The organism is Enterobacter cloacae complex sp. I2 (genome assembly GCF_014896205.1).
GTDB classification, from domain to species: domain Bacteria; phylum Pseudomonadota; class Gammaproteobacteria; order Enterobacterales; family Enterobacteriaceae; genus Enterobacter; species Enterobacter quasihormaechei.
In genome coordinates this window covers 340,784-397,859 of sequence record NZ_JADBRA010000001.1, presented here as the reverse complement: position 1 = coordinate 397,859, position 57,076 = coordinate 340,784, and the positions used below count along the sequence as shown (strand labels likewise).

The window sequence follows — 57,076 nt, the reverse complement described above, 5'->3', positions numbered from 1 at the left end:
CGCCAGATTTTCCACAACGACGGCATTCTGGCCTTCCTGCCGCTTGCCGATCCGCATCTGTGCTCCATCGTCTGGTCCTTAGAGCCGGAGAAAGCGCAGCAGATGCAGGAGGCGACGCCGGACGCCTTCAGTCAGGCACTGTGCGTGGCGTTTGATAACCGTCTGGGCCTGTGCGCGCTTGAAAGCGAGCGCCGGGCGTTTCCGTTAACGGGCCGCTACGCGCGGCAGTTCGCGGCGCACCGTCTGGCGCTGGTGGGGGATGCGGCGCATACCATTCATCCGCTGGCCGGGCAGGGGGTTAACCTCGGCTTTATGGACGCGGCTGAGCTGGTTGAAGAGCTGCGTCGTCTGCATCGTGAAGGCAAAGACATTGGTCAGCATCTGTATCTGCGTCGCTACGAGCGCAGCCGCAAACACAGCGCGGCGATGATGCTGGCGGGCATGCAGGGCTTCCGCGAGCTGTTTGCCGGGGCGAACCCGGCGAAAAAACTGCTGCGCGATATCGGTCTGAAGCTTGCCGATACCCTTCCCGGCGTGAAGCCTAAGCTTCTCCGTCAGGCAATGGGCCTCAACGATCTACCCGACTGGTTACGTTAATCTCGATCCCCGTCACACTTTATTTTCCCGGCCTCTGCGCCGGGGAAAATTCCTCGTTTGAAATAATCTAATTTCACGCCATTTTTCGCATTAGAAAATCTAATCTTACAATTTTTATGTTACGGAAATTCGGCCCGTTTTTCCGCATGAAATATCATCATCCGCTAAATCCTGTTAGAGCATTGTTAATATTATGCTGGTTTAATCGCATTTTCCCAGTCAAATACTCTGTACGCTTTCCTGCGTTTTTTAGCCATAAGCTAATGTGATGACCCGCTTTACCTTATGGTTAACCGCCGGTTTCGGTGGTAAGTTCAGGTAAAAGAGAACGTTTGCGTCGGCTACCGATTGCGAGGCCGACACCGGGTTTCACGGTGAATTTTTCAACGAGGAAAAGATGGCTCAACAGACTCCTTTGTACGAACAGCACGTGTTATGCGGCGCCCGCATGGTGGACTTCCACGGCTGGATGATGCCGCTGCACTACGGCTCGCAAATTGATGAGCACCACGCGGTGCGCACCGATGCCGGTATGTTCGACGTGTCACACATGACGATTGTCGACCTGCGCGGAAGCCGCACCCGGGAGTTTTTGCGTTATCTGCTGGCAAACGACGTCGCCAAACTGAAGACGCCGGGCAAAGCGCTTTATACCGGCATGCTCAATGCCTCGGGCGGCGTGATTGACGACCTCATCGTCTACTACTTCACCGAAGATTTCTTCCGCCTCGTTGTAAACTCCGCCACCCGCGAAAAAGACCTCTCCTGGATTTCCCAACACGCTGAACCTTACGCCATCGATATCACCGTTCGTGACGATCTGTCGCTGATTGCCGTGCAGGGACCCAATGCCCAGGCGAAAGCCGCGTCTCTGTTCAGCGACGAGCAGCGCAACGCCACCGAAGGGATGAAGCCGTTCTTCGGCGTGCAGGTGGGGGATCTGTTTATCGCCACCACCGGCTACACCGGTGAAGCGGGCTATGAAATTGCCATGCCGAACGAGAAAGCCGCCGATTTCTGGCGTGCCCTGGTTGAGGCGGGCGTGAAGCCTGCGGGTCTGGGCGCGCGCGATACGCTGCGTCTGGAAGCGGGCATGAACCTCTACGGCCAGGAGATGGACGAAGGCGTCTCTCCGCTGGCGGCCAACATGGGCTGGACCATCGCGTGGGAACCGGCTGAACGTGAATTTATTGGTCGTGAAGCGCTGGAGATGCAGCGCGAGAAGGGCACCGAACAGCTGGTTGGCCTGGTGATGAAGGAAAAAGGCGTGCTGCGTGGCGAGCTGCCGGTGCGCTTCACCGATGCTGACGGCAATCATCGTGAAGGCGTGATCACCAGCGGAACCTTCTCCCCGACGCTCGGCTATAGTATTGCCCTGGCGCGCGTGCCGGCGGGCATTGGCGAAACGGCGGTGGTGCAGATCCGCAACCGCGAAATGCCGGTCAACGTGACCAAACCGATTTTTGTTCGCGCCGGTAAGCCGGTCGCCTAATTATTTTTATCAGGAGAACTTCAATGAGCAATGTGCCAGCAGAACTGAAATACAGCAAAGAACACGAGTGGCTGCGCAAAGAGGCGGACGGCACTTACACCGTTGGGATCACCGAGCACGCGCAGGAGCTGCTGGGCGACATGGTGTTTGTTGACCTGCCGGAAGTGGGCGCAACCGTGAGCGCAGGCGACGACTGTGCGGTGGCGGAATCCGTCAAAGCGGCTTCCGACATCTACGCGCCTGTGAGCGGTGAAATTGTTGCCGTGAACGACGCGCTGAGCGACTCCCCGGAGCTGGTCAACAGCGAGCCGTATGAAGGCGGCTGGATCTTCAAGATCAAAGCCAGCGACGAAGCGCAGGTTGCCGCGCTGCTGGATGCGACCGCGTACGAAGCATTACTGGAAGACGAATAACGTTGTGCCGGATGGCGCTGCGCATCCGGCCTACCGATCTGCGTAGGCCCGGTAAGCGTTAGCGCCACCGGGCAACAGCGTTACAGATAACTACGATTCACTGCACGTTTCAGGAACCATCGCTCATGACACAGACTTTAAGCCAGCTTGAAAACCGTGGCGCCTTCATTGAACGTCACATTGGGCCGGATGCTCAGCAACAGCAGGAGATGCTGAAGACAGTTGGCGCGGATTCATTAAACGCACTGATCGGCCAGATCGTGCCAAAAGACATCCAGCTTGCCACGCCGCCGCAGGTTGGCGAGTCCACAACGGAGTTCGCCGCGCTGGCGGAGCTGAAGGCTATCGCCGGCCTCAACAAGCGCTATAAGTCTTACATCGGCATGGGCTACACCAACGTGCAGTTACCGCCGGTTATCCTGCGCAACATGCTGGAAAACCCGGGCTGGTACACCGCTTATACCCCCTATCAGCCAGAAGTCTCCCAGGGCCGTCTGGAAGCGCTGCTGAACTTCCAGCAGGTGACCCTAGATCTGACCGGCATGGATATCGCTTCCGCCTCTCTGCTGGATGAAGCCACCGCCGCCGCCGAAGCGATGGCGATGGCGAAGCGCGTGAGCAAGCTGAAAAACGCCAACCGCTTCTTCGTAGCGGCAGACGTGCATCCCCAGACGCTGGACGTGGTGCGCACCCGTGCGGAAACCTTCGGCTTTGAGGTGATTGTCGACGACGCTGACAAAGTGCTGGATCACCAGGACGTCTTCGGCGTGCTGTTACAGCAGGTGGGCACTACCGGGGAAGTGCATGATTACAGCGCGCTGATCGCTGAGCTCAAATCCCGTAAGGTGATTGTGAGCGTCGCCGCTGATTTTATGGCGCTGGTGCTGCTGACCGCACCGGGCAAACAGGGCGCGGACATTGTCTTTGGCTCAGCGCAACGCTTCGGCGTGCCGATGGGCTACGGCGGCCCGCACGCTGCATTCTTTGGCGCAAAAGATGAATTTAAACGCTCCATGCCGGGCCGTATTATCGGCGTATCGAAAGATGCCGCCGGTAACACCGCGCTGCGCATGGCGATGCAGACCCGCGAGCAGCATATCCGCCGCGAGAAAGCGAACTCCAACATCTGTACCTCGCAGGTGCTGCTGGCAAACATTGCCAGCCTGTACGCGGTGTTCCACGGTCCGGCTGGGCTGAAACGTATTGCCAGCCGCATCCACCGTCTGGCCGACATTCTGGCCTGCGGCCTGCAACAGAAAGGCCTCAGGCTGCGTCATGAGCACTATTTCGACACCCTGTGCGTCGACGTGGCAGACAAGGCCGCCGTGCTGGCGCGCGCCGAGGCCGCGCAAATCAACCTGCGCAGCGACATTCATCACGCGGTAGGGATCACCCTTGATGAATCGACGACGCGTGACGATATCGCAACGCTGTTTGACGTGCTGCTGGGCGACGCACACGGTCTTGACGTTGATACGCTCGATAAAGAGGTCGCGCTCGACAGCCGCTCCATTCAGGAAAGCATGCTGCGCGACGACGCGATCCTGGCTCACCCGGTGTTCAACCGCTACCACAGCGAAACCGAGATGATGCGCTACATGCACTCTCTGGAGCGCAAGGATCTGGCGCTGAACCAGGCGATGATCCCGCTGGGCTCCTGCACCATGAAGCTGAACGCTGCGGCAGAGATGATCCCGATTACCTGGCCTGAGTTCTCCGAGCTGCACCCGTTCTGCCCGGCCGAGCAGGCGGAAGGTTATCACATGATGATCAACCAGCTTTCCGACTGGCTGGTGAAGCTGACCGGGTACGACGCGCTCTGCATGCAGCCGAACTCTGGCGCGCAGGGTGAATACGCCGGTCTGCTGGCGATCCGTCACTATCACGAAAGCCGCAATGAAGGCCACCGTGATATCTGCCTGATCCCAAGCTCCGCCCACGGCACCAACCCGGCCTCAGCACAGATGGCGGGCATGGAAGTGGTGGTCGTGGCGTGTGACAAAAACGGCAACATCGATTTGGCCGACCTGCGCGCGAAAGCCGGGCAGGCGGGCGACAAACTTTCGTGCATCATGGTGACCTACCCGTCTACCCACGGCGTGTACGAAGAGACTATCCGTGAAGTGTGTGAAGTGGTGCATCAGTTCGGCGGTCAGGTTTACCTCGACGGCGCGAACATGAACGCCCAGGTGGGCATCACCTCTCCGGGCTTCATTGGCGCGGACGTGTCGCACCTGAACCTGCACAAAACGTTCTGCATTCCACACGGCGGCGGTGGCCCAGGCATGGGGCCAATTGGCGTCAAAGCGCACCTGGCGCCGTTTGTGCCGGGGCACAGCGTGGTGCAGATTGAAGGTATGCTGACCCGTCAGGGCGCGGTCTCTGCGGCCCCGTTCGGTAGCGCCTCTATCCTGCCTATCAGCTGGATGTACATCCGCATGATGGGCGCGGAAGGCCTGAAGCAGGCCAGCCAGGTGGCGATCCTGAACGCCAACTATATCGCAACGCGCCTGAAGGATGCCTATCCGGTGCTCTACACCGGCCGCGACGGTCGCGTGGCGCATGAGTGCATCCTCGATATTCGTCCTCTGAAGGACGAGACGGGCATCAGCGAGCTGGATATTGCCAAACGCCTGATCGACTACGGTTTCCACGCGCCAACCATGTCCTTCCCGGTGGCGGGTACGCTGATGGTTGAGCCGACCGAGTCTGAAAGCAAGGTGGAGCTGGACCGCTTTATCGACGCGATGCTGGCCATTCGTAGCGAAATCGACCGCGTGAAGGGCGGTGAGTGGACGCTGGAAGATAACCCGCTGGTTAACGCGCCGCATACCCAGAACGAACTGGTGGCAGAGTGGAATCACGGTTACACCCGCGAGTTGGCCGTCTTCCCGGCGGGCGTGGCAAACAAATACTGGCCGACCGTGAAGCGTCTTGATGACGTCTACGGCGACCGTAACCTGTTCTGCTCCTGCGTACCGATGAGCGAATACCAGTAATTATTTGCCATACTGTAGGCCGGGTAAGCGTAAGCGCCACCCGGCTTTTTTTTATCTGGAGGTTGTGAATGGCAATTGCACTGGTCACCGGCGCCAGCCGCGGCATTGGTAAAGCCACCGCGCTACAGCTGGCAAGCGAAGGCTACACCGTAGCGGTGAATTTTCATCACAACATTACCGCTGCGACGGACGTTATCAATCAGATCGTGGACGCGGGCGGTCAGGCCTTTGCCGTGCGTGCGGATATCAGCGATGAAGCGCAGGTGATGGCAATGTTCGACAGCATCGATCGCGAAGGTGAGCCGCTCGCCGCGCTGGTGAACAACGCCGGAATTCTGTTTGAACAATCCACCCTCGAAAACCTCTCCGCTGAGCGTATTAACCGCGTGCTGGCCACCAACGTCACCGGCTATTTTCTCTGCTGCCGTGAGGCGGTAAAGCGCATGTCGCATAAACACGGCGGCAAGGGCGGCGCGATTGTGAACGTCTCTTCGGCGGCGTCACGCCTGGGCGCGCCCGGGGAATATGTGGATTATGCCGCCTCTAAAGGGGCGGTGGATTCCCTGACGACCGGCCTCGCGCTGGAGGTCGCGGCGCAGGGCATTCGCGTGAACTGCGTGCGGCCTGGCCTGATTTATACCGATATTCACGCCTCCGGCGGCGAGCCGGGGCGTGTGGATCGGGTGAAGTCTCTGTTACCCATGCAGCGTGGCGGACAGCCGGAGGAGGTCGCCCAGGCCATTGCCTGGCTGCTGAGCGACAAGGCCTCCTATGTCACCGGCAGCTTCCTGGAGCTGGCCGGCGGGAAGTAACGTTACGACGCCAGCCACAGCCGCAGGCGCATCCCCCAGCTGCTGTTCCAGCCGGTGGTGATCGACGTCACTTCACCGTGAGAGATCACCACCAGCGTGGGCGTCACCTGAACGTCCCACTGACGCGCCAGCTCTCCGCTGGCGTCGTTGACCGTGGGCATCGCAGCCTTCTTCTTCCTCATCCATGTTTCGAGCGTCGCGTTATCGCCTGAGCGCAGCGCAACCGACATCACGTTACCCCCGTCCGCGGCCAGCGCCGCTACCGACGGCGTGGTGTAGCGGCAGACGCCGCACCACGTCGCCCAGACGTAGACCAGCAGCGGACGCTCCTCACTCATGGCGATAAGATCGACGGTCTCGCCGTCGAGGGTTTGCAGCGTGGTGGATACGAAGTTCTGCGGCAGCGCGGGCTGGCGGAAATAGTCCACCGCCAGGCTCACGGCTACGCCAATCAGCAGCCACACGGCCAGCTCGCGCAGCAGGCGCGGAAGCTTACCTGCCACGGGCGTTTGCCAGCTGTTCTTTGACCAGCCCCTCCAGATCGTCATAAGGAATGGCGCCCGCCACCATCTGGTCACCGATGATGGTTGCCGGCGTACCCTGAATATTCAGTACCTGCGCCAGGATCAGGTTCATCTTTAGGCTGTCCATGGTTTTATCATCCGTTTTAATGCCGTCCGTTCCGGTTTTGGCCCGCGCGGCGGCGATGCTGGCGTCATCGTGATAGCCTTTTTTCATCATCAGCCGCTGGTGGAGCGCCCAGAATTTGTCCGGCGCCTGCTGCCATGTCGAGAGCGCCGCCTTAGCGGCATTCACCGAGCTTTGCCCCTTAAACGGCAGCAGTTTAACGATGAGCTGCACGTCGGGATTATCACGTACGATTTTCTCCAGCATCGGGTCGAACTGCTTGCAGTAAGGGCAGTTGTAGTCCGTGAAGGAGACGATGGTGAGCTTCGGCGACGTCGCGCCGGTGCGCGGGCTGGCCGGATCGTTGAACAGCAGCGCCGCCAGCTGGTCATCGGAAGCGTCCTCTGTCGGCGCGGCAAAACTGAACGCCGATAAAGAGAGCAACAGTAAGGCGATAAACGAGCGCATATTATTTTCCTTTCGCATCGGACAGGGTGCTCAGCACCGCTTCACGGCTTAACAGCGGGGGCAGCACGTGGCCCTGCGGTAACCCTGGTCCGTAAATCTGGTTAAACGGTACGGCGGCGCTGCCGCGCGTGGTTAAGAACTGGCTGATGGTATCGGAGGGGCGGCTCCAGTCACCGCGCAGGGCAACAACGTCCGGGGCGGAGAGCGCATCCTGCACGTCGTCGCGCAGCAGCACGTTGTATTTATTGGCTTTACAGGTCACGCACCAGTCGGCGGTCACGTCGACGAACACCCGTTTGTTCTCTGCCAGCGCCTGGGTGATGGCCTGCTCGCTGAGCGGCTGCCAGTGAATGCGATCGCGTCGGGCCCCCTCGCTGCCGGAGCCGGAAACAAACGCAACCGCCCCGGCCACGACGATGGCAAACGCTCCGGCGCGCAGGGCCGTTTGCCAGCGGTAGCGCCAGGCGGTGACCAGCAGCAGCGCAAGGATGAGGAGCACGCCCAGCGTGATAACGGGCAGGGTGCCGATATGCACCGTCAGTAAGCTCAGCAGCCACAGCGATGAGCCAAGCATCATTATCCCCAGCACGACGCGCACGACGTTCATCCAGCGTCCCGGGCGCGGCAACCGCTGTGCCAGCCCCGGCCAGGCCGCCACCAGCAGCCACGGCAGGCTCATGCCGATGCCCATTGCCAGGAAGATCCCCCACAGCAGAGGAAGCGGCGACGCCAGCGCGACCGATACCGCAGTGCCCAGGAACGGCGCGGTGCAGGGCGTTGCCAGCAGCGTCGCAAACGCGCCCTGCCAGAAATGGCCTGCCAGGCCGTTTCCTCCGCGCGTGGCGAGGAACGTGCTGGCCCCGGAAGGGAGACGGATTTCAAACAGCCCCAGCAGGCTGGCGCTGAAAAGCACCATGACCAGCGCCATCGCGCCAATAAACCACGGATTCTGGAACTGGATCCCCCAGCCAAGCGCCTGATTGCCTAAGCGTAAAACCGTCATCATCAGCGCCAGCGCGAGGAACGACATCACGATCCCGGACACCGAAGCAAGAAACTGCCTGCGCACCTGACCGCGCGCCTGCCGTTCGGTTTGCATCAGCGTGCCCAGCTTCATGGCCAGCACCGGCAGCACGCAGGGCATAACGTTGAGGATCAGACCACCAGCCAGCGCCATCAGCAGCACCCAGCCTAACGAGAACGCGGGGGCGGCCCTGCCCGGCTGGATCTCCACGCGGGACTCCTGCGCCTGGCCGCTGTCGGCGAGCACCAGCGACAGCGTTTTCCCGCTGAGGCTCGGCGCGGCCTCGCCCCAGCTGTCCGTCACGGGCACGGTGGCCACCAGCGAATCACCGCGCACGGCGAGGGTCGGCTTGCCGAAATCCACGTCGTCCATGCCGTCGATAAACAGCGACGGCGCCTGCCAGCCAGCCTCACGCTGCGCCGTTACGGTCAGCTTGCCGGGGGCGTAGGTGGCGTTAAGCGTTGAGGTCAACCCGCCGCTGAGCGGAAGGGTGCCCATGGCCCGACTGAAATCATAATCAAAACCGGCGTCTGCGGATGCGGTCATGTTCAGCGAGAACGGGTAGTCGGTAAGAATACAGACGTTGCTACAGGTGGAGAGCGTCAGCACGCCGCTCAGGATCTTCGGGACGTCGCCCCGCAGGGTGATGGGAAAGCTCACATCGCCGTGATAGCCCTGCGTGGTGATGCCCGCGACGTCGAAACGCTGCGGCGTAGGCCAGCGCCAGATCGCCTCAACGGGTTGATGCCAGATAATGGCGGGTGCGACGCCGCCTTCGCCCGGCGAGCGCCAGTAGGTTTTCCACCCTTTTTGCAGGGCGACGTCCAGCAGCAGGCGGGTTTCGCCAGTGCTTTCGGGTTGCGCACGCAGCCTGACGCTGGCGTGCTGATTATCGGCGGCGCGCAGCCAGCCGCTGTCGGCAGCCTGGCTGAGGGGCAGCCATAGCCAAAGCAGGCAGACCAGCAGTCGCCTGAATACAGTAAACATAAATTTTCTCCGTAAATGATAAATTAACCTGAAGTGACAGGCGAAGACTCATTCACGGAAGACGCATAATCGCAGATGCACCCGTAACCGGGGCGGGGAGATAACGCGGGGAGGCCACTGCCGCTCGCGGCGCGGCGGAATGGCTGCCAGCAACGCCAGCAGCAGGGTAACGGCAAACAGGGCGCCTTCAAACAACACCGGCGGGACCGACATCAGCGATTTGGCGCTAAGCTCACATGGGGTGACCGGTGCGTCGGAACTCTCCTGCCCCTGCTGGACAGACTGGCTTACGGCGGTGACGTTCATGACAAGCGCGTGCATCCCGGCCATCCGCTGGGCGGTGCATATCAGCACCACCAGGCAGGCCAGGGCTACAAGCAGGATAGCGTTGCGTTGTCGCTTAATCATGTTCGCCTCTAATATTCAGGACGCCTATATTATCGGGCGAACATCTTTTGGCAACGCAAATGCTGTAAAGAAGTGTCTGGAAGATAAGCGGTTTGCCCTCTCCGGTTGCAGAGAGGGCGAGCGATTACAGCGTTTCGCCGTTGCTGGCAATGACGGTTTTATACCACTCGAAGCTCTTTTTGCGGGAGCGGGACATGTCGCCTGTGCCATCGTCATGCTTGTTAACGTAGATAAAGCCGTAGCGCTTGCTGTACTGGCCGGTGGTGAAGGAGACGCAGTCGATGCAGCCCCACGGGGTGTAGCCCATCAGATCCACGCCGTCCCAGGTCACGGCCTTCATCATCTCTTCCACATGGGCGCGCAGGTAGTCGATGCGGTAGTCATCGTTGATGCTGCCGTCTGCTTCCACTTTGTCGTAGGCACCGAAACCATTTTCTACGATAAACAGCGGCTTCTGGTAGCGCTCGTACAGCTCGCACAGCGAATAGCGCAGGCCCACAGGATCAATCTGCCAGCCCCAGTCGGACGCCTTCACGTGCGGGTTCGGCACGCTGCCCTCGAAGCCGGAAATGGCGTCGCCGGTGCCGCCTTCCGCTTTGACCGCGTTGGTCATGTAGTAGCTGAAACCTAAGTAGTCGCAGGTGCCTTCACGCAGGATTTGCTCGTCGCCCGCTTCCATTTTGATGGAGAAGCCACGGCGCTCCCACTCGTTCAGCACGTAAGACGGGTAGTAGCCGCGCAGCTGAACGTCGGTAAAGACGTAGCGCTCGCGCATGGATTCCTGGGCGAACATCACATCTTCTGGCTTGCAGGAGTAAGGATAGAGCGCCACCATCGCCAGCATGCAGCCGACCTTCATCTCCGGGTTGATGCGGCGTGCGGCCTTCACCGCCAGGGCGCTGGCCACGAACTGGTGGTGCAGCACCTGGTACATGGTCTCTTCGGGGTTATCGTGCTCGGTATACACCACGCCGGAGCAGCAGTAGCCGAACAGCGGCGCGCGCCAGTTGCGCTGGTTGTTGATTTCGTTGAAGGTCATCCAGTATTTGACCTTATTTTTGTAGCGCTCAAACACCACTTCCGAGAAGCGCACGAAGAAATCCACCACTTTACGGTTGGTCCAGCCGCCGTATTCCTGAACGAGGTGCAGCGGCATTTCAAAGTGGGAGAGGGTGATCACCGGCTCGATGTTGTACTTCAGCAGCTCGTCGAACATGTCGTCGTAGAACTTCAGCCCCTCTTCGTTTGGCTGAGCTTCATCCCCTTTCGGGAAGATGCGTGTCCAGGCGATGGAGGTACGGAAGCATTTGAAGCCCATCTCGGCAAACAGCTTGATGTCTTCTTTGTAATGGCCGTAGAAGTCGACGGCCTCGTGGTTCGGGTAATATTTGCCTTCAATCACTTCCTGAGTGATTTCACGCGGAACGCCGTGGGCGCCGCCGGTGAGGACGTCGCAGATGCTGGGGCCTTTGCCGCCTTTGTTCCAGCCGCCCTCAACCTGGTGCGCCGCCACCGCGCCGCCCCATAAAAAATCTTTCGGTAAGGTGAGTTTTTTCATCTTTGCTATTCTCAATTCAGGACTTAATGATTTCGAGTCTAGCAAAGCGGAATTAAATGTCACGATATAACAATTTGCGGAAATTGTAATTTGTCACATCAAAAAAACAGGGTGTTTTATTCTGTTAATTTCTTCGCCAGCTTCCGGCCTAATGATTCCAGAATATAGATCACAGGAATTTGGGTGGTGATATCGTAAACGCCGCCGATTCGCGTTTGCGGAACGTGCCAGGAGAGGTTGAAGTCTGCCAGCTTCGCGAGACGAGAGTGTTCATGGCTGGTAATGGAGAGTACCTTGCAGCGGTGCAGGCTGAACTGGCTGGCAAAGCGTAAGATCTCTTCGGTTTCGCCGGAGACGGAGAGCACAATAGCCAGCGCATTTTTAGCCATATCGTTCGTGACCGGGAAATAGGGATCGTCAATATGGTTGCTGAATTTGCCGATATTTGAAAAGAAACGTGCGCCATATTTTGCCAGCGATCCGGACGTGCCTGCGCCGACGAAAATAATGCGTTCGGAGGATAAAATAATATCGACGGCCTCATTTAATAACGTATCGAACTCTTCGTTATTTACGCTTTTAAAGAAGCTGATAATTTCGCTGGCGCCAAAATTTGCCTGCTGCGGCTCGTTCTGCTCCAGGTAGAGCTTAAAGCGCACGCGGAACTCAGAGTAGCCATCGCAGTTGAGCTTGCGGCAAAAGCGCAGGATGGTGGTAGTGGAAACGCCCGCCGCATCCGCCAGCTCGCGGATGGTCATGTACATCACTTTGTCACGGTTCTTAATGACATAGTTGTAGACCATCATTTCCAGATTGTTGAGGCTGGCAATGGCGGAATGGGTGAACATACTCACAATGGCTAAACTCGCTGTCGGACACTATCCCTGAATCATACCATGCCGCCCGGCGCCGGGAGACGGTTTTATCTCATTGATTACTCAGGTGTTAATGAAATCATTTACATCTGTACGGTGGATTGTTTTTTCATTGCATTGAATTATAAGGATAAATCTTTATTGTGGATTTATTTTAGCTAACAGGTGTTCACTGGAATCATTCTCAGTTAGCATAGACTGGCGATGAATAATCATCTTTTGTTTTCCCGGAGTTAAGTATGGTGAGCAGACCATTAATCGCACAGGGATATTCGCTGGCTGAGGAAGTAGCCAACAGTATAAGCCATGGCATTGGCCTGGTGTTTGGGATTGTCGGTTTAGTATTGCTGCTGGTGCAGGCGGTGGATTCCAACGCCAGCGCGATGGCCATCACCAGCTACAGCCTGTATGGCGGGAGTATGATCCTGCTATTTCTGGCCTCAACGCTGTATCACGCTATTCCGCACCAGCGGGCGAAGATATGGCTCAAGAAATTTGACCACTGCGCTATCTATCTTCTTATTGCAGGCACCTACACGCCGTTTTTGCTGGTGGGGCTCAACTCACCGCTGTCGCGTGGCCTGATGATTGTAATCTGGAGCCTGGCGCTGCTGGGGATCCTGTTTAAGCTGACCATCGCGCACCGGTTCAAAGTGCTGTCGCTGGTCACCTATCTGACAATGGGCTGGCTCTCGCTGATTGTGGTGTATCAGTTAGCCATTAAGCTTGCGGTCGGGGGCGTGACGCTGCTGGCGGTGGGCGGGGTGGTTTACTCGCTGGGCGTGATTTTCTACGTCTGTAAGCGCATCCCGTACAACCATGCGATCTGGCACGGCTTTGTGCTGGGCGGCAGCGTGTGCCACTTCCTGGCGATTTATTTGTATGTGGGGCAGGTGTAGTTTGTTGTCGGGTGGCGGCTTCGCCTTACCCGACCTACGGGAACTGTAGGCCTGGTAAGCGCAGCGCCACCGGGCGATACAGCATCAATCTTCCAGTGAATACGGCAGCGGCTCAATGCTGAGCGTGTTCGCATCATCCCGCACGCGGAATACGCTGTCGGGCTCCATATCATTATTCATGACAACCTGCACCAGCAGGCGGCCATCATCGAGCTGTACGGCGGCTAACACGGTGCCGGTACGACGCCAGTTTTCACCCATCTTCATCTCGAGATCTTCACCCGCTTCCGGCACGCGGCTGGCGTGGCCCGCCAGCGTCCACAGGGCACGTTTGTTCGCGCCGCGGAATTTCGCCCGCGCCACCATCTCCTGACCGGTGTAGCAGCCTTTCTTAAAGCTGATACCGCCCAGCGCCTGAATGTTGGTCGCCTGCGGGATAAACTGCGCGCTGTTTGCCGCGTCAATCACCGGCAGGCCCGCTTCGATGTTCAGCGCCAGCCACTGCTGGCTGTTGTTGAGCTGTGCTTCACCGCGAAGGGCCTCGGTGACGCGTTCCGCCGTTGCCACGTCTGTTACCAGCAGGAAGCGCTCCGCCGGGTGCTCGAACCACAGAATGGAGGTCGCTCCCTCACTGACCAGCTGTTTTTCGGCATCCGGTAGCTCGGCAAACAGGTTTTTCAGCGCTGCACGCGCCTGGAAACCCGCAACCCCCAGCAGGACGTGTTCATCGTCCGGGGCGATAGTGACTTTAGAAAAGACTGCATATTTTTTCAGCTCTTTAAGCTGGGCGTCACGCAGGCTGCGGCGCTCAATGAAGGCGAACCCGTCCTGACGGCGGAACAGACGCAGGTTGCTCCACATTTTGCCTTTTGGATCGCAATGGGCGACCAGCAGATGCTGGTGTTCAGTCAACTGCGCTACGTCCGCTGTGACCTGGCCTTGCAGGTATTTTTCGCTGTCCGCACCGGTCAGTGTCGCCAGTGCCCAGTCATCAAGAGTAATCAGCGTCAGCGGCAGACGCGCAGAGGCGGCGGGCTGGCGAGGAGAAAATGGTGTAAATGCCATAGTGATGTCCTGAATTGCTTAACGCTTTGATAATACCTAATGGTAAAAGAGACTGTATTCATTGCAAGCGCTTTCAGCAGGCCATTCGTGCCATTACCTGGTTATGCGTAGCGCTATGCAAAATAGTGTAATCCACTGTCTTAATAGGGATTATTCTGGAAGCCTGCTCGTAGTTCGCAATATTCCAGTAAAGAAACGGTCAAAAACACGTTACACTACCAGGTGTCCCGGAAAGCAATAATGAATACCGAACGGGATACCGACTGTGCCAAACGTAATGCAGGAAACAGAACATGGATATTAACAACAAGGCCCGTATTCACTGGGCGTGCCGTCGCGGCATGCGTGAACTTGATATCTCCATCATGCCTTTCTTTGAGTATGAGTACGACAGCTTAAGCGATGACGATAAGCGTCTGTTTGTCCGCCTGCTTGAGTCTGACGATCCGGATTTATTCAACTGGCTGATGAATCACGGCAAGCCCGCCGACACCGAGTTGCAACGGATGGTGCAATTAATTCAAACACGGAATCAGGAACGTGGTCCTGTGGCAATCTGATCTTCGCGTCTCGTGGCGCTCACAGTGGATGTCGTTACTGCTCCACGGACTGGTCGCGGCATTGGTGTTATTGGTGCCGTGGCCGCTTAGCTACACCCCTCTGTGGTTGCTTTTGCTGTCGTTTGTGGTGTTTGACAGCGTGCGAAGCCAGCGTCGCATCAACGCCCGTCAGGGTGAAATCAAGCTGCTGATGGATTCTCGCCTGCGCTGGCAGGGAAAAGAGTGGGAGATGATAGGGACGCCGTGGATGCTCAACACCGGGATGATGCTACGGCTGCGTCGGGTTGAGGACAATCGACGCCAGCACCTGTGGCTGGCAGCAGACAGTATGGATGCCGCGGAGTGGCGGGATCTGCGCCGGCTCATCGTGCAACAGCCGACGCAGGAGTAAATCAGCTAAACTGCTCGGCCATCTCACCCAGAATTTGCTCGCACCAGGTCTGGAGGCGCTCGTCGCTGAGATCGTACTGGTTGGTTTCATCCAGCGCGAGCCCGACAAACAGCTGGCCGTCGGCAATGACGGGTTTTGGGCTGGTGAACTCATAGCCTTCCGTAGGCCAGTAGCCGATAAACGTCGCGCCCTTTGGCGCCAGTTTGTCATGCAGCATGCCGAGCGCGTCGAGGAACCACTCCCCGTAGCCCAGCTGGTCGCCCATGCCGTACATCGCAATGATTTTGCCCTCGAAATTGACCGTATCGAGCCGATCCCAGATGGCTTCCCAGTCTTCCTGAATCTCACCAAAATCCCAGGTTGGGATGCCCAGGATCAGCACATCGTACTGCTCCATCAAGGCGACCGAGTCATCTTTCAGGTTATGCAACGTCACCAGTTCCGGGCCAATGATGTCGCGAATTTTCTCCGCCGCCATTTCGGTGTAGCAGGTGCTGGAACCATAGAACAGACCAATATTCATCGCGTAACAATCTCAATTCTTGCTATGACTTTGCGCGTAGTGTACCAGAAACCGATGGCAATCAGGCATAATGGCCAGATTGCAGAACCAAAGGGGCTGATGTGGAAAAGGATCTCGCACTCATCGAACAGTTTCTCGACGCGCTGTGGCTGGAAAAAAACCTCGCTGAAAATACGCTCAGCGCCTACCGCCGGGATCTTACCCTGCTGGTGGAGTGGCTGGCGCACCGGGGGCTGACGCTTGAAAGCGCGCAAAGCGATGACCTGCAAGGGTTACTGGCCGAGCGGATGGAAGGGGGATACAAAGCCACCAGCTCCGCGCGTCTGCTGAGCGCCATGCGCCGCCTGTTCCAGCACCTTTACCGCGAGAAGATCCGCGCGGACGATCCCAGCGCACTGCTGGCATCGCCTAAACTGCCTCAGCGGCTGCCAAAAGATCTCAGCGAAGCACAAGTTGAGAGATTATTACAGTCGCCCGCAGTTGACCTTCCGCTGGAGTTACGCGATAAAGCCATGCTTGAACTATTGTATGCCACGGGCCTGCGCGTTTCCGAACTGGTTGGCCTGACGATGAGCGATGTCAGCCTGCGTCAGGGCGTGGTGCGCGTCATCGGTAAAGGGAACAAAGAACGGCTGGTGCCGCTGGGTGAAGAGGCGGTCTACTGGCTGGAGACGTATCTGGAACACGGACGTCCGTGGCTGCTGAACGGCGTTTCCATTGATGTATTATTCCCGAGCCAGCGCGCGCAGCAGATGACGCGACAAACGTTCTGGCATCGCATTAAACATTACGCCACACTGGCGGGTATTGACAGTGAAAAGCTGTCGCCGCACGTTTTGCGTCACGCCTTCGCGACGCATCTGTTAAACCACGGCGCTGATTTACGCGTGGTGCAGATGTTGCTTGGACACAGCGATCTTTCAACGACGCAGATTTACACCCATGTCGCGACGGAACGCCTGCGGCAGCTACACCAACAGCACCACCCTCGCGCGTGAGTGCCGACGAATTGTTACAGGATCATATATGAAAAAGTCTTTAGCGCTGTTCACCCTGCTGGCAGCTTCAGTTTCCGGATTTGCCCATGCGGACGATGCCGCCATTAAACAGTCTCTGACGAAACTCGGCGTCGCCAGCAGCGAGATCCAGCCATCGCCGGTGGCTGGCATGAAAACGGTGCTGACCAACAGCGGCGTGCTGTACGTGACCGAAGACGGTAAGCACATCATTCAGGGGCCAATGTACGACGTGAGTGGCGCACAGCCGGTGAACGTCACTAACCAGCTGCTGATGAAAAACCTGAACGCGCTCGAAAAAGAGATGATCGTCTACAAAGCGGCGCAGGAAAAACACGTCATTACCGTCTTCACTGACATCACCTGCGGCTACTGCCACAAGCTGCATGAAGAGATGAAAGACTACAACGCGCTGGGCATTACCGTGCGTTACCTGGCCTTCCCACGTGCCGGCGTGCAGAGCCAGCCCGAGCAGGATATGAAGGCGATCTGGTGTGCGAAAGACCGCAATAAGGCCTTTGATGACGCGATGAACGGCAAAGGCGTGAAGCCTGCGTCCTGCGATATCGACATCGCTAACCACTACGCGCTGGGCGTCCAGTTTGGCGTGAGCGGGACGCCAGCTATTGTCCTGAGCAACGGTTACGTGGTGCCGGGCTATCAGGGTCCAAAAGAGATGAAAGCGTTCCTCGACGCGCATCAGAAACAGACGGGCGGTAAGTAATTCGCGTGAAAGCCCCGATAAAACTGCGCCGCCGTGAAGCGGTTGATACGGCCGATTTACCCGCCGACCTTCCTCCGCTGCTAAAGCGGCTGTATGCCAGCCGCGGCGTGCGAACGGCAAGCGATCTTGAGCGCAGCGTCAAAGGCATGCTGTCCTGGCAGGCGCTGAGCGGCATCGAAAAAGCGACCGACATGCTCTACGACGCGTTCCGTGAAGGGACGCGGATTGTCGTGGTGGGCGATTTCGATGCCGACGGCGCAACCAGCACCGCGCTGAGCGTGCTCAGCCTGCGTGCCCTGGGCTGCGATAACGTGACTTATCTGGTGCCGAACCGGTTTGAGGATGGCTACGGCCTCAGCCCGGAAGTGGTCGATCAGGCCCACGCCCGTGGCGCACAGATGATCATGACCGTGGATAACGGGATCTCCTCTCATGCGGGGGTCGATCATGCCCATGCGCTGGGGATCCCGGTTCTGGTCACCGATCACCACCTGCCAGGAGAAACCCTGCCGGCCGCCGAAGCCATCATTAACCCCAACCTGCGCGACTGTGATTTCCCGTCGAAATCGCTGGCCGGGGTAGGGGTGGCGTTTTATCTGATGCTGGCGCTGCGCACGTTGCTGCGCGATAAGGGCTGGTTTGAGTCGCGCGGGATAGCCGTGCCGAACCTGGCGGAATATCTCGATCTGGTGGCGCTGGGAACCGTAGCGGACGTGGTGCCGCTCGATACCAATAACCGGATTCTCACCTGGCAGGGCTTAAGCCGTATTCGCGCAGGTAAATGCCGTCCGGGGATCAAGGCGCTGCTGGAAATTGCCAACCGCGATCCGCTTAAGCTCGCGGCCAGCGATTTGGGCTTTGCCCTCGGCCCGCGCCTGAACGCGGCGGGGCGGCTGGACGATATGTCCGTTGGCGTCGCGCTGCTGCTGTGCGACAACATCGGCGAAGCGCGCGTGCTGGCCAACGAGCTGGACGCGCTCAACCAGACCCGTAAAGAGATTGAGCAGGGGATGCAGGCCGAAGCGCTGACCCTGTGCGAAAAGCTGGAGCGCAGCGGCGATACCCTGCCGGGCGGGCTGGCGATGTACCACCCTGAATGGCACCAGGGCGTGGTGGGCATTCTGGCCTCTCGCATCAAGGAGCGCTTCCACCGTCCGGTGATCGCGTTTGCGCCTGCCGGGGACGGCACGCTGAAAGGCTCCGGACGCTCGATTCCGGGGCTGCACATGCGCGACGCGCTGGAGCGTCTCGACACGCTTCATCCGAACCTGATGATTAAGTTCGGCGGCCACGCGATGGCCGCGGGCCTGTCGCTCGAAGAGGCGAAGTTCGAGGAATTCCAGCGCCTGTTTGGCGAACTGGTCACCGACTGGATCGATCCGTCGCTGTTGCAGGGGGAAGTGGTTTCTGACGGTGAGCTTTCCCCGGCTGAAATGACCATGGACGTGGCGCAGATGCTGCGCGATGCGGGCCCGTGGGGGCAGATGTTCCCGGAGCCGCTTTTCGACGGGCGTTTTCGTTTGCTGCAACAGCGTATTGTCGGCGAACGCCACCTCAAAGTGATGGTGGAACCGGTCGGCGGCGGGCCGCTGCTGGACGGCATTGCGTTTAACGTTGATACCTCCATCTGGCCGGACAACGGCGTGCGCGAGGTTGAGCTGGCCTATAAGCTGGATATTAACGAGTTTCGCGGTAACCGCTCCCTTCAGATCATCATCGACAATATCTGGCCAATTTAGCGTCAGTAATCTCTATAAAAAAGGGCGTGGATTCGGTACAATCCCGCTCTTATCACCGCATTTTGACAAGCTCATAAAAGAAAACAGACCATGTTTGAAATTAATCCGGTAAAAAACCGCATTCAGGACCTCACGGAGCGCTCTGACGTTCTTAGGGGGTATCTTTGACTACGATGCCAAGAAAGAGCGTCTCGAAGAAGTAAACGCCGAGCTGGAACAGCCGGACGTCTGGAACGAACCTGAACGCGCTCAGGCGCTGGGTAAAGAGCGTTCCTCCCTCGAAGCTATCGTAGATACGCTGGATCAGATGTCGCAGGGTCTGGAAGATGTTTCTGGGCTGCTGGAGCTGGCCGTCGAAGCCGACGACGAAGAAACCTTTAACGAAGCCGTGGCAGAACTCGACGTGCTGGAAGAGAAGCTGGCGCAGCTGGAATTCCGTCGTATGTTCTCCGGCGAATACGACAGCGCGGACTGCTATCTCGATATTCAGGCAGGTTCTGGCGGTACCGAAGCGCAGGACTGGGCCAGCATGCTGATGCGTATGTATCTGCGCTGGGCGGAAGCGCGCGGTTTCAAAACCGAGATTATCGAAGAGTCTGAAGGTGAAGTTGCCGGCATTAAGTCCGTCACCATCAAGATCATCGGTGACTACGCCTACGGCTGGCTGCGTACTGAAACCGGCGTGCACCGCCTGGTGCGTAAGAGTCCGTTTGACTCCGGTGGCCGTCGCCACACCTCCTTCAGCTCCGCGTTTGTCTATCCGGAAGTGGATGAAGATATCGATATCGACATCAACCCGGCGGACCTGCGTATTGACGTGTACCGCGCATCCGGCGCGGGTGGTCAGCACGTTAACCGTACGGAATCGGCGGTGCGTATTACCCACATTCCAACCGGGCTGGTCACACAGTGCCAGAACGACCGTTCCCAGCATAAGAACAAAGACCAGGCCATGAAGCAGATGAAAGCGAAGCTTTATGAGCTGGAGATGCAGAAGAAAAATGCTGAGAAGCAGGCGATGGAAGACAACAAGTCCGACATCGGCTGGGGCAGCCAGATCCGTTCTTACGTCCTTGATGACTCCCGCATCAAAGACCTGCGTACCGGGGTTGAAACCCGTAACACGCAGGCGGTGCTGGACGGCAGCCTGGACCAATTTATCGAAGCAAGTTTGAAAGCAGGGTTATGAGGAACCAACATGTCTGAACAACAAGCACAGGGCGCTGACGCGGTAGTCGATCTTAACAACGAACTGAAAACCCGCCGCGAGAAGCTGGCAGCGCTGCGCGAGCAGGGCGTGCCGTTCCCGAACGATTTTCGTCGTGACCACACCTCAGACCAACTGCACGCTGACTTCGACGGTAAAGAGAACGAAGAGCTTGAAGCGCTGAACGTTGAAGTGTCCGTGGCTGGCCGTATGATGACCCGTCGTATCATGGGTAAGGCGTCCTTCGTGACCTTACAGGACGTTGGCGGCCGCATTCAGCTGTACGTCTCCCGTGACGACCTGCCGGAAGGCATCTACAACGAGCAGTTCAAGAAGTGGGACCTGGGCGATATCCTGGGCGCAAAAGGTAAACTGTTCAAAACCAAGACCGGTGAACTGTCTATCCACTGCACCGAGCTACGTCTGCTGACCAAAGCCCTGCGCCCGCTGCCGGACAAGTTCCACGGTTTGCAGGATCAGGAAGCGCGCTATCGTCAGCGCTACCTGGACCTCATCTCTAACGATGAATCCCGTAAGACCTTCAAAATTCGCTCCCAGATCATGGCCGGTATTCGCCAGTTCATGGTTAACCGCGACTTTATGGAAGTGGAAACCCCGATGATGCAGGTGATCCCTGGCGGCGCATCTGCCCGTCCGTTCATCACCCATCACAACGCCCTGGATCTCGACATGTACCTGCGTATCGCGCCGGAACTGTACCTGAAGCGTCTGGTGGTAGGTGGTTTCGACCGCGTGTTTGAGATCAACCGTAACTTCCGTAACGAAGGCATCTCTGTGCGCCATAACCCAGAGTTCACCATGATGGAACTCTACATGGCGTATGCGGATTACAAAGATCTGATCGAGCTGACCGAATCCCTGTTCCGCACCCTGGCGCAGGATATTCTGGGCACCACCGAAGTGCCTTACGGTGAAGAAGTGTTCGACTTCGGCAAGCCATTCGAAAAACTGACCATGCGCGAAGCGATCAAGAAATACCGTCCGGAAACCGAGATGGCGGATCTGGATAACTTTGACTCTGCGAAAGCGATCGCCGAAAGCATCGGTATCAAGGTGGAGAAGAGCTGGGGTCTGGGCCGTATCGTGACCGAGATCTTCGAAGAAGTGGCAGAAGCGCACCTGATTCAGCCGACCTTCATCACCGAATACCCGGCGGAAGTGTCTCCGCTGGCGCGTCGTAATGACGAGAACCCGGAAATTACTGACCGCTTCGAATTCTTCATCGGTGGCCGCGAAATCGGCAACGGTTTCAGCGAGCTGAACGATGCAGAAGATCAGGCGCAGCGCTTCCAGGATCAGGTTAATGCGAAAGCGGCAGGCGACGACGAAGCGATGTTCTTCGACGAAGACTACGTAACCGCGCTGGAACACGGCCTGCCGCCGACGGCTGGCCTGGGTATTGGTATCGACCGTATGGTTATGCTGTTCACCAACAGCCACACCATCCGCGACGTGATCCTGTTCCCGGCGATGCGTCCGGTGAAATAAGCCGTTAAGATGTAAAAAAAGCCCCGCGCGTATTTCGCCGGGGCTTTTTTATTGCGCGGCGAAGGCGCTGAGTTCTTCGCGCGCGGCCGTCGCTTCCAGCACCATCCACGGACTGAACGCCCACGGCGTGGCGTCCAGCGCGCGAAATAGCGCGTCCAGCTCCACCCACCGGTACTCCATCACTTCGTCGCTATTGATTGCGAGGGTATTCGTGACGCGGGCCGCGTAGACCGGGCAAATCTCATTTTCAACGATCCCGGACGGGTCGGCTTCGCGATAGCGGAACGCCGGGGCAACGGGAGTGATGTCGGTGATTTCGGCGCCGATTTCAAAGCGGCAGCGGCGGATAATCGCCTGCTCCGTCGCTTCATCGGTCTGTGGATGACCGCAAACGGAGTTCGTCCACACGCCAGGCCAGGCTTTTTTACTTAAGGCGCGCCGGGTAATCAGACATTCTCCGTTAGCGTTAAACAGCCACGAAGAGAAAGCCAGGTGTAGCGGGGTGTGTGTCGTGTGCGCGGCGTACTTCTCCTGAGTGCCAATCACCTTTCCCTGGTCATTTACCAAAATAACGTGTTCTTGAATACTCATTGATGCTCCAGTGCCAAAATGCCAAATGGTTCAGCACCATCAGCAGAATTATTATACTGCATTCTTATGCGAACGGTTTGGCCCACAGAGCGGAAAAGGGCATGACCGGCATCAGTTTGGGCTGCTATCATAGTGCGCCATTCACGCTGACCGAGGAGCTGTTTTGTTTGCAGGAAGCCTGACGAGAAACCCGATCATTGCCGTTTTCTTCCTGACGCTGACGCTACTTGTAGCGGGATGCTCGGGGAGTAAATCGTCGGATATGGGCAGTTATTCCGGTGCCGTCTATACCGTTAAGCGCGGAGACACGCTCTACCGCATCTCACGTGCCACGGGGACCAGCGTGAAGGAGCTGGCGCGCCTGAATAACATCTCTCCACCGTATACCATTGAGATAGGGCAGAAGCTCAAGGTTAACGGCGGTTCCTCCTCAGGGAAAAAATCCTCAACGCGCAAAACGGCCAAAGTCACACCATCCTACCAGGTACCAAAATCCTCCTGGCCGCCGGTCGGTCAGCGTTGCTGGATCTGGCCTGCCAGCGGAAAAGTGGTGGCGCCGTACTCGCTCTCGGAAGGGGGCAACAAAGGCATTGATATCGCAGCCGCGCGCGGCACGCCGGTTTACGCGTCGGGAGCCGGGAAGGTGGTGTATGTCGGTAATCAGCTGCGCGGTTATGGCAACCTGATCATGATTAAGCATGGTGAGGACTACATTACGGCCTATGCGCATAACGACACGATGCTGGTCAACAACGGTCAGAACGTAAAGGCGGGGCAGAAGATTGCGACCATGGGCAGTACCGGGACGGATACGGTGAAGCTGCACTTCCAGATCCGCTATAAGGCCACGGCCATCGATCCGCAGCGTTATCTTCCGGCGCAGGGTAGCAAACCGAAGTGCTAAGTGATTAGATTATCGCCAGTTAGCTGTGAAGAGGCTTGTATGCAGAAGCGTAAGGTCTATAATGCCTTACGCACCTCAAAGCGGGCGTAGTTCAATGGTAGAACGAGAGCTTCCCAAGCTCTATACGAGGGTTCGATTCCCTTCGCCCGCTCCATGACCATTCTTAAAGTTCAATAAATTACTGAATCCTAAGGGATATGGCTTAACGCCTTCCGATAGTTTTACTCACTGTAACCAACACTGTGACTAACTTTGTTGAAGTAGTGAGCAGACCTAAGGTCTCAGTACATGCTCAACTCAAGAACCTACCTTTATCAGCGTAACGGTGTCTTTTACATCCGTCTTAGGATGAAGACCACTGGTCGCCTGACCGCTTCGCTTCCTTCTCACAACCGTTATAAACTAGCGTCAGTATCACTACGGACCAAGGATCGACGTACCGCTATGGCTCACTCACGGCACATCAAGTCAGCACTTAAAGCAATCCATGCAGACAACCCTAACGCCTCTTATGAGGAGCTAAGGGAGCACCTGAAGACCATTGTCGAGTGGGAACTTAGTGTCAGCCGTGATGACCTGAACGACCCGGAGTCCTACCAGCTTTATGTTGACAAGTACGATGACATTAAGTCCAACCTTCGGGAAGCTGTAGCGACTGAGCGTCTGACTGTAGACCAACATCGCTATATCAATGACGTTATCGGTGTGCTTAAGGCCTGTCAGGATAGACTCAAGGGTGATAGCTCTGGCCTGTTGTCTTACCTTGAGCCTGAGACTGGCAGTCCTAGACCGTCCGTCTCCCTATCTGTATTGGCAGAACCTGAAGTCCCTGAACCTAAAGCTCTGACCCTCGCGTCTCTCATTGAGCAGTACGAGCAGGAGAACGCCCAGAACTGGAAGCCCGCGACCCTAAGCGAGAACCGAGCGTCTCACTCTACGTTAATCGAGATATTCGACTATCTGGATATTCAGGATGTCGGCAAGGCGACCCGTTCAGATATGCTTAGGGTCCGTGAAGTCCTCCAACTGTTACCGAAGAACCGCAAGCAACGCTTTAAGTCTATGCCGCTGTCTGACCTGCTGAACCGGGAGTCTAAGACTGACTGTCTGGATGTCGTTACCATCAACAATAAATATCTTATCAAGATGGCTGCTGTGTTTAAGTGGGCGGTACGCAACGACCTGATAGCTAAGAACCTTACAGAAGGTCTTGAACTGAAGGTCCCGCAGCGTAAAGCCTCAGACGCTCGTGATGCGTTCAGTCCTGAGCAGGTAGGGCAACTATTGGTCGCCGCTAAAGCGTACTCTCAGAAGACCGCAGGTAAGCCATACCATTATTACGTCACCGCTCTGGCTGCGATTACAGGTGCCAGACTTAACGAGGTTGCCCAGCTTCAGGTCAAAGACGTCAGGGCTACTGAGGTCGGGACCGTATATATCCATATCAATGAAGACGATAGCAGCCTACCGGGTAAGAGCATCAAGAACGCCCATAGTGACCGCTGTGTCCCGCTGGTCGATGGCGCTTATGGTTTTGTATTGGCTGACTTTATGTCACTCGTAGAAGACCGTAGAAAGACTGAGGGTGATAATGCTATGGTATTCGATGGCCTCAAGCTGATGAAGAACGGCTACGGTGAGCAGGTGAGCAAATGGTTTAACCGAACGTTGCTACCTAAAGTCCTCGCTGACCGTAGCGGCTTAGCGTTTCATTCGTTTAGACATACTGTTGCGACCCAGTTAAAACAACATGGGGTCGAGTTAGCGTATGCTCAGGCGATTATGGGCCATAGCTCAGGGTCTATAACTTACGACCGTTACGCGAAAGAGGTCGAGGTAGATAGATTGGTTAATGTGATGGCTGGTGTTTATAAGGAGACTGGAGTAAATGGCTGAGTATTATCCGGCTCAATATGGTAAAGACAATTTTAACTGTCCATTGTGTGGTGTTTATTCGCATCAAGAATGGAGAGAATTAAAGTATCGACTTTATGCTTACTCCAGTGATTGGGGCGACACTGTATTGTCCGTCTCAATTTGCCAGCACTGTAAAAGTAACGCTTATTGGCACAATGAAAATCTAATTATTCCTTCTACTGGCAATGTAGAACCGCCTAATCCTGACATGCCAGAAGACTGCAAGTCCGACTACATGGAAGCCAGAAGCATCATTAATCTGTCACCTAAAGGCGCTGCCGCACTCCTGCGTTTGAGCCTTCAAAAGCTGATGGTCCACCTCGGAGAGCCGGGGAAGCATATCGACACGGACATTAAGTCGCTTGTAGCCAAAGGATTGTCTCCATTGGTCCAGCGAGCTGCTGATATTTGTCGTATCGTTGGCAATCAGGCGGTCCATCCGGGTGAAATTAATATTGATGACGACCCTCAGTTAGCGCATGGTCTTTTTAAGCTGCTGAACATTATTGTCACTGAGCAGATTACCAGACCGAAAGAAGTCGAAGCCATGTTTAACAGTATGCCGGAAAGGGCGCTCAAGGGCATTGAGGACCGGGACAGGAAGGCGAGGGAACAGCAGCAGGCAGCTAACGAGTAAAGCTGTAGGTCAGATTGAATATACCCTCACTATAGGGAGAGACCCTAAGTCCCCACCTTAATAGCAGTCACGACCCATACACGCATTCATTTAGTCTCAGGCTTCCGGTAGCGGACCGATTGGAAACCATCCGCAGACGCCTGGTGTTAAATCACCTTGGCCTGAGACCATTCTTTTTTTAACGTAGCAATCTCTCTCCTTTGACAGGCGGAGAACATCAGACCTCAGCGGAGCTTCCGTCTATGAGACCATCGGTGTACGAGATTGTGAAGAACCAAGACATCATTGCTGAGGTCTGCCATCCATTTGTGGACAGGCGGAAACTCAAAGAGGTTAGACCAGTAGTGGTGTCTGAGGTTGGACTTTGAGTCCTGACCAGCAGGCTGGAGGAGACCATGAGTTTATCTTGTTATGGATTGTGTTATCACAATTCCAATAAGAAGAACTTCAAGTCCAGCCTCCAGTCCTGTCAGCCCGAAGTAAACTATGGTCGCTATGATGTGGTCTCCATGCTTCGGGTCTAACTGGAGGTCAGATTATGGCCTTATCAGGTAGCAAATCTTATACCCTCACTATAGGGAATGGACCCTTAGCTATCACTATAGGGACCAACATTCCGCCTCTGGTCTTGATGCGTCAAGTTATGCGGAAGCTCCCCCGGCATTAAGTCTTTCTCCATACCAAGGCTAGCAAGACAGCCTCTGTCAGACCTCCAGCTCGTTAGCGTTCTCGTGTCTTCAGTTAGTAGCTCGTCTACTCACTACTTTTGACTTGGGTCTATCACCGCTCACCATCTGGACGTCGGACATGCTGTCTTGCACCTTTATCACTATTGGTCATCGCAGACCATATCACAATTACCTCAAGTCATTCTGTTTGCGTCCTGTTGCCTGCTGGTCTCCCTTTACGTGGGGGCTTGAGTAGGTCAGTGGGGTGCGACTTCAGGGTGCAAACAAAAGGAGTACACGTAAATGTCTCAACAAGAAATCAGCATCATTAACCTCGACCAGCTTGTGTCCATGACCTCAGTTGAAATTGCTGAGCTGACAGGCAAGGAGCACCGAAATGTCCTGCGTGATATTCGCAATATGGCTGAGGAGCTTAACGCGCTCAAAACTGAGCAGTGCTCAAAACTGAGCAGTCATATCGGGGTGACTGAAGATGTCTATCTAAACGCGCAGGGGAAACAGCAGCCGTTGTATCGTCTCGACCGTAAGCATACTTTTATTCTGGTCGCTGGCTATTCCGTTCACCTCCGCGCCAAGTGTTACGACCATATTCAGACGTTAGAGCGTCGAGTCCTTCAACTGGAAGACCAGAAGAAGCGAGCAGCCATTCAGTCCGCTAACCGTCGAGGCGTGACTTGGGGCGACTACTGCAAAACCTATGGTCTACCCGCTCAGAAGCTAATGTCCGCACTTCTTCAGCATCGTGGCCTCTTTCGTAAGAACCCTATCAGTAACGAGTGGTCTGTAAATCCGAAGTATTCCGACTGCTTTCGTATCATTAAGCCGTCAGACCAGAAGTTCTCAGCGGGTGGTTATAACTTTCGCTTCAACGCTAAGGGATTGGAGGTCTTCGGTAAGCCTGCGATAGTCGATAAACTGCGAGGCATCCTTATTGCCTTCACTGGCACCGACCAGCAGAAGCAAGAGCACCTCCTGAAGCAGGCCCAATCCGGCAAGCTGGAGGGACTCTAAGATGATTGACCCGCGCACACCTGAGGGTCGCATGACTCTCCGTTACCGTGGTTATCGGACTGAAGTCATCCTGAAGGAGCTTGGTCTAGACCCGGAAGATGAGACCCGCCAGCACCAATCACGAGACGAGCTAATAGCCCAACTGGTCGCTATGAAACTGTCGTCAGCTAGCAAGATAGCGCCAGCACACCGTTAGTAGCTCACCTACTCAATACCTAATTTAAACCTTTTGAGATGACCGATGCGGGGAGACGCCGCAGGACCAAACACGCCTGTGATCGACCGATAGTCTCAACTCTCAAGAGGAGTAATTACTATGTTATTCAATAACCAAGACTGGAAATTGTCAGTCACCGACATCAATCTCTACGGGAATACTGTGAGTCTGGACGGTCAGTCCTATCCGCTGTCCCTCGCTATCAAGACCCTCATTCCGGGCTACCTGTCAGGCCTGCCGTCTACCAGCCGCGAGGCAATGGAGTTACTGGAAGCTCTGGCTGAAGCTGGCGTGACCATTGGTAACTTCTTCAGTAATGACCTGATGACCGCCTACCAACGCCGCCAGATGAATAAACGTGTCGAGGCTGAGCGTATCGCTAAAGAGCTGGCGTCTCAAAAAGAGCGAACCCGCGAAATGTTCATGACCGAAGACGAATGGCAGAAAGAGTTACAGCGCCGCGAACAGGTCAAAGCTGAACGCCGGACCTATGGTGAGAACCTCCGCAGTGCTACCCATTCCGCTGGTCGCTCCCATGCCGCTATTGTCGCTGACCTTGAGTCAGGCGGTAACTGGATGGACAGCCTGTAAAACACACAGTCCCTGACCCGATGTTAGGGACTCCTCAGTTTTGAGGACTCACAGTATTTAAACTAATTTAGGAGATTGATTATTATGACGATTAAAGACGCTTTCCAGTTCGGCATTGAGCCAGTACGCATCACCGACACCGACAACATTCAGGTCAATGAAGGTCTGCCGACTAACGCCGACCCGCAGGTCTATGCCCTCCAGTTAGCTAAGACGGTTAAGGCTATGCTGAACGGTGTACTTAAAGACGCTCAGGAAAACATTCCGTTCCCTGTAGAAGTCCTGCCGACCCGTAACAGCTTACCGACGCCAATCATTGCTCACACTCTGGCTGACCGCTCTGTGGTCGTTCCTGTCCGTGGTGGTAAGCGACCTGAAGTCGTTACCGTTCCGTCCGGTCAGGAGATTGTGGTCGAACCGATTGCACAGGCTATCCTCGTGTCCCACCAGACCAAGCTATGGGACACTAAGTCTTCCACTGGTTTCACTCAGGGGACGCTACAGCAGGATGCTCTGAACATCTGCGATAATGTGGTCCGTACCGTTAACTCTAAGATGGTCGACGTTCTGGAGTCATCCAAGCTGCTGAAGACCGTAGAGCTTCCGGTCCTGACTGGTAGCCTGACCGCTAAGGCAGACACTATCATGGACGCTCTGTACGAGAACACCGAGTCTTCCTTCGGTTCTGAGGTTACTGATTACGGTATCATCGCCCATGAGTCACACCTCAAGGCTCTCTCCCGTCTGGCTGCTAAGCAGGGCTTCGGCGGTGAAGACGCTATTGTCGATATGCTGGGGACAGACATCGCCTATTACAACGGTGAGGACCGAGGCGTCTTCATGATGGCTAAGCGCTTCACGGCTCTGAGCTTCGGTTGCTTCCGTCACGATGGCGAGAACATTACTGTGGTCTTGTCCCGTGATGGCGACTCTCAGTCCCATGACCTTGAGATTCTCGGTAAGGTATTCGTGGTCGCTGAGGCTGCTACGACCATCAAGATGGGGACTGGCTCGGCTACTGCCGTCCTGCCTGTAGTCAAACGCCTGAGCTTCACTAAAGAAGCCAACTAACAGTAACGACTATTGGTCAGACTTCCCCTAACTAGGTGTCTGGCCTTTATTTGGTGTTATGTTATTACATTTCAATTATTAGGAGGAGGACCAAATGGACCTACACAAAGTCTATCTCGTGGTCTTCCTGCTGAAGCTGGCTCTGGTAGTCGTGCTGATGGTCTGGCCTAAAGTCTGATACTGATGAGTTTTGACTGAAAAATGTGAGACCCTATCTAATACAATAAGCCTGACGATTTACCCCGTAGCCCGACCCTCAGTCTGACCAAAGGGCGCGGGTAGTCAGTGACTGTGTTCTATTCCTTTTGTGGGAACATTACCTCCTTCAAGTCTTGACCTTCAGCCTCTCCATGTGTAACCATCACTGTAACCACTGGATTCATCAGTCTTTAAGAAACAAGAAGTTAGCTAGTTGTCCTCGGCTCCCTTCGCCCGCTCCAAACAAACCTTTTTCAAGTTCTCTTAACCCCTACAAAACCCACTAATCATAAGCATCTCAAGCTGATTCAATGTTTTAAAATTATACATCGCTTTATATATACCGTATATTGTATATGGCAATGTATATAGCTGGTTCACCATTCTTTGATACTTTACACCCTGTCAATCCCTGACCTTGAAATCAGGCACGCTACGCCGCGCGAGAATCCATATATGCTTAGCGATGGTAACAGACTATCAGCGACCGGACATTCAGAAATGCTTTAATTTAAGTTAGTCCCTTTTTATCAGGGGCGTTTTTTGTGGCGTGGTAATAACGATATAAATTATGGAGTTTTCTGAGGTAAATACTTAAAATTCATGTTAATTATTATTCCCTGTTTTATATTTTTATATTGAATATGAACCAAAAGTGCTGAATAAAAATAGTTAATTCGAATTCGTAGTAAAATTATTTTTTTAAATGGACTGAGAATAAAGGGAATTTATATGGATCAGCAATGTAACAGTGAATTAACGCCAGAAATAAAAAATCAGCTGGAAGCATCGCCATTTGCAGCGAAAGACATTGCCGCAATGGAAGATGAGGCACTTACGATAATCGCGAAGGGCAGGGAACCGGAAGGCTGGCACCCGGTGAATGCCATCTGGCGCATAGCCACAGAAGGAAGCATGACCCGGCTCGGGGGAAACGTTGCCCCGGTTGAGCTTGAATCAAAGCTACGATTGGATAATGGCCGCTGCGCCAGCATTGACCCTGACGGAGATAGTTTTACCTACCCTGACGGCAGCACAGCCACCAGTGAAGGAAAGGCCAGCATGTATAAGGGGGCTGGCGTTGTACTGGTAGGTAGCATATTCGATAACGGTGACGAAATTATCAGCACGCCGCAAGGCCACATTTATCTGGCCGCGCGTGAAGGGATTGTGCGAGGGGCGGATTTGCTGACAGTCACCGGAGCGTAACGTATGGGATACCGTACCGATAACTTTGGCCGGGGACAGGCGCTTGAGAATGACAGGACCACCACCGGCGCCAGGTGTATAGCCTCCATCACGGACAGCACTGAATTTGGGCGCAGGATACTCAGGGTAGGTGATAAAACCACGCCCTGTCCCAGATGCGGGAAACAGGGCGTCATTGTATCAGGTGAAGAACGCGTGACATTTCACGGAGTACCCGCCGCCGTTCACGGTTCAAAAGTACATTGTGATTGCCCACCGGGTTCGAACCGGGTGATTGCACCTGCGGGCCAGTGGCTGGGCCGTGGTCGGGACCCGGTTGAGGTTGCCAGGGAAAAGCACACTGCAAAGCTGGCAGCAGAAAAGGAAGCCGAAGAAAAACGCAGGGAGGAGGAAAGGGAGCGCAACCGGGTATTTGCAAAATCCTGCCTGCGCGGTGAGGGTTGTAATAATGCCGGTGACCAGCGCGAGCCCCACACCAATTTTGCTGATATGGCTTTTTTTCAGGCCATGCCCGCCAGCGACCCGGCAACCGATTCAGACACCCCGCAGCACGCCCAGACCGCAAAAAAGAAAAAGCCAGACGATATCCCCAGACCGAAAAAGCGCAGCGCCCTTTATCGCTGGTGGAACGGCAACCATGAGGAAATGGATTATCAGGCCGCCGTTGCTGCCGCAGCTGCGGCTACACGCGCGCAGACGGCTACGGCAGGCGCAAGCCTGCTGGAGCTGATAAGCGGCAGGGCGCTGACCTACGGCACCTGGGCGGTGCGGGGTACTGTTGCCGGACCCGGTGCACCCGTGGCCGGGCTGCTGGTGGGGATGATGCCCGGCAGGCTGAATGACGGCGAACAGGATTTTATTGACCGTATGCGCCTGGAGCAGATGAACGAAGCCCCGAGCCGTGTTCGCTATACGTGGGAGAACGACAGCGGGGGGAACCCGGTGCCGCATGGCTGGCATACACCGCCTGGCCGGGACAGTGTGCGCGTCAGAAAAATGGAGTATGACAGCAGACAGCAGGCTTACACCTTCACCACCGAGGAAGAACCACGCATCACCATCGTGTGGACGCCTGACAGAACGGGTGAGGAAAAACCGTGGAATACCGGCAACCAGGCGCGGCCGGTGCTGCCGAACCCGGTTGTTGTTGACCCGCTGCCGGATAACACCGGCATAACGGCGACCACCGGCCCGGCACCGGAGGAAAAGAGTTTCGCGGATTACATTCTGGTCCTGCCGTTCCCTGACCTGCCGCCAATTTATATCTACCTGAGCAAACCGCCGGTGGAGTTTCTGGAGGTCGAGTTGTACAGTGACTTTAAACGCCGTTCGCGGCAGGGAATGTATGAGGCTGACCATATGCCATCGGCTGCGGCTGCTCGCGCCTACTTGAGGCAAAAATATCCGAAGCTCGACACTAAACAGTTAGATCTAATGGCAGAAGATGTCGCTGCGATTGTTGTTCCCAAAGAAGTGCATCAACAATTAAGTGAGACATACGGTGGACGTAATAAACCAGCACAAATTGAGCAGGATTCTCAGAATCTGCGTGCAGCTGCGGATCGCAATCTGGATGCCGTTAAACCAGCATTAAAAGAACATGGGGCAACCGAATCTCAGATAGAAGCGGCAAGGGTGAAAATGCATAGGCTGAACAATGAAATAGGGCTATATAAATGACGGTGAACGTTAACGCTTTAATTGACGCAATAGGAAAGAGCTATCAAGAATTGTTTGATGAAGGGTTAATACCTTATAAAACGAAACCAACGGGTTATCCTGGAGATCCTGATTTAACACTGGATATGGCAAGAGAGGGTGTTCACCTCACGTTCAAAAGAGAGGGGCGTCTGTTATGGTCGATTATCCTCAGTATTCAACATGATAATATTAAGGGATGGATCTTTCCTAATGAATTACCTTCTCCCCTTGAAATTACTATGTCGCGGAGCTGGACACATGAAACTCTGGGGAAGCCGGAGCGAAGTTCTCCCCCTGAGGTCATCATGAAAAGAGCTTTTGGCTGGACAGATATTTTCACAGTTAGTGGACGATCTGTTCCGATGAGTATGCAGGTTAACTATGATACGGCAGATATGGTTTCTTCTGTTGTGTTTCTTCCTACCTCAGAACTGCGCTGGTAAGCCACTTAGTATTAAAACAACACACCACCAACCTAAAAATTTCGTTTGGGTTGGTGTTGTTTTCTGCAAGTTTCCTTAACCTCCGTGTTTACTTGCTTTCGGTGGCTTTGTATTGCTCGCTTGTAGTACCCATGGCGTAACGCGCTGAGTTGCACATTTCCTGTACCCTGGATACCCTGAGATTAATCCTAATAACTCAAGGGTGAGTATGGCTAGCGGGAAGAGAAAGAATCAAAAGGAATCGCCTGAAGAAGAGTTAGATCGCCTGCTGGATGAGCTTGAACTCACACCGGAGCAACGGGAGTTTATCGAATCCATGCGAGAGGATAAGAGCGATCCCAGTAGTGAGTAACGCTTGTCTTAAGCCGAACGAGTACAAACGGCATGGTAAGACATTCTTCTCCAGGTGCAGGCAAAATAGCGGTGCCTTTGTTCCGGCTGTCGCTGGAGTGTCATAAATATAAATACGCACGCGCATAATTTAAAATTAAACCCTCTTCCTTTTTACGTCATCAGGCGCCCCTGTTATATCTGTCGGCAAATTTTTTATTTCCCGGATCGCAGATGAATACACGACTCCTCCTGTGCGCTGGCGTATTAGCCGCCTCCAGTGCCCATGCCAGCGCCCTCTATTTTTATGAAGCAGGCACCGAAGATACCGCGCTTGCCGGCGCAGGGCAGGCCGCTCGTGCGCAGGATGCCTCGACAATTATGACCAACCCTGCCGGCATGGCGCGGTTACCGGATCATATGGTCACCGGTGGGTTACAGGTGATGGACGGCTCCATCGATAACCAGCTGGATAACGATAACGATCAAAGCCCCGGCGACGTGATGAAAACCATCCCAAATGCCAGCGCCTTTTATAGCCAGAAGGTGACCGATAATCTCTATGCCGGGGTCGGGCTTTACGGTAATTACGGCCTGGGGATCGATTACGGCAGCTGGTCGGGCGACAGGCTCATCAAAAAGAGCACCATGGTGGCCATGACGCTCAGCCCCTCGCTGGCCTATAAGCTTAACGACCGTCTCACGATTGGTGCGTCTGCCAACGTTAACTATGGTTACTTCTCGCTGACCCGCAACGTTAACGATGATGACTACCGGCAACGCGATGAAGACCTGGCCATAAGCTATCGGCTTGGGCTGCTGATGCAGCTGACTGACCAGACGCGAGCCGGTATGACCTGGAACAGCGAAACGGACTACAGCTTCAATATTGACGGCAAAGCGCGTCTACAGAACGGCACCTACGACCTGCCGGTGTCGGCGCAAATCAGCGCGCCGCAGCAAATCATGCTCAGCCTGGTGCATGATATAAACCCGCGGTGGTCGGTTATGGGCGATCTCGGCTGGCAGGACTGGAGCCGGTTCGGCGCGCCGCAAATTGTTGTCGGGGAACGGCAGCTGAACAACGTCAGCCGCCTCAAGGACACGTGGCATGGCGCGGTGGGCGTGCAGTATCGTCCAACGCCTCAGTGGCGACTGAATGCCGGCGTGGCGTTCGACAGCTCGCCGTATGAAAGCCAGAGTGATGTGGCCTTAACCTTACCTACCGGCGATGAGTGGCGATTTGGCACGGGAGCCCAGTATCAGATCACCCCGGCCAGCAATATGGGTATTGCCGTTTCGTATCTTCATATGCAGTCCTCGCATGTGAAATCGCCGACGGCGTTTGCCGGAAGTTACGACCATCCTTATCTCTGGTTTGCCAGTGTCAACTACAGCTATCAGTTTTGATCGGCTAACCGCTTAAAATATATGGTCTATACTCGCAGATATTCAATGTCAGAAGGTTGTATCATGCATATTTTACCGCCTGTTCGACCCGAAAAATCCATCGAACGACTGACCGCTATCCTTGAGCCGATAGCGGAGAAAGTGCAGGTTGTCCCGCGCAAGCGACTCACGTGGTTACGGAAAGGGAAGCAGCAGATGTATCTCTTTCTGGAAGGAGAGTTGTCCCTGCTGCGGGCCTCGGATGGACTGGTGGTAGTAACCGTTTACGAGCCGCATTTGTTTGGTATCGCAGAGATGATCCAGCCTACCCAGGGGCATTTTCTGCGGGCCGAGAGGACGTCGACCATTTTACGTCTCGATGCGGACAAAGCGGCAGCGTTGTTTCGTGCCGAGGGCGTCTGGGAGGATGTTGCGGCGCTGCTCTCATACCACACGGCCTATTTGATATTCCGTGATGCGCAGGTACTACAGCAGCGTACCTATTCGGTTATTCGTAACCACCTTCAGGAAATGATTTTATTACCTGAAGAGACGCGTTTACGAACCACGATTCTGGAATATATTCAGGATCGAACGCTGCTCTCTCGCAGCAGTATACTCAATGTATTATCCGCCCTTAAGCAGGGAGAATATATCTCCTTCAAGCGCGGTGGATATCTGCTGGAAGTCAGGCATTTACCTGAATCATTCTAGCGAAAGTTTAAAATTAAACAGAAATAGAATTAACGAGGCTGTTCATTTTCTATATCGTTTGCTTTCTAAATTTTATTTTATCACGTAAACGGTATATTTATGAAAAAGACAGTTATCGCATTGATTATGGTAAATGCGTTTACCGCCACTTCAGCGTTAGCCGCCGCGGATGCGGGTACCTGGTACGGCGGAGCGAAATTCGGCTGGTCTCACTATTTTGATACCAGTACGGGTTCAAAAGCATTTGATGACAATAATTCCGACCACTTCAATTTTGACCATGATAATGTCGGCGGAGGTGTTTATACGGGTTATCAGATTACCCCATGGCTTGCGGTAGAAGGCGGTTATGACTATTTAGGAAATATGCAGATCAAGGGTCAACATAGCGCAGGAGCGCAAATGAAGACTCAGGGCCTGCAAATGTCTCTGAAGGCGAGTTACGCCCTGACCAATGACTGGGATATTTATGGCCGTGCCGGTGCGATGGGCTATCGCGCTGAATCCGATGTAAGTGGTCACAATCGCTTTGAAACCGGCGTGCGCCCGCTTGCAGCCGTAGGTACTGAATACGCCTTCAACAAAAACTGGGCGGGTCGTCTGGAGTACCAGTGGGTAAGCAACGTGGGAAATGTTAACCAGATCGGTGTGAGCAGCGACCTGAGTTCCGTCACCGCAGGGCTTAGCTATCGCTTCGGTCAGTACGACTGATGCCCGTGACATTACTCATAATAAAAACCCGGCTACCGTGTAGCCGGGTTTTTTGCATTCAGCTGGATAATAACGGTTCAAGAATGAGGTGAATATTTTGCAGGCCCGTTAAGTTTTTATCTTTCAGGTACTGCTGATTAACCATATCTAATTGTTCCAGTTTGGTCAACGAGGCATAGACGCGTTGAACCGCACTGTCAGAAACAAAAATTTCTTTTGCGGTTGTGCCCTGAAGATACTGCGATTTTACGCTGCGCGTTAAGTTATCAATCTGCTGTTTATTTTCCTGATAAAGAGACGCGATATGAGAAATCTGTGCCTGCGGCGGTTTCTCTCCCGGCAATACCAGCGGAATTTGCAGATGATTAATCTTTTCAACGTTATCGGGTGGGGAAGGACGACATGCTGTTAATGTGCTCAGGCTTAAGACAGCGAAAAAGAACGGCAGGCTCTTCATCGAATCACTCCGGAAAAATAATGGGACTCAGCATTATCCCTGAAGACCGCAGCGACGAAAGGTTAACCTTGTTTATTTATAAACGTTATTTTCTTAGGTAAAAGAAAAGTCCGGTGATAGCCTCCTTTCCCCCCTGTACCGCCAGCGTGAATATGTCTCCTCGAGGAAGTATGAAATTTAAAACTCTCGTTAGTGCGATGGCCGTTGCTGGTCTGCTCCTGGCCTCGTTGATCTCATTGCCTGTCCTGGCACAGAAGGACGTAAAGGAGGCAACTGCCCGTACGAAGGAAATGAATGATGCACTTTATGGTCAGTTGCCCTTCTTTAATAAAACCGATTTCCGCAATGCGCATAAAGGCTTTATCGCCCCGCTGTCGCCTGCGGTGATTAAAGATGAAAAAGGCGCCGTTATCTGGAATCCCCGGCAATATGCTTTTATCAAAGAAGGGCAAAAAGCACCTGATACCGTCAACCCGAGCCTGTGGCGTCAGGCGCAGCTGAATAATATCGGTGGTCTGTTTGAGGTCACAGAAGGCGTCTACCAGATCCGCAACCTCGATCTGTCGAATATGACGATCGTAGAGGGTAAAGAGGGGATCACGGTTATCGATCCGCTGGTGTCTGCTGAAACTGCCAAAGCGGGCATGGATCTTTACGCCAATAATCGCGGCAAACGTCCGGTTGTTGCCGTTATTTATACCCATAGCCACGTCGATCACTATGGCGGCGTGCGTGGCATAGTGAATGAAGCCGAGGTGACGTCCGGCAAGGTGAAAGTCTATGCCCCAGCCGGTTTTATGGAAGAGGCGGTATCGGAAAATATCATGGCCGGAAATGCCATGAGCCGGCGTGCCAGCTATATCCATGGAAACCTGCTGAAGCCCGGCGTGAAGGGGCAGGTGGGGGCGGGTCTGGGGAATACCACCTCAGCAGGCACGGTGACGCTCATCGCGCCCACTCGCACTATTGTCGAAGACGGGCAGAAAGAGGTTATCGACGGTCTCACCTATGACTTTATGCTGGCCCCGGGCTCGGAAGCGCCTGCGGAAATGCTCTGGTATATAGAAGAGAAAAAGCTGATTGAAGCCGCGGAGAACGTCACCCACACGTTGCACAATACTTACTCGCTGCGCGGGGCGAAAATACACGATCCGCTGGCATGGTCAAAGTACATCAATAACGCCATCGATCGTTGGGGTGATAAAGCGGAAATCATCATCGCGCAGCACCACTGGCCCACGTGGGGTAACAAAAAAGTGGTGAAGCTGATGAAGAGCCAGCGTGATATCTACCGCTATATTAACGACCAGACGCTAAGGCTGGCGAATAAAGGGCTGACGCGGGATGAAATAGCCGCTAATTTCGCCCTGCCTTACGGGCTGGCAAAATCCTGGGCAGGCCGCGGCTACTACGGCTCGGTAAGCAACAATGTCAAAGCCACCTTTGTCTACTATCTTGGCTGGTTCGACGGCAATCCGGCGACGCTCGATGAACTGCCGCCGGTCGAGGCGGCGAAAAAGTATGTCGATTACATGGGGGGAGCCAGCGCGATCCTTGAAAAAGCCCGTATTGATTACGCCAGGGGGAATTACCGCTGGGTGGCACAGGTGGTCAGTAAAGTCGTCTTCGCCGATCCCAATAATAAAGCGGCGCGCGAACTGGAAGCCGACGCGCTTGAACAGCTGGGATACCAGGCCGAGTCAGGGCCGTGGCGTAACGCCTACCTCACCGGCGCGCAGGAGCTGCGCCACGGCGTGAAGAAAATGCCGACGCCCAAAACCGCCAGTCCGGATGCGGTCCGCGCCATGTCGACGGAGATGATTTTCGATTATTTCGGCGTTCACCTTAACGGCGTCAGGGCAGCGAATATCAGCGGCATTTTTAACGTTGATTTAGGCCGTGAGGGCGGCAGGTATAAGCTGGAGCTGGAAAATGGCGTGCTAAACCATAGCGCCAACGCTCAGGCAGAAGATCCGGATGCGACCATAACGCTCAGCCGGGAAACGCTGAACAAAATCATCCTTAAAGAAACCACGCTGAAAAAGGCGCAACAGGCAGGTGAGGTGACGATCGTCGGCAATGCCGCAAAGGTGGATGACATGCTGCGCTGCATGGAAAGCTTCCGTTTCTGGTTTACTCTCGTTACCCCTTGAACGTAAAAAAGGCTGCTTTCGCAGCCTTTTAGCATTCGCATGCAATAATTTGCCGCGTGGCGGCTTCGCCTTGATCGTTAAATGACGCCATCCCCGCCGTCTGAACACCATACCTGGCCGGATGTGTATGAACACTCATCCGAGGCAAGCGTGACGTACAGCGGCGCGATTTCGACGGGCTGACCCGGACGCCCCAGCGGGGTGCTCTCACCAAAGTGTTTCACTTTTTCCTGCGGCTGACCGCCGCTGGGCTGGAGCACGGTCCAGTAAGGTCCTGGTGCTACCGCGTTAACGCGTATCCCTTTCGGCCCCAGTTGCTTCGCCAGCGCTTTGGTGAACACCGCGAGACAGGCTTTGGTCTGCGCATAGTCAAGCAGTACGGCGCTCGGTTTTACCGCCTGTACGGATGAGGTGTTGATAATGGACGCGGGGGCTTTCAGGTGGCGTAGCGCCGCTTTAGTGATCCAGAAAGGCGCGTAAACGTTGGTTTTGAAGGTCGCGTCAAAATCTTCCGTGGTCAGCTCTTCGAGCGACTCGCGGTACTGCTGGCGGCCAGCGTTATTCACCAGGATATCCAGCCCGCCCAGCTTGCTGACGGCCTGCTCCACGAGGTTCTGACAGAAGGTTTCGTCCCGTACGTCGCCCGGCAGTGCGACGGCGTTGCGCCCTTCGGCTTTAATCAGGGCAATGACCTCGGCTGCGTCTTCTTCCTCTTCCGGCAGGTAGTTGATCGCCACGTCTGCCCCTTCGCGGGCATAAGCAATGGCTACCGCGCGCCCGATGCCGGAGTCGCCCCCGGTGATAAGCGCTTTTTTACCGGTAAGCCGGCCATGCCCTTTGTAGCTTGTCTCGCCGTGATCGGGAACAGGGTCCATTTCAGAGGCCAGGCCCGGTGGCGTCTGGGGCTGTTCCGGGAAAGGGGGCGTTGGGTAAGCGTTCGTACGTTGTTCATTATCACTCATAGCTAACTCCTTGTTAGGGGTGAGATTTGATGGATAGGTACAGCGTTAACGCTTCGCTGAATTATTTTTGCAGGTGGCTGACCCGCACGACGGGCGGTGATGATTTTTTATCGAGCGAGCCGCTAATACTGATCATGTTGTCAGGCTCCACGGTTCTGTCATCAAATACGGCTTTCGGAATAACAACATCTATTTTCCCGGTTTTATCCTGGAATACGTATTTATCGTCCTTCCCGTCAATAAGGTTGCCGCGCAGTGAAATAGAGGCGCCGTCATGCATCTCTTTCGCCTGAGTTATCGTCATAATGCGCGCATCATCAGTACCACGATAACCGCTGTCCAGCGCATGCGGTGGTGGGGGCGCTTCACCCTTTTGTAACCCGCCGTTATTATCTGCCCATGCAGAAGGGATAATTAATATTAACAAAGCTGTAATGGCTGATAATTTCATCTGATATCCTTCATTTTGCATGTCTTGACTTATTAAGTATTGTTGCTATTCCTTTATGTGGCAAATGTGATAAGTCTTAAAAGCATTTGCGTAGAAAAATCATAAATTTCGGCAATTAAGCGAAACGGTGACGAAAGCCATGGAACCTGAAAATGAAAAAGTGCCCGGGATAAAAGAGAGTAATCGTTTACTGACGTTTGAGTATGCATTTCGTCAGGTTGGTTTTATTGTCCTGTTAGCTATTATCGTGGCCGCGATCGCCGGCCTGTTTTCCAGCGGTGCGCTCAGCGACGTGGAGAAAACAAACGAAGCAAAATCCCTGAATCTGAGCTATGAGCGCTTCGGCCGCCGCCAAACCGAATCGCGGATGGCGCTCACCTTCCCGGTAAAAGCTGAGGGCAAATACACCCTCAGCCTGACCAGCGAAAGCAGCGACGTGTATGAGCCAGGCAGCGTCTGGCCGCAGCCGGACAGCATGTATAGCCGTGGGAATACCCTGTTTCTTGTCTACGATAACTTAAAACAGAGCGATAAGTTCACCGTCTTGCTGTTCATCACGCCGACAAAAGCAGGGAAATGGACAAACAGCATCCGCGTAAACAACGAGCCAGATATCCGCTTCTGGCAGTTTATTTACCCCTAGGAGTCGAATATGGACATGGTTTTTCGTGCCCTGGCAATATACCTGTTTCTGGTGATCGTGTTTAAAGTCGCCGGGCGGCGCGCCCTGCTGCAAATGACCAGCTTTGACCTTATTTTGCTCTTAATTATCAGTGAGGCGACACAGCAGGCGCTACTGGGCGAAGATTTTTCCGTTACCGGGGCGATGATTACAATAACAACGCTGGTAGTGGTGGATATTATTTTTGGACTGATGAAAAAATATTCTTCCTCCGTTGAGAATGTTCTCGATGGCACGCCGGTAATATTGGTAGAGAATGGTGTTCCCATCGCGGATAAACTGAGAAAAGTCGATGTATCCTGCGATGATATATTGGTTTCAGCACGCCAGAATCACGGCATAACGGAATTAAAAGATATTAAGTACGCAATCCTTGAGCGTAACGGCCATATTTCTATTATTCCTGAAGAAAATTAATTAAGGGGCACATCCATGAGCAACCTTATTCACGATAACAACACGACCATCAGCGAGCTGACGAAAAAGCTCGCCACAACGCTCACAGACAGAGGGCTGCGTATGACCACGGCGGAGTCCTGTACCGGCGGTAATCTGGCGGTGGCGCTCTGTGCAGAAGAAAACACCGCAGAGTTTTATGACGTGGGCATGGTGGTATTCAGCGACGAAGCGAAGGAGCGGATCCTGGGCGTTAACCACGACACGATTGAACGGTTCACCGCCGTCAGCGAGCAGACGGTGACCGAGATGGCTGCGAAAATTCGCGATATTGCCGAGGCGGATATCGGCGTTGCCATCAGCGGCTATGCGGGGCCGGAAGGCGGAGACGATGGCACCGCAGCCGGTACGGTCTGCTTCGGCTGGAATATTTGCGGGCAGACGGAAACCCGCACCGTGCTGTTCTCCGGGGAATGTCAGGATGTGGTGGAAAAAGCGGTGCGTTATTCGCTGTCTGAACTGATCGAAATACTTTCCGGCTGGGATAACGTCTGAAACAAGGGGAAAGGCTATGGCTGTCATCGTAATTACCGGCGGTACGGCGGGCGTGGGGAAAGCCACGGCGCTGCACTTTGCTAAAGCGGGCTACGACGTGGGCATTATTGCCCGCGATGAGCAGAGCCTGCGCTCCACGGAAGAGGAGTTACGCCGTTTCGGAATTAACGCGTGTGCCGTTCAGGCCGACGTGGCGGACAGCAAGGCGGTGACCGAGGCTGCCAACGAGATTGAGTACCGGCTAGGGGCCATTGACGTGTGGGTGAATAACGCCATGGGCGGGATGCTTGCGCCGTTTCGTACCATGTCCGCTGAGGAATTTCGCCGCGTCACCGAGGTGACCTATCTGGGCTATGTTAACGGCACCCGCGCCGCGCTGGAGTTAATGACGCCTCGTGACCGGGGGACGATTATTCAGGTTGGTTCCGCGCTGGCCTACCGCTCCATTCCCTTGCAGTCAGCCTACTGTGGGGCGAAGGCCGCGATCCGCGGGTTTACCGACGCTGTGCGCACCGAGCTGATGCATGAAAACAGCCGGGTGCAGATCGCCATGGTACAGATGCCGGGCCTCAACACGCCGCAGTTCGAGTGGGCGAGGAATAAATTTGCCTGGGCTATGCGACCGGTTCCCCCCGTGTTTCAGCCGGAAGTGGCTGCCAGCGCGATTTACAAGGTAGCGCAAAAACCGGTGCGGGAGCTGTGGGTGGGCAGCAGCACGATCCAGTCGATTGTCGGGCAATTCCTTTTCCCCGGTTTTCTGGACCGGCTGATGGTCAAAAAAGCCTGGGAAGGGCAGATGACCGATACGCTGAATGCGGACGATCGCCAGGACTATCTGGATCGGCCGGTTAACGATCTGCATAAAATCCACGGGCACTTCACCAACGAAGCAAAAGAGCGCGCCACCAGCGTCACCTCCGGTATGCCGGGGAAAGTGCTGCTCGGATCGCTTGCCGTCACGGGCGCGATCGTGGCTCGTCTGCTGCTCTCCCGGAGACGCTAATCAGCGCAACGCGGTACGATCGGTCCAGAACCAGCGGTAGCCATAGCCGCTGAGGTTAAGCTCAACGGTTTTACCGCAAATCAGCGCGTCGTCGTAGCGTTTGTCCGCCAGGCAGGCGGTCCAGGTGGCGTGTCGGATCCCTCTGGCGGTAAAATTAACGGGCTTATCGCTGAAATTAACGAAGGTCAGGATGCTGCGCGTATCGGTTTCGTAATAGATCCCCAGCACCGCATCGCTGTCGATAGTGATGAGGCGAAACGGCGCGACGCCGATTTCAGGGAACTCGGAGCGCGTATTGGCGATGTCGATAATGCGATGCAGAAGCGAGCTGCGGTGCAACAGGGAGTCCGCCACGTTGATTTTCTGGTAGCGGTACGGACCGTGGTCAATGATCGGGGCGATAAAGGTATCCGGGTCGGCATCTGAGAAGCCGCCGCCTTGCGATCCGGCCCACTGCATCGGAGTGCGGACGGCGTAACGCTCTTCCAGATCCAAATCATCCCCCATGCCAATCTCATCCCCGTAGCGCATGACCGGTACGCCCGGCAGTGAAAATAAGACCGCATGGCAAAAGGCCAGTCGCTTTCGATCGCCATTAAGCATCGGCGCCAGACGGCGGCGGATCCCACGCTGATACACGCTCATCTCTTCATCCGGGGCAAAGGCATCAACGACGGTCTGCTTCGCTTTTTTCCCTATCCCTTCCAGGTCCAGCTCATCATGATTGCGCAGCCAGTTGGCGAAACAGCAGGAGTCTGGCGGCACAATCATCTTCTTTACCGCGTTGCGCAGCGGTCGCGCGCTTTTCTCCGCAAGGCTCACGTAGAAGTACTTATTGAGCCAGAAATTCAGCACCAGGTTCAGCCGATCGTTCTGCCCAAAATACGCTTTGTAGGCTTCGACCTCCACGTCGACTTCGCCGAGCAGGATCGCATCCGGGTTACGCTGCTCGATAAGACGCCGCAGGTGTTCCAGGATCCACAGCCCGCGTTTTTCATCCCCACGTCCGGCCTGTTTTGTCAGGTGCGACGCCGCATCCAGACGAAAGCCCGACACCCCGAGCTTTAGCCAGAAGATGATGATGTTCTCAACTTCCTTCAGCACCGCAGGGGAAGCCAGGTTAAGATCCGGCTCGTGGCGATAGAACATATGCCGGTAGTATTGCCCCGCCTCGTCGTCCCATGTCCAGACGCTCTTTTCCACGCCAGGGAACATTGGGGGCGTATCGTCCTCGTCCGTGTCGGACCAGAGGTAATAGTCCCGGTAGGGTGACTGCGGGTTGCGACGGGCCTGCTGAAACCAGGGATGCGCATCCGAGGTATGCTGGATCAGCAGTTCAATAATGACCTTCATCCCCAGCTCCCGCGCCTGCTCAATGAAGGCGATAATATCGTTGAGCTTGCCGAAGCGGGGATCGACCTGCAAATGGTCGCTCACGTCATAGCCTTCATCGAGAAAAGGCGTGAGGTAAAACGGGGTGATCCAGATAACCGTCGCGCCCATCCGGCGAATGTAGCGCAGCTTCGCGGCGATCCCGGCGATGTCGCCGCAGCCATCGCCGTTAAGATCGTAAAACAGGGCGGTATCAATCTGGTAAATAATGGCGCGTGTATGCCAGCCTGCCATAGCAATCCTTAGTGATAACCTTCGGTATCAGACACTTTGCCCCGGAAGACGTAGTAGCTCCAGGCGGTGTAAACCAGGATCACCGGAACGATGAGCAGCGTGCCGATCAGCATAAACAGCTGGCTGGCAGGCGGCGCAGAGGCTTCCCACAGGGTAATGTGCGGCGGAATAATGTGTGGCCACAGGCTGATGCCCAGCCCGCTAAAGCCGAGAAAGATTAAGCCCAGCGTCAGCAGGAACGGGCGGGCGTGGCTGTCGGGATTGCGCGTCAGCCGCCAGATCCACAGGCTGAATACCGCCACCAGTACAGGGACCGGCAGGAACCAGAAGAAGTTGGGCAGAGTGAACCAGCGCTCGGCGACAAACTGCCAGCCGAGTGGCGTCCAGATGCTCACCACCGCAATGACGGCGATCAGCGCCAGCAGCACGTGACGGGTCAGCTCGCGCATCCGGTTTTGCAGCGCCCCTTCGCTTTTCATGATTAGCCACGTGGTGGCCAGCAGGGTATAGGCGACAATTAAGCCCAGCCCGCAGAACAGGTTAAACGGCGTGAACCAGTCCAGCGAGGAACCGACAAAGCGTCGGCCTTCGACGTCAAAGCCGTTGATCATCGCGCCGACCACGATCCCCTGGCTGAAGGTCGCGAGCAGGGAGCCGCCAGCAAAGGAGTAGTCCCAGAACTTGCGGTGGGAAGGGGTTGCCTTGAAGCGAAACTCAAACGCGACGCCGCGGAAAATCAGCCCGATCAGCATGGCCGTCAGCGGGATGGTCAGAGCATCAATAATCACCGCGTAGGCCAGCGGGAACGCGCCGAACAGCCCCGCGCCGCCGAGAACCAGCCAGGTTTCATTTCCGTCCCAGACCGGGGCGACGCTGTTCACCATCACGTCGCGCTCTTTGGCATCTCCCACAAAGCTGAACAGCATGCCGATACCGAGATCGAAGCCGTCCATGATGATGTACATCAGCGTGGCGAAGACAATAATGGCAAACCAGATGACCGGGATATCGACGCCCATCAGATCTTCTCCTCTTCCGGAACGGACTCGGCGGCGGACAGCGGACGGGCAGGGGTGCCCGACGTGTTAGACGTCAGCGTGCCGACAGGCTGCGGCCCTTTCTTAATTAACCGGGCGAGATACACATAGCCCACGCCAAACACCGAACAGTAAACCACGATAAAGGCCAGCAGGCTGATGCTCATCTGCAACGTGCTGTGCAGAGACACCGCATCTATCGTGCGCAGATAGCCGTAGACGACCCACGGCTGACGGCCTACCTCGGTGGTGACCCATCCGGCGAGCAGCGCGAGCAGTCCGGCTGGCCCCATGCAGAGGGCAAACCAGTGGAATGGCCGGGAGTGGTAAAGCCGACGGCGATAGCGCAGCCAGACGCTCAGCACGCCAAGCGTAATCATCAGCAGGCCCATGCCGACCATAATGCGGAAGGACCAGAAGACGATGAGCGAGTTCGGACGGTCCTCTTTCGGGAAATCTTTTAGCGCAGGCACCTGTTTATCCAGGCTGTGCGTCAGGATCAGGCTGCCGAGGGCCGGAATTTCAAGCCCGTACTTGGTGCGCTCCTCTTCCATATCCGGTACGCCAAACAGCAGCAGCGGGGTGGCCTCGCCCGGCGGATTTTCCCAGTGGCCTTCAATCGCGGCGATTTTGGCCGGCTGATGCTCAAGCGTATTCAGCCCGTGCATATCTCCGACTACAGCCTGAATGGGCGCGACCAGCAGCGCCATCCACATGGCCATGGAGAACATCTTGCGGATCGCGGGCGTATCGTTACCGCGCAGGAGGTGCCACGCCCCGGACGCGCCCACAAACAAGGCGCTGCACAGGAAGGCGGCAATGGACATATGGATCAGGCGGTAAGGGAAAGAGGGGTTAAAGATGATGGCCAGCCAGTCTTCGGGAATAACCTGTCCGTTCTGGATACTGAAGCCCTGCGGGGTGTGCATCCAGCTGTTGGAGGCGAGGATCCAGAAGGTGGACATCAGCGTGCCCAGCGCCACCATGCAGGTGGCAAAGAAGTGCAGGCCGGGGCCAACCTTGTTCCAGCCGAACAGCATCACGCCCAGGAAACCGGCTTCCAGGAAGAAGGCGGTTAAAACTTCATAGGTGAGAAGGGGGCCGGTTATGCTGCCCGCGAACTGGGAAAAGCCGCTCCAGTTAGTGCCAAACTGGTAAGCCATCACCAGCCCGGAAACCACGCCCATGCCAAAGTTCACGGCGAAAATCTTTAGCCAGAAATGGTATAGCGATCGCCAGACATCGTTTTTTGTGCGAAGCCACATGCCTTCGAGTACCACCAGATAGCTCGCAAGCCCGATGGTGATCGCAGGGAAGAGAATATGAAAAGAGACGGTAAAGGCGAACTGGATCCTGGCCAGATGAAACGCATCGAGCTCGAACATGCTCCGTACCTCTGGAACTGATAGCGCACATGGTATTGCCAGGCAGCCTCAGGCGGCCTGGCAAAACCGGTTACGGTTTTTTCTTACCCGCACCAAGCTCGGCGCCGGTAAGCGGATCGGCATCAGGATCGGATTTCGTGCGCGCGCACATCGCTTTGACCAGCGTGGCCTGCTCTGTTGTGAGCGTCACGCTTGCGCCACCGTCACCACCATCGACCGCTGGCTGAGGAGATTCCACGTAGTCGAAGTGCTTATCGCTGTTCCAGCTGCCGCGAACTTCTCCCCCCTCAGACATATTGTAGTACTTGTTGGTGTACTCTTCGATTGGCGGCAGTTTACCCGGTGGGAAATTGTTACGGATCGACTGGAGTGCCTTCTCAAATGAGAGCTGGTGCGCTGCCTCACGCGTCATTAAAAACGCCAGCGCATCTTTAACACCCGGATCGTCCGTTACGTTAATCAACCGCTCGTAGATAATCTTGGCGCGCGCCTCTGCCGCTATGTTAGAGCGCAGGTCGGCTGTGGGTTCGCCAATGGTATCTACATAGGCTGCCGTCCAGGGCACGCCCGCGGAGTTGGTGAGCGGTGTGCCGCCACCGTAGAGCAGGGAGGTGATATGACTGTCGTTGCCGTTCTCGGTCATTGACCGGTACAGCTCCGCTTCATTTTCAACGCCTTCCGCCAGCTCACCTTTCGCACCCTTATTCAGCATACCCACCAGGGTGCCGATAATTTCCAGGTGGCTTAACTCCTCGGTCGCGATATCCATCAGCATATCTTTACGACCGGGATCGTCGTCGCTCAGTCCCTGCGTAAAGTAACGACATGCCGCGGCAAGTTCGCCCTGCGGCCCGCCAAACTGCTCAAGCAGCAGGTTGGCCAGGCCCGGATTCGGTTCGGCTACGCGGACCGTGTATTGCAGCTGTTTTACGTGTCGAAACATAGGTTCTCCCTCTTCCGTTATTTTTTCGCTTCAACGCCGTCCGCGTCGGAACGCAGCAGGAACTGTTCCGTCGTTAGAGGGATATGTTGAATCAGCCAGTCCGCCATCTGGCGCTCTTCTTCCAGAATGGACTCAATGGCAGGAATGGAGGCGGTATCGCCCGCTTTCCTGGCCGCAGCCAGCAGGGAGGTGTAGCAGGCAATTTCAAACTGCTCAAAAACGTAGCCGCTGATAGAGCCTTTAACAATTTCATCGGAAGGGAACATACCGCCAATGGACTGGCCGAGTGCCGCCATTTTGCTCATAGAGTCTTTGATGACCGAACGGGAAATATCGTTGCGGTCGAGAATTTCTTCCAGCACGGTAATTTGATGTTTAGTCTCATTAACGTGTTGTTCAATTCGTGCACGTAAGTCGGGATAATTATCAATACGGCTGGCCATTGATTCCAGCATTGATTCGGCTTGCTTTTCCATCGCATGGGCATCGCGTAGCCAATCATGGTAGTGTTCTACATGATTCATAATTAACTCCTGGTAGTTTATATTCTGGTTAATTTTTGGTGCTGATGCTCATCAAATTAGTATTTATCCTTTCTGGGCTTTTTGATTAATATTGCCGACAGCCAGATCGGTTAATTTGAGATCGGTTTCTTTTTCTTCTTCCAGCGTTTCGGCAAGAAGTTTAACGGCTTTTTTATAGCCTAATTGTTCTGCCAGGGTGGCCAGGGTGCCGTAGCTGGCAATTTCGTAGTGCTCGACTTTCTGCGCAGCGGCAATTAAGGCGGCATCACGAACTTCATTTTTCTCTGTGCTCTCAATCACTTCGTTGGCTTCTTCAATTAAGCCTTCCATCGCAACGCATTTCATGCGCTTGAGCTTGAGGCCAGATTCCTGCTCAATAATCTGATCAATACGTTCGATCTGTCCCTGCGTTTCTTCGAGGTGAGCCGTGAACGCGGCGCTCAGCTTCTCGCTGGATGCGGCGCGGGCTAATTTGCTCAACGCGCGGGTCAGCTGCTTCTCAGCGCTGTAGGTGTCGGATAACAGGTGTATAAATACATCTTCAACACTTTTCATATTCATATATTCGCTCCAGTGAAATAAAGGGAAGGTACTGCGAGCCGACGGGCCCGCAGCATGCTCTCGGTATATTTATAAGAGCTTTAAATAAGATCAGGAGTTGTCAGATTTACGGCCTCCGCCGTGACTGTTCTGTCCCCCTTTCTTACCCGCTTCAGATGCGCGTTGCGGATCGTTTTTGAAATTACCGCCGCTGTGCTGGCCGCCTTTACGTCCAGCTTCTGATGCTTTCTCACGGTCTTCAGCGAAATTACCGGAACCACCACGATGTTGCTCTGCCATATATCAACCCTCATGTTGCGTTTATGTCAGGAGATACGATAAGTAATTCGTATCAGTTGTCGTTCAGGAATTAACATTAGTCGTTATGTGAGAAGAGTCAAATTTCCTGTCTGGGTTGTTTTGCGCTATTTCCAGAGGGGCGGGGAAAATACCGCTTCGTTATGGCTTTTGAAAATCGGAAGTAAATCCATTGCTTAGGGGAAAATAACTTGGCTCGTTAGGATTCCGCTTAGCTAATAATCTTAATGTGAACGCGGCGAGAATTATTACAAGAATTGACGTAGCGCAAAAATATATCTTGCTGACCAGCGTCTTTTTATTCGGAATAGTCTTAATCGAGAAGCGAAATAACGAGCCGAAAACAACGTGTCCGATCGTCATTTTTGACGTGGTCAGCCGGAACGGGTAAGGGTATGCTGCATTTGTCACCACAATAATTACAGAGGCAATGTCATGGATCAGGAGCTACTGGATGCGGGATACCGGGCCTACACCGGTGAGAAAATCGATGTCTACTTCAACACCGGGATCTGCAAACACTCGGGCAACTGCGTGCGCGGCAGCGCGGCGCTGTTCGACCTGAAGCGTAAACCGTGGATCGCACCGGATGAAGTGGATGCAGAAACTGTCGTACGCGTAATTGATACCTGCCCGAGCGGTGCGCTGAAGTACCGCCAAAAATAAGCGAGGAACCATGGATATTCTTGAAGGCCATAACAAGTTTTACGTCAACGACGCCGAAGGCAATCAGGTGGCGGAGATCGTCTTTGTCCCGACCGGCGAGCATCTGAGCATTATCGAGCACACCGATGTGGATCCGAGCCTGAAAGGGCAGGGTGTGGGTAAGCAGTTGGTGGCAAAAGTGGTGGAGAAGATGCGCGGTGAGAGCCGTAAAATTATCCCGCTGTGCCCGTTTGCAAAGCATGAGTTTGATAACACGCGGGAGTATGACGATATTCGGGCGTAAAACCGATGCCCGGCATTGCGCCGGGCAGCGTATTCAACCGACAAACATCACCGACACGCACAGCACGCCAACAATCAGCGTCAGCAGGTTGCCGATGGAGCGGTACGGTTTTAGCGACGGGATCAGGTACGTCGACAGCGTCGGCATGATGAACAGGATCATGGCGATAAGCGGACCGCTGATGGCGTAAATCATCGAAATCGCGTTCGGATTGATGCAGCAGACCGCAAAGGTAATCAACGACACGCCAAGAATGGAAACGGCGCGGTTAAAGGCGCGGCTTTTCTTCACCCCCACCTGATTCAGCGACGACCTCACAATCTCCGTTGCCCCTTCAATCACGCCAAAATAGGTGCCGAGGAACGATTTCGACATCGCAATAATCGCCACGATAATGCCGGAAATGCCCAGCCATGCCGGGGAAGAAGGCATCATCGACAGCGCGGACAGGATTGTCACCCCTTCCTCTTTTGCCGCCACGATATAGGACGGTGGAATCGAAAGCAGGCAGCTGAAGACAAAGAACAGCACGCTAAGGCAGATGATCAGGTACGCCACTTTCATGATTTTTTTGCATTTACCCATGGCCTCTTCACCGTATTTCTCGCGACGGTCTACGGCAAACGTCGAGATAATCGGGGTATGGCTAAAGGCGAAAACCATCACCGGTATGGAAATCCACACCTGATGCAGCGTGTGCCGATCGACGGCCATCTGGCTGGTCAGCAGCGACGGCTGCCAGCTGCCCGTCAGGTACAGCGAGACAAACAGGAAATAGGCAATCAGCGGGAAGACCAGGAATCCCATTACCTTAATGGTAATGTGCCGCCCCATCAGGAAGATGAGGTTCAGGATCAGCACCACGCCAAAGCTCACCAGCATCCGCACGCCGGTATCCACCGTCATCCGTTTCGCCAGCTGCTCAGTGAGCGAGTTGGTTATCGCCACCGCGTAAATCAGCACCACCACAAAGAAGGCCACAAAATAGAGCGTGGTGATCAGGTTGCCGATCTTTTTACCGTAATAATGGGTTACGGCACCGGTGATCCCTTCGCTGCCTTTCGTTTTCGATGACAGGATGAACTGCGCCAGCGCCTTGTGCGGCCAGTAGGTTAAGGGATACGCCACAAGGGCGGTGATCAGCAGGACAATCGCGCCAGCAGAGCCGAGCTGAATGGGCAAGAACAGGGTTCCTGCGCCCACGGCAGTGCCGTAGAGGGCGAAACTCCAGAGAGTCTCTTCTTTTGACCAAATTTTCGACATTAGAGCAACGTATCAACTATAAAACGAACAAAAAGGAGTGCAATTTACCATAATTATGCGTTGAGGTCGCCGTTGCTTCGCAGGTGAAGGGCCGGAGAACGCCTCCGGCCCGAGGATCATTCGCTTGCCAGCGCGCGTCGCTGCTGGCGGCGCTTGATGATTTTCTCCCGCAGAGTGTCGTACGCCCAGTTGTAGAGCATGGTGTACGGCAGGAAGAACAGGAAGAAACCAATTTCCAGCGTGAATGCCTGAAGCAGCGTCACTCCGAGCACGGCGGCAACGATGGTCACACCAATCACGATAAAGCCGCATTCAAAACCCAGCGCATGCAGGGCGCGCACTTTCGCCGTGCGCTTCACCCGCTGTACGGGCCAGAAACGGTCGAAGCCAAAGTTGTAGATAATGTTCCAGAGCATTGCCGTGGTCGCCAGAACAATGGTGAGCCCACCCATTTCCAGCACCGAGCGCTGCATGAGCCACGCGGCCGTCGGGGCGAGGATCGCCGTAGCAATGCCTTCAAAACAGACGGCGTGGAAGATCCGCTCCGGCAATTTACGTTGGAGTGCATCCTGATGTTGCATAGTTACCTCATGAATTCGCCAGCAGGGGCGTGAATGGCGCCTATTCTTATCGCTTAAGGTGATATATAAAAGATGGTATCCATCGATAAAGTAGATACATCATGCGTTATTCTCCTGAAGCCCTGACCGCGTTTGTTGAAACCGTCGCCGCAGGTTCGTTTTCCGCTGCGGCCCGACGGCTGCGCAAAAGCCAGTCCACCATCAGCACCTCCATCGCCAACCTTGAAGCTGACCTGGGGTTTGAGCTGTTCGACCGTTCGGCGCGTCACCCGGTGTTAACCGCCCAGGGTGAACAGGTGCTGGGCTATGTCCAGTCGATCCTCGCCGCCAGCGCGCGCCTCGACGAGCTGGCCGTATCCTTAACGGCGCAAACGGAGGCGCGTTTTACCTTTGTTCTCTCCGATACGCTCAACCCGGCCGTGCTGGAAGAGATGATGAGCCAGTTCGACCGGCGTTTCCCGCACACGGAATTCGAGTGTCTGATTGGGGAAGAGGAAGACGTAATTGACCTGCTGCAAAAGGAGCGGGCGCAAATTGGCCTGACGGAAGCGCGCGACAGCTACCCGACCGATATTGGCGCGACCCGTCTGCCCGTGCAAACGCGGATGGCCATCTACGTCTCTGCCGGACATCCTCTGGCTGCGCAGCATGAGACGCAGGCGGACGAGCTGCACGGCTGGCGCGAGCTGCGGCTGAGTACCTATCTCGAACGGGAAGCCACCCTTGCGCGTGGGCCGGTCTGGTCCGCGCCGAATTACCTGTTACTGCTGAGCATGGCGGTACAGGGCTTTGGCTGGTGCGCGTTGCCCTGCGCGCTGGTGGATGAATTTGCCGCGTCGAAATCGCTGGTGCAGCTGAACGTGCCGGGCTGGCCGAGGTCGATTGCTATCGATCTGTTATGGAACAAACGAACACCGCCCGGCGTCGCCGGAAGCTGGCTGCGCCAGTACTTGCAGGACGCACGCTAATCCTGTGACTAAACTCACTAATTTTAAACATTTGCGTCAATTGTTGATAACAATCCTCTACTATCGTCATGTCATTTTGCACAGAGGTCGTGATGAAAGATGTCGTTATAGTGGGTGCGTTACGTACGGCTATCGGCTGTTTTCAGGGAGCGCTTGCGCGTCACTCTGCGGTTGATCTTGGCAGCGTGGTGGTAAAAGCGCTGGTAGAACGCAGCGGGATTGCCGCACATGAAATTGATGAGGTGATCCTGGGCCAGGTGCTGACCGCGGGCGCGGGACAAAACCCTGCGCGTCAGGCGGCGCTGAAGGGCGGCCTGCCTAACACCGTTTCGGCGATCACCATCAACGACGTCTGTGGATCAGGTCTGAAGGCGCTCCATCTTGCGACGCAGGCCATCCAGTGCGGTGAAGCGGACGTGGTCATTGCCGGCGGGCAGGAGAACATGAGCCGCGCTCCGCACGTGCTGACCGACAGCCGGACCGGCGCGCAGCTTGGAAACAGCCAGCTGCTCGACAGCCTGGTTCACGACGGGCTGTGGGACGCCTTTAACGATTACCACATGGGCGTGACGGCGGAGAACCTGGCGCGGGAATACGGTATCAGCCGCGAGCTTCAGGACGCGTATGCCCTCAGCTCGCAGCAAAAAGCGCGCGCGGCGATCGATTCCGGGCGCTTTCGCGATGAAATTGTCCCGGTCAGCACCCTGCGCCAGAACGGCGAAGCGTTTATCGTTGATACCGACGAGCAGCCGCGCACCGATGCCAGCGCGGAAGGGCTGGCAAAACTCGATCCCGCCTTCGAAACGCTGGGTTCTGTGACGGCAGGCAACGCCTCTTCCATCAACGACGGTGCGGCGGCGGTGATGATGATGAGTGAAAGCAAAGCCCAGGAGCTGGATCTGCCGGTGCTGGCGCGCATCAAGGCGTTTGCCAGCGTGGGCGTTGATCCGGCGTTAATGGGGATTGCGCCGGTCTATGCCACGCGCCGCTGTCTGGAGCGGGCGGGCTGGCAGCTGAGCGACGTGGATCTGATTGAAGTCAACGAAGCCTTTGCTGCACAGGCAATCTCGGTCGGGAAAATGCTGGAATGGGATCCGCTGCGGGTCAACGTTAACGGCGGGGCGATCGCGCTGGGTCATCCCATTGGCGCTTCTGGCTGCCGTATTCTGGTGTCTTTAGTCCACGAAATGAAAAAGCGTAACGCCCGAAAAGGAATTGCAACCCTCTGCATTGGCGGAGGGCAAGGGGTGGCGCTGGCTATTGAACGGTAATTTCCCTCTCTGCACACAACAAGCCTCCCTACGGGAGGTTTTTTTATCCCGCTGAATCCTTTTTTAACGCTTTTGCGTTCTTTCTGAAGCCCGCAATATTCATTGCGCGGTTAATTATTCGCATTGCGAAGTGCTTAGTGTGATCTCACTCCTGGAATTTACGCGTAATACGCCTTTTTTGTTGATGGGGTTCACGTCGATCTTTGCCAAAAAAAATGAAACAAATAATTTCGATCTTTGTCACTAAAATAACGGTGCATAAAAAATAAACTCAAGTTTCATAAAAACGAAACGATATTTTAATTGAGGGTTTATTCATGTTTAAAAAATCTCTGGTCCTTGCCTCTCTTATTTCCAGCACGTTTGCGGCCCACGCTGTGACCGTCGATCTGCGTCACGAATATATCGACAGCGGCTCGAATGCCGACCGTGTTGCCGTCTCGCACCGCTTTGATAATGGCTTCGGTTTTTCCGTTGAAGCGAAGTGGAAATCCGGCGGTGACAAGGCGGATCAGCCTTTTGCCGACGTGGTGGGAAACGGTCATGAAGATCAGATTAGCTGGCGCTGGAAAGCGACGGACAATATCGCCCTGACCCCTGCGTTTACGATTGAAAGTACAGACAGCCGCACCATTTATAAACCGAATCTGCATGTGCAATATAGCTTCGATAATGGCTTCTACGTCGCCGCGCGTTACCGTTACGAATATACCCGCTACCCGTCAAGCTCAAATAAGGACGATGATAAAGTTAACCGTGGTGATGCGTGGGTCGGTTGGGTATTAGGTGACTGGCGTACCGAGCTGAATTATGTTTACGCGAAAAGCGCTGAAGGGATGGCCCGAAATAACAATAAAGATTATTCCAACGAATATAACGCCAAGCTGGCCTATAAATGGGATAAAAACTGGGCGCCGTATGTTGAGGTGGGTAACGTGGGGGTTAAAGAGACCGACGAACGACAGACCCGCTTCCGTGCAGGCGTGGCGTATTCCTTCTGATAATCCACCTTCTTCGCAAAAAAAAGCCCTCCGAATAGGAGGGCAAGGCCAGTTACAGAAACACTTACTCAAGTCAGGCATGCAACATTTCAGGTTGCTCGGGGAGTTTCGCGATATAGAGGGCCGGTTTGCCGTCTTTATCGGAACTGTACAGCACCGCTTTTTCGTCCGGCGTAAAGGACGGATGCGGGTGGGTTACCTGGCGGCTGTTCGCCACCGTAGCCCAGGAGGTGTCGTGACGGGCGATGCGGAAAAACGCTTTCTTCGCCACGTCAAAGGCATACAGATAAGGATCGTTATCAATGGTGTAGCCGCCAGTGTCTTTCACATCGACAGGCGTGCCGGAACCGTCGCCGACGAGCAGGGTGCCGTCAAAATTGCTCATCAGGTGCGAGCAGGCGGGCATATTCATTACCGCTTCATTAATGCCGGTGTCCGGGTTGAAGCGGGAAATGGTGCGGCCCTGCTGGCCCTTCAGATAAGAGACGTAGATCAGCGCGGAGCCGTCCGGCACCCAAAATTCATGCGTACAGCTTTCACCTTCCGCGTGCGTCTTCACTTTCCGCACGTTGCTGCCGTCTTCGTTGACCAGCCACATGCGGGCGTCAACCAGATCATGCGGCCCTTCATGACAGAAGGCCACGGTATTGTCATCGAACGGACGATAAATGGGATGCCCCAGCCAGATCTTCTCGTCATGAATGGTGGTGCTTTCACCCGTTTTCAGATCAACGCGCAGCAGGCGGCAGTGCGGCCCTTTGTGGAAAAAATCGTGAAAAATTTTCCAGTCGTTGAGCGGGGTCCAGTCTCGTTTTGCAATTTCAATGCCCACCAGCCTGGTGCAGTCGCTGTTCGCAACCCAGGTACCGTAGCCGACCCACTCTTCCGGGACGCGGTACACTTCACGCTCCGCCAGCGTCTGTAAATCCACCTCCAGCAGGGTGCGATCGTTCTTCACATAGTAGAAGGATTTATCGTCCGGGGAGAGGAAGCCGCCAAAGGTGTTATCCCCCGCACCTTCAGTTAACTGTACCGCTTCGGCGTTTTTCAGGTCCAGCAGGTAATAGTTCCAGTGACCGTCGAACTCCCCGGCGAACAGCAGATGGCTGCCATCGTTAAAGAAGCACTTCTGGTAAAAGTAGTTGCGATGACAGGTTACTTCCGGTGGGGTCAGGCGGGTGACTTCCACGCCTGTATCCGGATCGCGGCTGACCTCGTAGTTCAGCTTGACCCGCATACCTTTAGCCATAATGCACTCCTTTGAACGCGAATTGTGGGTTGAAAACTGGGTGTTAAATTATCAAAACAATGTTTCATTATGTGTGACTGACAGCGCAATTTATCAGTTTCATGGATAAGAAGACCGTCCTGATAGATTTATCGTGATCGAAACACCATTTCCGGCATAAACATGCAGAAAAAATGAAACGATGTTTTAAATGCAATTGAAAAGCGCTGTGGCAGGGGATAATATGTGCTCATCACGAAAACGGAACGTTGTTTCGTTAATTATCTTTGCCTTCGGGCACGATCCATTCTGGAGGTTGATGTGGAAGTCAGACAAAGCATCCACAGCGCGCACGCAAAAACGCTGGATACCCAGGGGCTGCGCGGTGAGTTTTTAGTTGAGCAGGTGTTCGAAGCCGATAAGTACACCATGGTCTACAGCCATATTGACCGCATTATTGTGGGCGGGATTATGCCGGTGGCGAACACCGTCTCCGTGGGCGGTGAAGTGGGCAAACAGCTGGGCGTGAGCTACTTCCTTGAACGCCGCGAGCTGGGCGTGATTAAC

General features: G+C 55.0%; 58 protein-coding genes and 1 tRNA gene (2 of these 59 cut by a window edge). 37 read left to right on the top strand and 22 right to left on the bottom strand.

Translation table 11 applies throughout. From position 1 onward, the window contains the following. From ubiI to IM300_RS01945, 5 genes are all read left to right on the top strand, one after another. On the top strand, positions 1-597 hold the 3' portion of the coding sequence (gene ubiI / locus IM300_RS01965) for an FAD-dependent 2-octaprenylphenol hydroxylase (protein WP_193035031.1). Its footprint begins 606 nt before the window's first position; the window shows 597 of its 1,203 coding nt (coding positions 607-1,203); its start codon lies beyond the left edge, outside the window; its stop codon occupies positions 595-597. Between the two features lie 397 nt (positions 598-994). Beyond that, the gene (gene gcvT, locus IM300_RS01960; RefSeq protein WP_193035030.1) at positions 995-2,089 is read left to right on the top strand and encodes a glycine cleavage system aminomethyltransferase GcvT; all 1,095 of its coding nucleotides are present in this window, start codon (positions 995-997) and stop codon (positions 2,087-2,089) included. 23 nt (positions 2,090-2,112) lie between these two features. Next, entirely contained in the window at positions 2,113-2,502 is a 390-nt protein-coding gene (gene gcvH, locus IM300_RS01955; protein ID WP_006811885.1) for a glycine cleavage system protein GcvH, read from the top strand. A 125-nt stretch (positions 2,503-2,627) separates the two neighbouring features. Then, positions 2,628-5,501 carry an aminomethyl-transferring glycine dehydrogenase gene (gene gcvP / locus IM300_RS01950; RefSeq protein ID WP_193035028.1) on the top strand — a complete coding sequence of 958 codons (2,874 nt, stop codon included), beginning with the start codon at positions 2,628-2,630 and terminating at the stop codon, positions 5,499-5,501. A 68-nt stretch (positions 5,502-5,569) separates the two neighbouring features. After that, positions 5,570-6,313, top strand: coding sequence for an SDR family oxidoreductase (locus IM300_RS01945; protein WP_063451995.1), 744 nt, complete (start codon positions 5,570-5,572; stop codon positions 6,311-6,313). 2 nt (positions 6,314-6,315) lie between these two features. Here the strand turns inward: IM300_RS01945 and IM300_RS01940 are convergent, their stop codons facing one another. The 6 genes from IM300_RS01940 to IM300_RS01915 form a co-directional block, all read right to left on the bottom strand. Next, a complete protein-coding gene (locus IM300_RS01940; RefSeq protein ID WP_193035026.1) occupies positions 6,316-6,816 on the bottom strand; it encodes a protein disulfide oxidoreductase in 501 nt (166 codons plus the stop codon). Beyond that, the gene (locus IM300_RS01935; RefSeq protein ID WP_063451993.1) at positions 6,806-7,408 is read right to left on the bottom strand and encodes a DsbA family protein; all 603 of its coding nucleotides are present in this window, start codon (positions 7,406-7,408) and stop codon (positions 6,806-6,808) included. The genes IM300_RS01940 and IM300_RS01935 overlap by 11 nt, the downstream gene beginning before the upstream one ends. Before the next feature lies 1 nt (position 7,409). Beyond that, the gene (locus tag IM300_RS01930) at positions 7,410-9,419 is read right to left on the bottom strand and encodes a protein-disulfide reductase DsbD (RefSeq protein WP_193035024.1); all 2,010 of its coding nucleotides are present in this window, start codon (positions 9,417-9,419) and stop codon (positions 7,410-7,412) included. Between the two features lie 48 nt (positions 9,420-9,467). After that, a complete protein-coding gene (locus tag IM300_RS01925) occupies positions 9,468-9,827 on the bottom strand; it encodes a hypothetical protein (protein ID WP_063451991.1) in 360 nt (119 codons plus the stop codon). A gap of 124 nt (positions 9,828-9,951) precedes the next feature. Next, positions 9,952-11,385 carry a 6-phospho-beta-glucosidase BglA gene (bglA, locus tag IM300_RS01920; RefSeq protein ID WP_063867889.1) on the bottom strand — a complete coding sequence of 478 codons (1,434 nt, stop codon included), beginning with the start codon at positions 11,383-11,385 and terminating at the stop codon, positions 9,952-9,954. A 116-nt stretch (positions 11,386-11,501) separates the two neighbouring features. Further along, positions 11,502-12,233 (bottom strand): MurR/RpiR family transcriptional regulator, encoded by a 732-nt coding sequence (locus IM300_RS01915; protein WP_193035105.1) that lies wholly within the window; start codon positions 12,231-12,233, stop codon positions 11,502-11,504. 266 nt (positions 12,234-12,499) lie between these two features. On the opposite strand from IM300_RS01915, the gene IM300_RS01910 reads away from it, so the two are divergent. Continuing rightward, positions 12,500-13,159, top strand: a complete 660-nt coding sequence (locus tag IM300_RS01910; protein WP_047729440.1) for a hemolysin III family protein — start codon at positions 12,500-12,502, stop codon at positions 13,157-13,159. An 84-nt stretch (positions 13,160-13,243) separates the two neighbouring features. Here the strand turns inward: IM300_RS01910 and ygfZ are convergent, their stop codons facing one another. After that, positions 13,244-14,224 carry a tRNA-modifying protein YgfZ gene (gene ygfZ, locus IM300_RS01905; protein WP_193033168.1) on the bottom strand — a complete coding sequence of 327 codons (981 nt, stop codon included), beginning with the start codon at positions 14,222-14,224 and terminating at the stop codon, positions 13,244-13,246. A gap of 293 nt (positions 14,225-14,517) precedes the next feature. On the opposite strand from ygfZ, the gene sdhE reads away from it, so the two are divergent. Together sdhE and IM300_RS01895 are read left to right on the top strand one after the other, a co-directional pair. Beyond that, complete coding sequence (gene sdhE, locus IM300_RS01900) at positions 14,518-14,784, top strand: FAD assembly factor SdhE (RefSeq protein WP_003863437.1); 267 nt, start codon at positions 14,518-14,520, stop codon at positions 14,782-14,784. Next, entirely contained in the window at positions 14,765-15,175 is a 411-nt protein-coding gene (locus IM300_RS01895) for a protein YgfX (RefSeq protein ID WP_063451987.1), read from the top strand. Before sdhE ends, IM300_RS01895 begins: the two co-directional genes overlap by 20 nt. A 1-nt stretch (position 15,176) precedes the next feature. Here IM300_RS01895 and fldB read toward each other — a convergent pair whose 3' ends face one another. Beyond that, the gene (gene fldB, locus IM300_RS01890) at positions 15,177-15,698 is read right to left on the bottom strand and encodes a flavodoxin FldB (RefSeq protein WP_063451986.1); all 522 of its coding nucleotides are present in this window, start codon (positions 15,696-15,698) and stop codon (positions 15,177-15,179) included. Positions 15,699-15,799: 101 nt separating this feature from the next. Between fldB and xerD the strand changes: the two genes are divergently transcribed. The 5 genes from xerD (at position 15,800) to lysS (ending at position 21,893) form a co-directional block, all read left to right on the top strand. Further along, on the top strand, positions 15,800-16,696 hold the full coding sequence (gene xerD, locus IM300_RS01885) for a site-specific tyrosine recombinase XerD (RefSeq protein ID WP_063451985.1): 897 nt from the start codon (positions 15,800-15,802) through the stop codon (positions 16,694-16,696). A gap of 28 nt (positions 16,697-16,724) precedes the next feature. Continuing rightward, on the top strand, positions 16,725-17,438 hold the full coding sequence (dsbC, locus tag IM300_RS01880; protein ID WP_063451984.1) for a bifunctional protein-disulfide isomerase/oxidoreductase DsbC: 714 nt from the start codon (positions 16,725-16,727) through the stop codon (positions 17,436-17,438). 5 nt (positions 17,439-17,443) lie between these two features. Then, entirely contained in the window at positions 17,444-19,177 is a 1,734-nt protein-coding gene (gene recJ, locus IM300_RS01875) for a single-stranded-DNA-specific exonuclease RecJ (protein ID WP_193035022.1), read from the top strand. A 90-nt stretch (positions 19,178-19,267) separates the two neighbouring features. Further along, a protein-coding gene (gene prfB / locus IM300_RS01870) for a peptide chain release factor 2 (protein WP_102750013.1) occupies positions 19,268-20,366 on the top strand; the annotation gives its coding sequence in 2 pieces (ribosomal slippage) (positions 19,268-19,342 and positions 19,344-20,366; 1,098 coding nt in all). Positions 20,367-20,375: 9 nt separating this feature from the next. Beyond that, positions 20,376-21,893: a lysine--tRNA ligase gene (gene lysS / locus IM300_RS01865; protein ID WP_006811868.1), complete on the top strand. Its 1,518-nt coding sequence runs from the start codon at positions 20,376-20,378 to the stop codon at positions 21,891-21,893. Positions 21,894-21,941: 48 nt separating this feature from the next. On the opposite strand, the gene idi is transcribed toward lysS, so the two are convergent. Further along, the gene (gene idi / locus IM300_RS01860) at positions 21,942-22,484 is read right to left on the bottom strand and encodes an isopentenyl-diphosphate Delta-isomerase (RefSeq protein ID WP_107533680.1); all 543 of its coding nucleotides are present in this window, start codon (positions 22,482-22,484) and stop codon (positions 21,942-21,944) included. A gap of 163 nt (positions 22,485-22,647) precedes the next feature. On the opposite strand from idi, the gene actS reads away from it, so the two are divergent. The 13 genes from actS (at position 22,648) to IM300_RS01790 (ending at position 36,216) form a co-directional block, all read left to right on the top strand. Further along, a complete protein-coding gene (gene actS / locus IM300_RS01855; RefSeq protein WP_193035020.1) occupies positions 22,648-23,388 on the top strand; it encodes an amidase activator ActS in 741 nt (246 codons plus the stop codon). 80 nt (positions 23,389-23,468) lie between these two features. Further along, positions 23,469-23,542 (top strand) — tRNA-Gly (locus IM300_RS01850). Between the two features lie 134 nt (positions 23,543-23,676). Then, positions 23,677-25,284: a site-specific integrase gene (locus IM300_RS01845; protein WP_193035018.1), complete on the top strand. Its 1,608-nt coding sequence runs from the start codon at positions 23,677-23,679 to the stop codon at positions 25,282-25,284. Continuing rightward, on the top strand, positions 25,277-25,942 hold the full coding sequence (locus IM300_RS01840; protein WP_050191907.1) for a DUF4145 domain-containing protein: 666 nt from the start codon (positions 25,277-25,279) through the stop codon (positions 25,940-25,942). Before IM300_RS01845 ends, IM300_RS01840 begins: the two co-directional genes overlap by 8 nt. 971 nt (positions 25,943-26,913) lie before the next feature. Beyond that, positions 26,914-27,642 carry a Rha family transcriptional regulator gene (locus IM300_RS01835; protein WP_193035016.1) on the top strand — a complete coding sequence of 243 codons (729 nt, stop codon included), beginning with the start codon at positions 26,914-26,916 and terminating at the stop codon, positions 27,640-27,642. A gap of 316 nt (positions 27,643-27,958) precedes the next feature. Then, positions 27,959-28,450, top strand: coding sequence for a hypothetical protein (locus tag IM300_RS01830; protein ID WP_193035014.1), 492 nt, complete (start codon positions 27,959-27,961; stop codon positions 28,448-28,450). Between the two features lie 81 nt (positions 28,451-28,531). Further along, the gene (locus IM300_RS01825) at positions 28,532-29,521 is read left to right on the top strand and encodes a hypothetical protein (protein ID WP_193035103.1); all 990 of its coding nucleotides are present in this window, start codon (positions 28,532-28,534) and stop codon (positions 29,519-29,521) included. 930 nt (positions 29,522-30,451) lie between these two features. After that, positions 30,452-30,928 (top strand): hypothetical protein, encoded by a 477-nt coding sequence (locus tag IM300_RS01820; RefSeq protein WP_193035012.1) that lies wholly within the window; start codon positions 30,452-30,454, stop codon positions 30,926-30,928. Positions 30,929-30,931: 3 nt separating this feature from the next. Further along, positions 30,932-32,608, top strand: coding sequence for an S-type pyocin domain-containing protein (locus tag IM300_RS01815; RefSeq protein ID WP_193035010.1), 1,677 nt, complete (start codon positions 30,932-30,934; stop codon positions 32,606-32,608). Further along, entirely contained in the window at positions 32,605-33,072 is a 468-nt protein-coding gene (locus IM300_RS01810) for a DUF6392 family protein (RefSeq protein WP_193035008.1), read from the top strand. Before IM300_RS01815 ends, IM300_RS01810 begins: the two co-directional genes overlap by 4 nt. A 564-nt stretch (positions 33,073-33,636) precedes the next feature. After that, the gene (locus IM300_RS01800; RefSeq protein WP_193035006.1) at positions 33,637-34,812 is read left to right on the top strand and encodes an OmpP1/FadL family transporter; all 1,176 of its coding nucleotides are present in this window, start codon (positions 33,637-33,639) and stop codon (positions 34,810-34,812) included. 63 nt (positions 34,813-34,875) lie between these two features. Next, the gene (locus IM300_RS01795; RefSeq protein ID WP_063451976.1) at positions 34,876-35,505 is read left to right on the top strand and encodes a winged helix-turn-helix transcriptional regulator; all 630 of its coding nucleotides are present in this window, start codon (positions 34,876-34,878) and stop codon (positions 35,503-35,505) included. Between the two features lie 99 nt (positions 35,506-35,604). Further along, on the top strand, positions 35,605-36,216 hold the full coding sequence (locus tag IM300_RS01790; RefSeq protein ID WP_193035004.1) for an outer membrane beta-barrel protein: 612 nt from the start codon (positions 35,605-35,607) through the stop codon (positions 36,214-36,216). A 58-nt stretch (positions 36,217-36,274) separates the two neighbouring features. On the opposite strand, the gene IM300_RS01785 is transcribed toward IM300_RS01790, so the two are convergent. Beyond that, the gene (locus tag IM300_RS01785) at positions 36,275-36,673 is read right to left on the bottom strand and encodes a hypothetical protein (protein ID WP_193035002.1); all 399 of its coding nucleotides are present in this window, start codon (positions 36,671-36,673) and stop codon (positions 36,275-36,277) included. Between the two features lie 170 nt (positions 36,674-36,843). Between IM300_RS01785 and IM300_RS01780 the strand changes: the two genes are divergently transcribed. Beyond that, the gene (locus IM300_RS01780; RefSeq protein ID WP_193035000.1) at positions 36,844-38,826 is read left to right on the top strand and encodes an alkyl/aryl-sulfatase; all 1,983 of its coding nucleotides are present in this window, start codon (positions 36,844-36,846) and stop codon (positions 38,824-38,826) included. A 77-nt stretch (positions 38,827-38,903) separates the two neighbouring features. On the opposite strand, the gene IM300_RS01775 is transcribed toward IM300_RS01780, so the two are convergent. Beyond that, positions 38,904-39,788, bottom strand: coding sequence for an SDR family oxidoreductase (locus IM300_RS01775; RefSeq protein WP_063869213.1), 885 nt, complete (start codon positions 39,786-39,788; stop codon positions 38,904-38,906). Between the two features lie 61 nt (positions 39,789-39,849). Beyond that, entirely contained in the window at positions 39,850-40,239 is a 390-nt protein-coding gene (locus tag IM300_RS01770) for a YdeI family stress tolerance OB fold protein (protein WP_063869470.1), read from the bottom strand. 139 nt (positions 40,240-40,378) lie between these two features. Between IM300_RS01770 and IM300_RS01765 the strand changes: the two genes are divergently transcribed. From IM300_RS01765 to IM300_RS01750, 4 genes are read left to right on the top strand one after another with little or no spacing between them, the layout of a single operon-like run. Then, positions 40,379-40,882, top strand: coding sequence for a hypothetical protein (locus IM300_RS01765; protein WP_193033174.1), 504 nt, complete (start codon positions 40,379-40,381; stop codon positions 40,880-40,882). 9 nt (positions 40,883-40,891) lie between these two features. Further along, entirely contained in the window at positions 40,892-41,338 is a 447-nt protein-coding gene (locus IM300_RS01760) for a DUF421 domain-containing protein (RefSeq protein WP_112791665.1), read from the top strand. 15 nt (positions 41,339-41,353) lie between these two features. Then, on the top strand, positions 41,354-41,872 hold the full coding sequence (locus IM300_RS01755) for a 2-oxo-tetronate isomerase (protein WP_063451970.1): 519 nt from the start codon (positions 41,354-41,356) through the stop codon (positions 41,870-41,872). Between the two features lie 16 nt (positions 41,873-41,888). Beyond that, positions 41,889-42,875 (top strand): SDR family oxidoreductase, encoded by a 987-nt coding sequence (locus IM300_RS01750; RefSeq protein WP_193034998.1) that lies wholly within the window; start codon positions 41,889-41,891, stop codon positions 42,873-42,875. Here the strand turns inward: IM300_RS01750 and IM300_RS01745 are convergent, their stop codons facing one another. The 7 genes from IM300_RS01745 to IM300_RS01715 all read right to left on the bottom strand — a co-directional run bounded on the left by IM300_RS01745 (position 42,876) and on the right by IM300_RS01715 (position 49,230). Continuing rightward, entirely contained in the window at positions 42,876-44,501 is a 1,626-nt protein-coding gene (locus IM300_RS01745; RefSeq protein ID WP_063451968.1) for an alpha-amylase family protein, read from the bottom strand. It abuts the gene before it with no gap. Between the two features lie 8 nt (positions 44,502-44,509). Further along, positions 44,510-45,520 carry a cytochrome d ubiquinol oxidase subunit II gene (gene cydB / locus IM300_RS01740; protein ID WP_063451967.1) on the bottom strand — a complete coding sequence of 337 codons (1,011 nt, stop codon included), beginning with the start codon at positions 45,518-45,520 and terminating at the stop codon, positions 44,510-44,512. After that, positions 45,520-46,923: a cytochrome ubiquinol oxidase subunit I gene (locus IM300_RS01735; RefSeq protein ID WP_003862857.1), complete on the bottom strand. Its 1,404-nt coding sequence runs from the start codon at positions 46,921-46,923 to the stop codon at positions 45,520-45,522. The genes cydB and IM300_RS01735 overlap by 1 nt, the downstream gene beginning before the upstream one ends. A 70-nt stretch (positions 46,924-46,993) precedes the next feature. Then, positions 46,994-47,866 carry a manganese catalase family protein gene (locus IM300_RS01730; protein ID WP_063869221.1) on the bottom strand — a complete coding sequence of 291 codons (873 nt, stop codon included), beginning with the start codon at positions 47,864-47,866 and terminating at the stop codon, positions 46,994-46,996. 17 nt (positions 47,867-47,883) lie between these two features. Then, complete coding sequence (locus tag IM300_RS01725) at positions 47,884-48,390, bottom strand: ferritin-like domain-containing protein (RefSeq protein ID WP_193034995.1); 507 nt, start codon at positions 48,388-48,390, stop codon at positions 47,884-47,886. A gap of 63 nt (positions 48,391-48,453) precedes the next feature. Continuing rightward, positions 48,454-48,951 (bottom strand): ferritin-like domain-containing protein, encoded by a 498-nt coding sequence (locus tag IM300_RS01720; RefSeq protein ID WP_063451964.1) that lies wholly within the window; start codon positions 48,949-48,951, stop codon positions 48,454-48,456. Positions 48,952-49,041: 90 nt separating this feature from the next. Beyond that, on the bottom strand, positions 49,042-49,230 hold the full coding sequence (locus IM300_RS01715; protein WP_022651794.1) for a general stress protein: 189 nt from the start codon (positions 49,228-49,230) through the stop codon (positions 49,042-49,044). Positions 49,231-49,683: 453 nt separating this feature from the next. Here IM300_RS01715 and yjdI point away from each other — a divergent pair, with 453 nt between their 5' ends. Then, the gene (yjdI, locus tag IM300_RS01710) at positions 49,684-49,914 is read left to right on the top strand and encodes a 4Fe-4S mono-cluster protein YjdI (protein ID WP_003862849.1); all 231 of its coding nucleotides are present in this window, start codon (positions 49,684-49,686) and stop codon (positions 49,912-49,914) included. Positions 49,915-49,924: 10 nt separating this feature from the next. Further along, positions 49,925-50,197, top strand: coding sequence for a GNAT family N-acetyltransferase (locus IM300_RS01705; protein ID WP_063451963.1), 273 nt, complete (start codon positions 49,925-49,927; stop codon positions 50,195-50,197). A 33-nt stretch (positions 50,198-50,230) separates the two neighbouring features. Here IM300_RS01705 and IM300_RS01700 read toward each other — a convergent pair whose 3' ends face one another. Both IM300_RS01700 and IM300_RS01695 read right to left on the bottom strand, forming a co-directional pair. Beyond that, positions 50,231-51,460 (bottom strand): amino acid permease, encoded by a 1,230-nt coding sequence (locus IM300_RS01700; protein ID WP_063869224.1) that lies wholly within the window; start codon positions 51,458-51,460, stop codon positions 50,231-50,233. Between the two features lie 116 nt (positions 51,461-51,576). Next, positions 51,577-52,041: a multidrug/biocide efflux PACE transporter gene (locus IM300_RS01695; protein WP_193034993.1), complete on the bottom strand. Its 465-nt coding sequence runs from the start codon at positions 52,039-52,041 to the stop codon at positions 51,577-51,579. Positions 52,042-52,142: 101 nt separating this feature from the next. On the opposite strand from IM300_RS01695, the gene IM300_RS01690 reads away from it, so the two are divergent. The 3 genes from IM300_RS01690 to IM300_RS01680 all read left to right on the top strand — a co-directional run bounded on the left by IM300_RS01690 (position 52,143) and on the right by IM300_RS01680 (position 55,281). Next, a complete protein-coding gene (locus IM300_RS01690; RefSeq protein ID WP_063869227.1) occupies positions 52,143-53,009 on the top strand; it encodes a LysR family transcriptional regulator in 867 nt (288 codons plus the stop codon). 92 nt (positions 53,010-53,101) lie between these two features. Then, a complete protein-coding gene (locus IM300_RS01685) occupies positions 53,102-54,280 on the top strand; it encodes an acetyl-CoA C-acetyltransferase (RefSeq protein WP_193034991.1) in 1,179 nt (392 codons plus the stop codon). A 317-nt stretch (positions 54,281-54,597) separates the two neighbouring features. Next, on the top strand, positions 54,598-55,281 hold the full coding sequence (locus IM300_RS01680; RefSeq protein ID WP_064909885.1) for an oligogalacturonate-specific porin KdgM family protein: 684 nt from the start codon (positions 54,598-54,600) through the stop codon (positions 55,279-55,281). A 73-nt stretch (positions 55,282-55,354) separates the two neighbouring features. On the opposite strand, the gene IM300_RS01675 is transcribed toward IM300_RS01680, so the two are convergent. Next, positions 55,355-56,530, bottom strand: coding sequence for an oligogalacturonate lyase family protein (locus IM300_RS01675; RefSeq protein ID WP_063451958.1), 1,176 nt, complete (start codon positions 56,528-56,530; stop codon positions 55,355-55,357). A 300-nt stretch (positions 56,531-56,830) separates the two neighbouring features. Between IM300_RS01675 and kduI the strand changes: the two genes are divergently transcribed. Then, on the top strand, positions 56,831-57,076 hold the 5' end (the start) of the coding sequence (gene kduI / locus IM300_RS01670; RefSeq protein ID WP_063451957.1) for a 5-dehydro-4-deoxy-D-glucuronate isomerase. The gene runs 591 nt beyond the window's last position; only the first 246 of its 837 coding nucleotides appear in the window; its start codon is at positions 56,831-56,833; its stop codon lies off the right edge, out of view.

Coding starts and splice junctions, on each gene's coding strand:
- IM300_RS01820 (WP_193035012.1), top strand. CDS start 30,452: ATGGATCAGCAATGTAACAGTGAATTAACGCCAGAAATAAAAAATCAG.
- dsbC (WP_063451984.1), top strand. CDS start 16,725: ATGAAAAAGTCTTTAGCGCTGTTCACCCTGCTGGCAGCTTCAGTTTCC.
- IM300_RS01690 (WP_063869227.1), top strand. CDS start 52,143: ATGCGTTATTCTCCTGAAGCCCTGACCGCGTTTGTTGAAACCGTCGCC.
- gcvP (WP_193035028.1), top strand. CDS start 2,628: ATGACACAGACTTTAAGCCAGCTTGAAAACCGTGGCGCCTTCATTGAA.
- IM300_RS01910 (WP_047729440.1), top strand. CDS start 12,500: ATGGTGAGCAGACCATTAATCGCACAGGGATATTCGCTGGCTGAGGAA.
- IM300_RS01830 (WP_193035014.1), top strand. CDS start 27,959: ATGTTATTCAATAACCAAGACTGGAAATTGTCAGTCACCGACATCAAT.
- IM300_RS01730 (WP_063869221.1), bottom strand. CDS start 47,866: ATGTTTCGACACGTAAAACAGCTGCAATACACGGTCCGCGTAGCCGAA.
- gcvH (WP_006811885.1), top strand. CDS start 2,113: ATGAGCAATGTGCCAGCAGAACTGAAATACAGCAAAGAACACGAGTGG.
- bglA (WP_063867889.1), bottom strand. CDS start 11,385: ATGAAAAAACTCACCTTACCGAAAGATTTTTTATGGGGCGGCGCGGTG.
- sdhE (WP_003863437.1), top strand. CDS start 14,518: ATGGATATTAACAACAAGGCCCGTATTCACTGGGCGTGCCGTCGCGGC.
- IM300_RS01835 (WP_193035016.1), top strand. CDS start 26,914: ATGTCTCAACAAGAAATCAGCATCATTAACCTCGACCAGCTTGTGTCC.
- IM300_RS01770 (WP_063869470.1), bottom strand. CDS start 40,239: ATGAAATTATCAGCCATTACAGCTTTGTTAATATTAATTATCCCTTCT.
- IM300_RS01815 (WP_193035010.1), top strand. CDS start 30,932: ATGGGATACCGTACCGATAACTTTGGCCGGGGACAGGCGCTTGAGAAT.
- ygfZ (WP_193033168.1), bottom strand. CDS start 14,224: ATGGCATTTACACCATTTTCTCCTCGCCAGCCCGCCGCCTCTGCGCGT.
- IM300_RS01765 (WP_193033174.1), top strand. CDS start 40,379: ATGGAACCTGAAAATGAAAAAGTGCCCGGGATAAAAGAGAGTAATCGT.
- cydB (WP_063451967.1), bottom strand. CDS start 45,520: ATGGGCGTCGATATCCCGGTCATCTGGTTTGCCATTATTGTCTTCGCC.
- IM300_RS01725 (WP_193034995.1), bottom strand. CDS start 48,390: ATGAATCATGTAGAACACTACCATGATTGGCTACGCGATGCCCATGCG.
- IM300_RS01845 (WP_193035018.1), top strand. CDS start 23,677: ATGCTCAACTCAAGAACCTACCTTTATCAGCGTAACGGTGTCTTTTAC.
- IM300_RS01715 (WP_022651794.1), bottom strand. CDS start 49,230: ATGGCAGAGCAACATCGTGGTGGTTCCGGTAATTTCGCTGAAGACCGT.
- IM300_RS01700 (WP_063869224.1), bottom strand. CDS start 51,460: ATGTCGAAAATTTGGTCAAAAGAAGAGACTCTCTGGAGTTTCGCCCTC.
- idi (WP_107533680.1), bottom strand. CDS start 22,484: ATGAGTATTCAAGAACACGTTATTTTGGTAAATGACCAGGGAAAGGTG.
- fldB (WP_063451986.1), bottom strand. CDS start 15,698: ATGAATATTGGTCTGTTCTATGGTTCCAGCACCTGCTACACCGAAATG.
- IM300_RS01695 (WP_193034993.1), bottom strand. CDS start 52,041: ATGCAACATCAGGATGCACTCCAACGTAAATTGCCGGAGCGGATCTTC.
- IM300_RS01840 (WP_050191907.1), top strand. CDS start 25,277: ATGGCTGAGTATTATCCGGCTCAATATGGTAAAGACAATTTTAACTGT.
- IM300_RS01760 (WP_112791665.1), top strand. CDS start 40,892: ATGGACATGGTTTTTCGTGCCCTGGCAATATACCTGTTTCTGGTGATC.
- IM300_RS01705 (WP_063451963.1), top strand. CDS start 49,925: ATGGATATTCTTGAAGGCCATAACAAGTTTTACGTCAACGACGCCGAA.
- yjdI (WP_003862849.1), top strand. CDS start 49,684: ATGGATCAGGAGCTACTGGATGCGGGATACCGGGCCTACACCGGTGAG.
- IM300_RS01750 (WP_193034998.1), top strand. CDS start 41,889: ATGGCTGTCATCGTAATTACCGGCGGTACGGCGGGCGTGGGGAAAGCC.
- IM300_RS01935 (WP_063451993.1), bottom strand. CDS start 7,408: ATGCGCTCGTTTATCGCCTTACTGTTGCTCTCTTTATCGGCGTTCAGT.
- IM300_RS01785 (WP_193035002.1), bottom strand. CDS start 36,673: ATGAAGAGCCTGCCGTTCTTTTTCGCTGTCTTAAGCCTGAGCACATTA.
- IM300_RS01675 (WP_063451958.1), bottom strand. CDS start 56,530: ATGGCTAAAGGTATGCGGGTCAAGCTGAACTACGAGGTCAGCCGCGAT.
- lysS (WP_006811868.1), top strand. CDS start 20,376: ATGTCTGAACAACAAGCACAGGGCGCTGACGCGGTAGTCGATCTTAAC.
- IM300_RS01745 (WP_063451968.1), bottom strand. CDS start 44,501: ATGGCAGGCTGGCATACACGCGCCATTATTTACCAGATTGATACCGCC.
- gcvT (WP_193035030.1), top strand. CDS start 995: ATGGCTCAACAGACTCCTTTGTACGAACAGCACGTGTTATGCGGCGCC.
- IM300_RS01810 (WP_193035008.1), top strand. CDS start 32,605: ATGACGGTGAACGTTAACGCTTTAATTGACGCAATAGGAAAGAGCTAT.
- IM300_RS01720 (WP_063451964.1), bottom strand. CDS start 48,951: ATGAATATGAAAAGTGTTGAAGATGTATTTATACACCTGTTATCCGAC.
- IM300_RS01795 (WP_063451976.1), top strand. CDS start 34,876: ATGCATATTTTACCGCCTGTTCGACCCGAAAAATCCATCGAACGACTG.
- IM300_RS01680 (WP_064909885.1), top strand. CDS start 54,598: ATGTTTAAAAAATCTCTGGTCCTTGCCTCTCTTATTTCCAGCACGTTT.
- IM300_RS01930 (WP_193035024.1), bottom strand. CDS start 9,419: ATGTTTACTGTATTCAGGCGACTGCTGGTCTGCCTGCTTTGGCTATGG.
- IM300_RS01790 (WP_193035004.1), top strand. CDS start 35,605: ATGAAAAAGACAGTTATCGCATTGATTATGGTAAATGCGTTTACCGCC.
- IM300_RS01755 (WP_063451970.1), top strand. CDS start 41,354: ATGAGCAACCTTATTCACGATAACAACACGACCATCAGCGAGCTGACG.
- IM300_RS01925 (WP_063451991.1), bottom strand. CDS start 9,827: ATGATTAAGCGACAACGCAACGCTATCCTGCTTGTAGCCCTGGCCTGC.
- IM300_RS01685 (WP_193034991.1), top strand. CDS start 53,102: ATGAAAGATGTCGTTATAGTGGGTGCGTTACGTACGGCTATCGGCTGT.
- IM300_RS01735 (WP_003862857.1), bottom strand. CDS start 46,923: ATGTTCGAGCTCGATGCGTTTCATCTGGCCAGGATCCAGTTCGCCTTT.
- IM300_RS01945 (WP_063451995.1), top strand. CDS start 5,570: ATGGCAATTGCACTGGTCACCGGCGCCAGCCGCGGCATTGGTAAAGCC.
- IM300_RS01800 (WP_193035006.1), top strand. CDS start 33,637: ATGAATACACGACTCCTCCTGTGCGCTGGCGTATTAGCCGCCTCCAGT.
- IM300_RS01780 (WP_193035000.1), top strand. CDS start 36,844: ATGAAATTTAAAACTCTCGTTAGTGCGATGGCCGTTGCTGGTCTGCTC.
- IM300_RS01915 (WP_193035105.1), bottom strand. CDS start 12,233: ATGTTCACCCATTCCGCCATTGCCAGCCTCAACAATCTGGAAATGATG.
- IM300_RS01775 (WP_063869213.1), bottom strand. CDS start 39,788: ATGAGTGATAATGAACAACGTACGAACGCTTACCCAACGCCCCCTTTC.